At 44.8% G+C, this 57,671-nt stretch carries 45 protein-coding genes and 1 other annotated feature (2 of these 46 cut by a window edge); of the genes, 25 read left to right on the top strand and 20 right to left on the bottom strand.

The features are described 5' to 3' along the window. Together ftsZ and lpxC are read left to right on the top strand one after the other, a co-directional pair. Positions 1-640, top strand: the 3' portion of a protein-coding gene (gene ftsZ / locus R7Q39_RS18405) for a cell division protein FtsZ (protein ID WP_017633617.1). 599 nt of this gene lie to the left of the window's left edge; the window shows 640 of its 1,239 coding nt (coding positions 600-1,239); its start codon lies off the left edge, out of view; its stop codon occupies positions 638-640. Between the two features lie 101 nt (positions 641-741). Further along, entirely contained in the window at positions 742-1,659 is a 918-nt protein-coding gene (gene lpxC / locus R7Q39_RS18400; protein ID WP_005381871.1) for a UDP-3-O-acyl-N-acetylglucosamine deacetylase, read from the top strand. A gap of 113 nt (positions 1,660-1,772) precedes the next feature. Here the strand turns inward: lpxC and R7Q39_RS18395 are convergent, their stop codons facing one another. Further along, the gene (locus tag R7Q39_RS18395; RefSeq protein WP_005381869.1) at positions 1,773-2,231 is read right to left on the bottom strand and encodes a DUF721 domain-containing protein; all 459 of its coding nucleotides are present in this window, start codon (positions 2,229-2,231) and stop codon (positions 1,773-1,775) included. 407 nt (positions 2,232-2,638) lie between these two features. On the opposite strand from R7Q39_RS18395, the gene secA reads away from it, so the two are divergent. The 5 genes from secA to carB all read left to right on the top strand — a co-directional run bounded on the left by secA (position 2,639) and on the right by carB (position 11,713). Continuing rightward, positions 2,639-5,368 (top strand): preprotein translocase subunit SecA, encoded by a 2,730-nt coding sequence (gene secA / locus R7Q39_RS18390; protein WP_017633618.1) that lies wholly within the window; start codon positions 2,639-2,641, stop codon positions 5,366-5,368. 155 nt (positions 5,369-5,523) lie between these two features. Next, a complete protein-coding gene (gene mutT, locus R7Q39_RS18385; protein WP_005387387.1) occupies positions 5,524-5,922 on the top strand; it encodes an 8-oxo-dGTP diphosphatase MutT in 399 nt (132 codons plus the stop codon). Positions 5,923-6,032: 110 nt separating this feature from the next. Further along, the gene (gene dapB / locus R7Q39_RS18380) at positions 6,033-6,842 is read left to right on the top strand and encodes a 4-hydroxy-tetrahydrodipicolinate reductase (protein ID WP_053304339.1); all 810 of its coding nucleotides are present in this window, start codon (positions 6,033-6,035) and stop codon (positions 6,840-6,842) included. 481 nt (positions 6,843-7,323) lie between these two features. Beyond that, on the top strand, positions 7,324-8,463 hold the full coding sequence (gene carA / locus R7Q39_RS18375) for a glutamine-hydrolyzing carbamoyl-phosphate synthase small subunit (protein WP_017821483.1): 1,140 nt from the start codon (positions 7,324-7,326) through the stop codon (positions 8,461-8,463). Positions 8,464-8,479: 16 nt separating this feature from the next. Beyond that, on the top strand, positions 8,480-11,713 hold the full coding sequence (carB, locus tag R7Q39_RS18370) for a carbamoyl-phosphate synthase large subunit (protein WP_005381854.1): 3,234 nt from the start codon (positions 8,480-8,482) through the stop codon (positions 11,711-11,713). Between the two features lie 323 nt (positions 11,714-12,036). Here the strand turns inward: carB and R7Q39_RS18365 are convergent, their stop codons facing one another. Both R7Q39_RS18365 and R7Q39_RS18360 read right to left on the bottom strand, forming a co-directional pair. Next, positions 12,037-12,462: a hypothetical protein gene (locus tag R7Q39_RS18365; protein WP_017633621.1), complete on the bottom strand. Its 426-nt coding sequence runs from the start codon at positions 12,460-12,462 to the stop codon at positions 12,037-12,039. Beyond that, positions 12,459-13,328 carry a hypothetical protein gene (locus tag R7Q39_RS18360; protein ID WP_017633622.1) on the bottom strand — a complete coding sequence of 290 codons (870 nt, stop codon included), beginning with the start codon at positions 13,326-13,328 and terminating at the stop codon, positions 12,459-12,461. Before R7Q39_RS18360 ends, R7Q39_RS18365 begins: the two co-directional genes overlap by 4 nt. A 304-nt stretch (positions 13,329-13,632) precedes the next feature. Between R7Q39_RS18360 and R7Q39_RS18355 the strand changes: the two genes are divergently transcribed. Continuing rightward, a complete protein-coding gene (locus R7Q39_RS18355) occupies positions 13,633-14,412 on the top strand; it encodes a TSUP family transporter (RefSeq protein ID WP_138938959.1) in 780 nt (259 codons plus the stop codon). Here R7Q39_RS18355 and R7Q39_RS18350 read toward each other — a convergent pair. From R7Q39_RS18350 to gltB (R7Q39_RS18305), 10 genes are all read right to left on the bottom strand, one after another. Continuing rightward, positions 14,354-15,208 carry a LysR family transcriptional regulator gene (locus R7Q39_RS18350; protein ID WP_005387379.1) on the bottom strand — a complete coding sequence of 285 codons (855 nt, stop codon included), beginning with the start codon at positions 15,206-15,208 and terminating at the stop codon, positions 14,354-14,356. The genes R7Q39_RS18355 and R7Q39_RS18350 overlap by 59 nt on opposite strands. 128 nt (positions 15,209-15,336) lie before the next feature. Next, positions 15,337-15,957 carry a TRIC cation channel family protein gene (locus R7Q39_RS18345; RefSeq protein WP_182015950.1) on the bottom strand — a complete coding sequence of 207 codons (621 nt, stop codon included), beginning with the start codon at positions 15,955-15,957 and terminating at the stop codon, positions 15,337-15,339. Positions 15,958-16,026: 69 nt separating this feature from the next. Beyond that, positions 16,027-16,848 carry a vitamin B12 ABC transporter substrate-binding protein BtuF gene (gene btuF / locus R7Q39_RS18340; RefSeq protein WP_053350209.1) on the bottom strand — a complete coding sequence of 274 codons (822 nt, stop codon included), beginning with the start codon at positions 16,846-16,848 and terminating at the stop codon, positions 16,027-16,029. Continuing rightward, positions 16,848-17,801, bottom strand: a complete 954-nt coding sequence (locus R7Q39_RS18335; RefSeq protein WP_182015949.1) for a cobalamin biosynthesis family protein — start codon at positions 17,799-17,801, stop codon at positions 16,848-16,850. The genes btuF and R7Q39_RS18335 overlap by 1 nt, the downstream gene beginning before the upstream one ends. Before the next feature lie 11 nt (positions 17,802-17,812). Then, entirely contained in the window at positions 17,813-18,508 is a 696-nt protein-coding gene (gene mtnN / locus R7Q39_RS18330) for a 5'-methylthioadenosine/S-adenosylhomocysteine nucleosidase (protein ID WP_005381837.1), read from the bottom strand. Positions 18,509-18,571: 63 nt separating this feature from the next. Next, positions 18,572-19,000, bottom strand: coding sequence for a DUF1499 domain-containing protein (locus R7Q39_RS18325; RefSeq protein WP_158159559.1), 429 nt, complete (start codon positions 18,998-19,000; stop codon positions 18,572-18,574). A 91-nt stretch (positions 19,001-19,091) separates the two neighbouring features. After that, positions 19,092-20,504, bottom strand: coding sequence for an FAD-dependent oxidoreductase (locus tag R7Q39_RS18320; protein ID WP_005381833.1), 1,413 nt, complete (start codon positions 20,502-20,504; stop codon positions 19,092-19,094). Between the two features lie 20 nt (positions 20,505-20,524). Further along, the gene (gltB, locus tag R7Q39_RS18315) at positions 20,525-24,988 is read right to left on the bottom strand and encodes a glutamate synthase large subunit (RefSeq protein ID WP_033906097.1); all 4,464 of its coding nucleotides are present in this window, start codon (positions 24,986-24,988) and stop codon (positions 20,525-20,527) included. A 448-nt stretch (positions 24,989-25,436) separates the two neighbouring features. After that, the gene (locus tag R7Q39_RS18310; RefSeq protein WP_064353628.1) at positions 25,437-26,906 is read right to left on the bottom strand and encodes a glutamate synthase subunit beta; all 1,470 of its coding nucleotides are present in this window, start codon (positions 26,904-26,906) and stop codon (positions 25,437-25,439) included. Beyond that, a complete protein-coding gene (gltB, locus tag R7Q39_RS18305) occupies positions 26,906-31,456 on the bottom strand; it encodes a glutamate synthase large subunit (RefSeq protein ID WP_318076519.1) in 4,551 nt (1,516 codons plus the stop codon). Before gltB (R7Q39_RS18305) ends, R7Q39_RS18310 begins: the two co-directional genes overlap by 1 nt. A gap of 551 nt (positions 31,457-32,007) precedes the next feature. Here gltB (R7Q39_RS18305) and R7Q39_RS18300 point away from each other — a divergent pair. The 4 genes from R7Q39_RS18300 to R7Q39_RS18285 all read left to right on the top strand — a co-directional run bounded on the left by R7Q39_RS18300 (position 32,008) and on the right by R7Q39_RS18285 (position 37,791). Continuing rightward, on the top strand, positions 32,008-32,967 hold the full coding sequence (locus R7Q39_RS18300) for a TIGR01212 family radical SAM protein (RefSeq protein ID WP_017633631.1): 960 nt from the start codon (positions 32,008-32,010) through the stop codon (positions 32,965-32,967). 35 nt (positions 32,968-33,002) lie between these two features. Next, on the top strand, positions 33,003-34,748 hold the full coding sequence (locus R7Q39_RS18295) for a GGDEF domain-containing protein (RefSeq protein WP_033906101.1): 1,746 nt from the start codon (positions 33,003-33,005) through the stop codon (positions 34,746-34,748). A gap of 237 nt (positions 34,749-34,985) precedes the next feature. Further along, the gene (gene arcB, locus R7Q39_RS18290) at positions 34,986-37,340 is read left to right on the top strand and encodes an aerobic respiration two-component sensor histidine kinase ArcB (protein ID WP_005381826.1); all 2,355 of its coding nucleotides are present in this window, start codon (positions 34,986-34,988) and stop codon (positions 37,338-37,340) included. 1 nt (position 37,341) lies between these two features. Continuing rightward, entirely contained in the window at positions 37,342-37,791 is a 450-nt protein-coding gene (locus R7Q39_RS18285; RefSeq protein WP_005381825.1) for a hypothetical protein, read from the top strand. Positions 37,792-37,876: 85 nt separating this feature from the next. On the opposite strand, the gene arcA is transcribed toward R7Q39_RS18285, so the two are convergent. After that, a complete protein-coding gene (gene arcA, locus R7Q39_RS18280) occupies positions 37,877-38,593 on the bottom strand; it encodes a two-component system response regulator ArcA (RefSeq protein ID WP_005381824.1) in 717 nt (238 codons plus the stop codon). 361 nt (positions 38,594-38,954) lie between these two features. Here arcA and R7Q39_RS18275 point away from each other — a divergent pair, with 361 nt between their 5' ends. Further along, on the top strand, positions 38,955-39,362 hold the full coding sequence (locus R7Q39_RS18275; RefSeq protein WP_318076518.1) for a DUF3293 domain-containing protein: 408 nt from the start codon (positions 38,955-38,957) through the stop codon (positions 39,360-39,362). Between the two features lie 64 nt (positions 39,363-39,426). After that, a complete protein-coding gene (locus tag R7Q39_RS18270) occupies positions 39,427-39,909 on the top strand; it encodes a putative 4-hydroxy-4-methyl-2-oxoglutarate aldolase (RefSeq protein WP_005381822.1) in 483 nt (160 codons plus the stop codon). Here R7Q39_RS18270 and R7Q39_RS18265 read toward each other — a convergent pair. Continuing rightward, a complete protein-coding gene (locus R7Q39_RS18265; protein WP_047102035.1) occupies positions 39,906-40,376 on the bottom strand; it encodes a hypothetical protein in 471 nt (156 codons plus the stop codon). The genes R7Q39_RS18270 and R7Q39_RS18265 overlap by 4 nt on opposite strands. 423 nt (positions 40,377-40,799) lie before the next feature. Between R7Q39_RS18265 and thrL the strand changes: the two genes are divergently transcribed. The 5 genes from thrL (at position 40,800) to R7Q39_RS18240 (ending at position 46,498) form a co-directional block, all read left to right on the top strand. Next, positions 40,800-40,877 (top strand): thr operon leader peptide, encoded by a 78-nt coding sequence (gene thrL / locus R7Q39_RS18260; RefSeq protein ID WP_074192076.1) that lies wholly within the window; start codon positions 40,800-40,802, stop codon positions 40,875-40,877. After that, positions 40,813-40,932, top strand: a sequence feature (Thr leader region). It overlaps the preceding gene by 65 nt. A 53-nt stretch (positions 40,933-40,985) precedes the next feature. Continuing rightward, on the top strand, positions 40,986-43,445 hold the full coding sequence (thrA, locus tag R7Q39_RS18255; RefSeq protein ID WP_047102037.1) for a bifunctional aspartate kinase/homoserine dehydrogenase I: 2,460 nt from the start codon (positions 40,986-40,988) through the stop codon (positions 43,443-43,445). Between the two features lie 20 nt (positions 43,446-43,465). Continuing rightward, on the top strand, positions 43,466-44,422 hold the full coding sequence (gene thrB, locus R7Q39_RS18250; RefSeq protein WP_017635074.1) for a homoserine kinase: 957 nt from the start codon (positions 43,466-43,468) through the stop codon (positions 44,420-44,422). After that, on the top strand, positions 44,419-45,699 hold the full coding sequence (gene thrC, locus R7Q39_RS18245; protein ID WP_171344370.1) for a threonine synthase: 1,281 nt from the start codon (positions 44,419-44,421) through the stop codon (positions 45,697-45,699). The genes thrB and thrC overlap by 4 nt, the downstream gene beginning before the upstream one ends. Before the next feature lie 139 nt (positions 45,700-45,838). Further along, on the top strand, positions 45,839-46,498 hold the full coding sequence (locus R7Q39_RS18240; protein ID WP_042521848.1) for an NADPH-dependent FMN reductase: 660 nt from the start codon (positions 45,839-45,841) through the stop codon (positions 46,496-46,498). Positions 46,499-46,609: 111 nt separating this feature from the next. Here R7Q39_RS18240 and grcA read toward each other — a convergent pair whose 3' ends face one another. Then, positions 46,610-46,987 (bottom strand): autonomous glycyl radical cofactor GrcA, encoded by a 378-nt coding sequence (gene grcA / locus R7Q39_RS18235; protein ID WP_005381814.1) that lies wholly within the window; start codon positions 46,985-46,987, stop codon positions 46,610-46,612. 326 nt (positions 46,988-47,313) lie between these two features. On the opposite strand from grcA, the gene nfo reads away from it, so the two are divergent. From nfo to R7Q39_RS18220, 3 genes are all read left to right on the top strand, one after another. Further along, on the top strand, positions 47,314-48,198 hold the full coding sequence (nfo, locus tag R7Q39_RS18230) for a deoxyribonuclease IV (RefSeq protein ID WP_005382844.1): 885 nt from the start codon (positions 47,314-47,316) through the stop codon (positions 48,196-48,198). A gap of 289 nt (positions 48,199-48,487) precedes the next feature. Further along, complete coding sequence (gene ung, locus R7Q39_RS18225) at positions 48,488-49,168, top strand: uracil-DNA glycosylase (RefSeq protein ID WP_005382846.1); 681 nt, start codon at positions 48,488-48,490, stop codon at positions 49,166-49,168. 113 nt (positions 49,169-49,281) lie between these two features. Further along, positions 49,282-49,833: a hemerythrin domain-containing protein gene (locus tag R7Q39_RS18220; protein WP_005381807.1), complete on the top strand. Its 552-nt coding sequence runs from the start codon at positions 49,282-49,284 to the stop codon at positions 49,831-49,833. Between the two features lie 236 nt (positions 49,834-50,069). Here R7Q39_RS18220 and R7Q39_RS18215 read toward each other — a convergent pair whose 3' ends face one another. Continuing rightward, positions 50,070-50,255 carry a DUF3545 family protein gene (locus R7Q39_RS18215; RefSeq protein WP_005381805.1) on the bottom strand — a complete coding sequence of 62 codons (186 nt, stop codon included), beginning with the start codon at positions 50,253-50,255 and terminating at the stop codon, positions 50,070-50,072. Between the two features lie 721 nt (positions 50,256-50,976). Between R7Q39_RS18215 and R7Q39_RS18210 the strand changes: the two genes are divergently transcribed. After that, complete coding sequence (locus R7Q39_RS18210; protein WP_005381800.1) at positions 50,977-52,410, top strand: alanine/glycine:cation symporter family protein; 1,434 nt, start codon at positions 50,977-50,979, stop codon at positions 52,408-52,410. Between the two features lie 110 nt (positions 52,411-52,520). Then, complete coding sequence (gene yaaA, locus R7Q39_RS18205) at positions 52,521-53,297, top strand: peroxide stress protein YaaA (RefSeq protein ID WP_005382848.1); 777 nt, start codon at positions 52,521-52,523, stop codon at positions 53,295-53,297. Between the two features lie 110 nt (positions 53,298-53,407). On the opposite strand, the gene srmB is transcribed toward yaaA, so the two are convergent. Then, the gene (gene srmB, locus R7Q39_RS18200; protein ID WP_005381797.1) at positions 53,408-54,631 is read right to left on the bottom strand and encodes an ATP-dependent RNA helicase SrmB; all 1,224 of its coding nucleotides are present in this window, start codon (positions 54,629-54,631) and stop codon (positions 53,408-53,410) included. Positions 54,632-54,738: 107 nt separating this feature from the next. Next, positions 54,739-55,458 carry a tRNA1(Val) (adenine(37)-N6)-methyltransferase gene (locus tag R7Q39_RS18195; RefSeq protein WP_170897612.1) on the bottom strand — a complete coding sequence of 240 codons (720 nt, stop codon included), beginning with the start codon at positions 55,456-55,458 and terminating at the stop codon, positions 54,739-54,741. A gap of 330 nt (positions 55,459-55,788) precedes the next feature. Between R7Q39_RS18195 and brnQ the strand changes: the two genes are divergently transcribed. Further along, positions 55,789-57,099: a branched-chain amino acid transport system II carrier protein gene (gene brnQ, locus R7Q39_RS18190; protein WP_005381792.1), complete on the top strand. Its 1,311-nt coding sequence runs from the start codon at positions 55,789-55,791 to the stop codon at positions 57,097-57,099. A gap of 85 nt (positions 57,100-57,184) precedes the next feature. Here the strand turns inward: brnQ and fldB are convergent, their stop codons facing one another. Next, positions 57,185-57,671 carry the 3' portion of a flavodoxin FldB gene (gene fldB, locus R7Q39_RS18185; protein WP_005381790.1) on the bottom strand. It continues 32 nt past the right edge of the window, so only the last 487 of its 519 coding nucleotides appear in the window; its start codon lies beyond the right edge, outside the window; the stop codon is at positions 57,185-57,187.

Here is a 57,671-nt window from a genome sequence, read left to right as displayed (position 1 = left end):
AATTACTCGCCCTGGCATGATCAACGTCGACTTTGCAGACGTAAGAACTGTAATGTCTGAAATGGGTCACGCAATGATGGGTAGCGGCATCGCCAAAGGTGAAGACCGTGCTGAAGAAGCGGCTGAAATGGCAATTTCTAGCCCACTTCTGGAAGACATCGATCTAGCGGGCGCTCGTGGTGTTCTTGTCAATATTACTGCTGGTCTGGATATGCGTCTTGACGAGTTTGAGACGGTTGGTAATACAGTGAAGGCATTCGCTTCTGACAATGCGACTGTTGTTATCGGTACTTCTCTAGACCCTGATATGACTGACGAAATCCGCGTAACAGTTGTAGCGACAGGTATTGGTAATGAGAAAAAGCCAGATATCACGCTAGTTGCGGGTGGTAAAGCTAAAGTGGCACCGACGCCGCAAGCTCAACCACAGCAACAAGCAGCGGCAACGCAAGCTGAAGAAAAACCGGCACAGACCTTGCAAAATAATCAAGTGCAAGAGAAGCCACAGGTAACTCCTCAGCCGACAAACACTGCTCCTTCTTCTCCAGCTTCGTCGAGCCAAAGTTCTGCGGCTCCAAAGCAAGAAAAGGAAAGTGGTTATTTAGATATACCGGCATTTTTGCGTCGTCAGGCTGATTAATCTTTAACCCATAAATTTGACATGGCTCAAAATTATGGTAGCATTCACGGTCGACGTTACAGACGGCCGTGTTTTGTAGCAAATTTTTGAGAGGCAAGCAGATGATCAGACAACGTACTCTGAAAGAAATAGTGAAAACAACTGGTGTGGGTCTCCACTCTGGTCGTAAAGTCACACTTACTCTGCGCCCGGCTGCTGCAAATACAGGTATCATTTACCGTCGTACAGATGTAAATCCACCTGTAGATTTTCCAGCTGATCCAGCTTCGGTTCGTGACACCATGCTTTGTACTGCATTGGTAAACGATGAAGGTGTGCGTATTTCAACTGTTGAGCACTTGAATGCGGCACTTGCTGGTATGGGCATCGATAACATTGTTGTCGAAGTAGACGCACCTGAAATTCCGATCATGGATGGTAGTGCAAGCCCATTTGTATACTTGCTACAACAAGCAGGTATCGAAACGCAAAATGCGCCAAAACGCTTCATCCGCATCAAAAAGCCAGTTCGTTTTGAAGATGGTGATAAATGGGCAGAATTTGTACCATTTAACGGCTTCCGTATGGACTTCGAAATTGAGTTTAATCACCCAGCGATTGAATCAGACGAGCAACGTTTGCTGTTTGATTTCTCGTCAAAAGGCTTTGTTCGTGAGATTTCTCGAGCACGTACGTTTGGCTTTATGCGTGATATCGAATATCTACAATCTCAAAACCTAGTTTTGGGTGGTAGTTTTGATAATGCTATCGTTTTGGATGATTACCGTATTCTTAATGAAGAAGGTCTACGCTTTGAAAATGAGTTTGTGACTCACAAAGTGTTGGATGCGATTGGTGACCTTTACATGTGTGGCCATCCAATCATTGGTGAATTCCGTGCCTTTAAATCTGGCCACGGTTTAAATAACCAACTGTTACGTGCTGTTCTTGCAGATCAGGAAGCGTGGGAGTGGACTACATTCGAAGAAGAAGTCGGCTCACCAGTAGCATTCGCAGAACCAAATATGGTGCTTGCGTAAATACTTGGCATTAGAATTAATAAAAAACCAGGTTTGTGCCTGGTTTTTTGCTATTTGGCTTTAATCTTCGACTTATCAATAACATTCAAGCTTTCAGCATATTGAAATAACGTTCACTTACGATCTTCCTTTTCTGCCATATCGGCTAATCGTTTTAAACGCTCTTGAATTTTAGGTGGCGCCATGTCGGCAATCGTCATTAATGACTTTGCTGCAGATTCTGTTAGTGGTGGACGCTTAGGTCTGTCGTCTTGTTGAAAGCGGTTTCTATATAGTGAAGGATTGATCCTCACTTCAACGCTCATCAGCTTGGCAAAGCCTTGAGTACGAAGTTTATTTAGGATCATGAGGCGATCGTAATCGATCTTCATTTTGATCGCGGCACTAGAGACATCGATCAATAGATGGCCGTTACGAACATTCGCTACTCGGCAATGATCGGCCGTCCCCATGGGTAAGACCTCTTGCAAAGCTTGGTTAAGCTGTAAGATTTCTCCAGCATGTTCTTGAATCTGCTTGAACTGTGACTCAGCAATAACATCTTCAGTCGAGGTTGGACGGTGATCACGCATAGGTAAAATCTAATTTTGTTGAGATATAGCTATTCTAGAGCAGCTTTCTATCAAGGTATAGTTTACATTAACGTCTTTAGCTTCAGTTTTACAATGTAGCAAGGTAAAAAGCAAAGTTTGCTCTGGATGGATTACACATATTGCGGTATGCAATATCGGCTAATCAGTCACCACTTTAAGTAAAAACTTCAGAGTGCTTCAAACAAATACGTCTATTTATGGTTGTATCGATTAAAAATCCTTACACTAAGCCACATTGTTTCAAAACTTAGCCTTGAAATATGGATGTTTGAACTCAATATCTTTGATAAATGATTTATCTCAGTATTCTTAGTTCCAAACTGGCAGAGACTGAAGGCATTATGAGTAGATCGGGAACGGTCTGAATAAAGAGAGATTCACGAAAAATGATAACTAAGCTACTGACAAAAGTGATTGGCAGTCGCAACGACCGAACACTGCGCCGCCTTAGAAAAATTGTAAAAGAAATTAATAACTTTGAGCCAACATTCGAAGCTCTAAGTGACGAAGAGTTAAAAGCAAAGACGGTTGAATTCCGTGAGCGCCTAGAGAAGGGTGAAACTCTTGATAAACTACTTCCAGAAGCTTTTGCTACGGTTCGTGAAGCATCTAAGCGTGTCTACGGTATGCGCCACTTCGACGTCCAGCTTATCGGTGGTATGGTTCTAAATGCGGGTCAAATCGCTGAAATGCGTACGGGTGAAGGTAAAACGCTGACGGCAACGCTCCCTGCTTACCTAAATGCCCTAGCTGGTAAAGGCGTTCATATTGTAACAGTGAACGATTATCTAGCTAAACGTGATGCAGAGACAAACCGCCCTCTATTTGAATTTTTAGGTATGACTGTTGGCGTAAACGTGCCAAACATGCCTCCTCAAGAGAAAAAAGAAGCGTACCAAGCTGACATCTTGTACGGAACGAACAATGAATTTGGTTTTGACTACCTTCGTGACAATATGGCTTTCCGTAGCGAAGATCGCGTACAACGTGAACGCTTCTTTGCAGTTGTCGATGAGGTGGACTCAATCCTAATTGATGAAGCTCGTACCCCTTTAATCATTTCTGGTCCTGCTGAAGATAGCTCTGAGCTATACACCCGAATCAACCTTTTGATCCCGCATCTTAAAAAGCAAGACAAAGAAGACTCTGAAGAATATCGTGGTGATGGTCACTACACTGTTGATGAGAAATCAAAGCAAGTATACCTCACAGAAACGGGCCAAGAGTACGTTGAAGAACTGTTGGTGAAAAATGGTCTTATGGAAGAGGGTGACACACTTTACTCTCCGACTAACATCAGCATGTTACATCACGTGAATGCCGCTTTGCGTGCTCATGTGTTGTTTGAGCGCAACGTTGATTACATCGTTACTGACGAAGGTGAAGTAGTAATTGTTGATGAACATACTGGTCGTACAATGCCAGGTCGTCGTTGGTCTGAAGGTCTTCACCAAGCAGTAGAAGCGAAAGAAGGCGTTAAGATTCAAAACGAAAACCAAACTTTGGCTTCGATTACCTTCCAGAACTACTTCCGCTTATACGAAAAACTGTCTGGTATGACAGGTACTGCGGATACTGAAGCGTTTGAGTTCCAATCTATTTATGGCTTGGAAACGGTGGTTATCCCAACCAACAAACCTATGATTCGTAACGATATGCCGGATGTGGTGTACCGTACCGAAGCTGAGAAGTTTGCTGCAATCATTGAAGATATCAAAGAGCGCGTTGCGAAAGGTCAGCCAACATTGGTTGGTACCGTATCGATTGAAAAATCAGAACTTCTTTCTAACGCATTGAAGAAGGCTAAGATCAAACACAACGTACTGAATGCAAAATTCCATGAGAAGGAAGCGGAAATTGTCGCTGAAGCGGGTATGCCTGGTGCGGTAACTATCGCGACCAACATGGCCGGTCGTGGTACGGATATTGTGCTTGGCGGTAGTTGGCAATCAAAAGTGGAAGCTTTGGCGAACCCAACTCAAGAACAAATCGATGCGATTAAAGCAGAGTGGAAAGTGGTACATGATCAAGTATTAGATGCTGGTGGTCTACACATCATTGGTACTGAGCGCCACGAATCTCGCCGTATTGATAACCAGCTACGTGGTCGTTCTGGTCGTCAAGGTGATGCGGGTTCATCGCGCTTCTACCTATCTATGGAAGACTCTTTGTTACGTATTTTCACTTCTGATCGTATGGCGAGCCTTATTCAAAGTGGTATGGAAGAAGGTGAAGCTATTGAATCGAAAATGCTTTCTCGCTCAATTGAAAAAGCACAGCGCAAAGTGGAAGGTCGTAACTTTGATATCCGGAAGCAGCTACTAGAATACGATGATGTGGCGAACGATCAGCGTAAGGTTGTCTACGAGCTGCGCGACGAATTGATGAACGTTGAAGACATCAGCGGTATGATCGAGCAAAACCGTGAAGATGTGCTAACAGCGGTTATTGATGAGTACATCCCGCCACAATCACTAGAAGATATGTGGGACGTTGAAGGTCTGCAAGAGCGCTTGAAAGCAGACTTCGATCTTGATGCACCAGTGAAGCAATGGCTTGAAGAAGACGATAAGCTTTACGAAGAGGCGCTACGCGAGAAGATCATCAATCTAGCCGTTGAAGTGTACAAAGAGAAAGAGGAAGTGGTGGGTGCCCAAGTGCTTCGTAACTTCGAGAAATCGGTTATGCTTCAAACTCTGGATACGCTTTGGAAAGAGCACTTGGCAGCAATGGATCACTTGCGTCAGGGTATTCACTTACGCGGCTATGCGCAGAAGAACCCGAAACAGGAATACAAGCGTGAATCGTTTGAACTGTTTGAAGGTCTACTAGAAGCGCTGAAAACTGATGTGATTACTGTTCTATCTCGCGTTCGAGTTCAGCAACAAGAAGAAGTTGAACGTATGGAAGAGCAACGTCGTGCGCAAGCTGAAGAGGCCGCTCGTCGTGCTCAAGCGCAACACGCAGCAGCACAAAACCCTCTTTCTGAAGGTGAAGAATCTGAAGAAGGTTCAAGTCAGCCAATGGTACGTGATGAACGTAAAGTAGGTCGCAATGAGCCTTGCCCTTGTGGTAGTGGTAAGAAGTATAAACAGTGCCACGGCAAAATCGACTAACGTATTAGTCAGATAATTTTTTAAAGAGTCGCCTAGGCGGCTCTTTTTTTAAGCAAATTCTGTGGCTGTCGAATTTCATAAGTTTTGATAGCATCGGATAGTTTTAGAGATTCAAAGACCGTTGAAGTGTAACGGCTTGAGAGTTAGGAACCCCTATGAAAAGAATTCACATAGTCGCGGCTATTATTTTTAACCAAGACAAATCAAAAATTTTTATTACAAAGCGTCCAGACGACAAGCATAAGGGCGGGTTTTGGGAGTTTCCCGGTGGGAAAGTCGAGTCAGGAGAAAGTATTGAACATGCTCTAGCAAGAGAACTTGAAGAAGAAGTAGGAATTGAAGTTACTGAGCAAGCCCTTTTCGAGCATTTGGAATATGACTATCCAGACAAATCACTTAAGTTTGATTTTATTACGGTATCTAAGTTCAGTAATGAGCCTTACGGCCGAGAAGGTCAAGAAGGTCGCTGGGTCGAGATAAGAGAATTGGGTAACTATGCCTTTCCTGAAGCGAACGTGCCTATCTTGGAGCGTGTCGTAAAAGAGTTCGCTTAAGCCTGATGAACTTGCTTGTGGTAACCACGGTATGTTGTTAGTTTAAACAGATTAAGCGAAACGAGAGAACGAGAGCAAACCTCGTTATCCAGAGAAGGAGAGAAAGCGCAATGGTTCGTATTGCAATCGCAGGAGCAGCAGGCCGAATGGGCCGTAATTTGGTTAAAGCTTCACACCTTAATCCAGAGGCGACAGTGAGCGCGGGATCAGAACGACCTGAGTCCTCACTTGTCGGTGTCGATATCGGTGAACTTTGTGGTGAAGGCAAATTCGATGTGTTCTTAACGGATGATCTTGCTAAAGACGTCGATAATTTTGATGTAATCATCGATTTTACTGCCCCAGTAAGTACGTTGGCGAATCTTGAACTGTGTAAGAAGCATGGAAAGAGTATTGTGATTGGGACGACTGGTTTCAGTGATGCAGAGCGTGAACTGATTGACGAAGCCGCTAAGCAAGTGCCTGTTGTCATGGCTCCTAACTACTCTGTTGGTGTGAACCTAGTATTTAAGCTTCTTGAGAAAGCAGCCAAAGTGATGGGCGGCTACTGTGATGTTGAGATTGTCGAAGCACATCATCGTCATAAAGTTGATGCTCCTTCTGGTACCGCTATCGGGATGGGCGAAGCCATTGCTGGTGCGATGGGCAACAAGCTGAATGATGTAGCTGTCTATGCGCGAGAAGGTATCACAGGTGAACGTACTAAAGATGAGATCGGCTTTGCTACAATTCGCGCTGGCGATATTGTCGGTGAGCACACAGCCATGTTTGCTGATATCGGGGAACGAGTGGAGATAACGCACAAAGCGACCGATCGTATGACGTTTGCTAATGGCGCCGTCAAGGCCGCTGTTTGGTTGAGTGCCAAACCAGCGGGCTTTTATACCATGACAGATGTTTTGGGATTGAATGAACTCTAAATACATAATTATTCGCCGGCGGTAGCCGGCTTTTTTATATCTATAGAATTATTTGTAAATGAAATGATTCTAACAGAAAGTATTTTGGTGCTTACTTTTGTTGTTGTTTTGGTTATTTTGTGGGTGTTTTTAGTTTTGATGTCTAAAAACTAATGTCTTTTCTGTTGGGTGAACGTTTGCGTGAAAAACTCATACTTTTTTGTGATCTCTAAAAAGTTCAAATTTGTAAAATTCATTAAACCTCTATGCCTCTCTATGTAATAGCATGTAAAAGTTATCTTTTTGGGCCTTACTGATTCAAAATGACCTTACTCGCTAGAAATTAATCATTTATTTTTGATTGTAGGTTGACAGGTTTCGAGTCCAACTTTAGAATACCGCCAATTTGTCTGAAATACCTATTTATGTAGATTTTATAGGTAAAGGAAGGCATGTTTGCAGTTTGATTTATTTTTTTTGCATTTTTATTCTGGAGGTTGTCTTGGGTAAATTAGCACTGTTGGTCCTAGAAGATGGGACAGTGTTCCGCGGAGTGTCCATAGGGGCAGATGGTCTTTCCGTTGGTGAAGTCGTTTTTAATACCTCGATGACGGGGTATCAAGAAATCCTCACTGATCCTTCCTATTCTCAGCAAATCGTCACTCTCACTTATCCTCACATTGGCAATACCGGAACCACTTCCGAAGATGAAGAATCCTCTTCCATTCATGCACAAGGCCTTGTGATTCGCGATCTTCCTCTAATCGCTTCTAACTTCCGTAACGAACAATCCCTCTCTGATTATCTTAAGTCGCAAAATATCGTTGGCATCGCTGATATCGATACTCGTAAGCTCACTCGTATCCTGCGTGAAAAAGGTGCTCAAAACGGCTGTATTGTTGCGGGCAACAACCTAGACGAAGCTTTGGCACTAGCGAAAGCAAAAGAATTCCCAGGCTTAAAAGGAATGGACCTTGCGAAAGAAGTTACAACAAAAGAAGCGTATCAATGGAAGCAAGGTTCGTGGACGCTTGAAGGTGGACTTCCAGAGGCGAAAGATGACAGCGAGCTGCCATACCACGTTGTCGCTTACGACTTCGGCGCAAAACGCAACATCTTACGAATGTTGGTTGACCGCGGCTGCCGCTTAACGGTTGTACCTGCAGAAACGTCAGCGGAAGAAGTTCTGGCACTAAATCCAGATGGCGTATTCTTATCGAACGGCCCTGGTGACCCAGAACCATGTACTTACGCGATTGAAGCAACCAAAGTGTTCCTAGAAAAAGGCTTGCCAATTTTTGGTATTTGTCTAGGTCACCAAATTCTGGCGCTAGCATCAGGTGCGCAAACGGTGAAAATGAAGTTTGGTCACCACGGTGCAAACCACCCAGTAAAAGATTTAGAGCGTAACGTTGTGATGATCACTTCGCAAAACCACGGCTTTGCGGCAGATGAAGCAACGTTACCGGAAAACTTACGTGCTACTCACGTATCGCTATTTGATGGCTCTTTGCAAGGTATCCACCGCACAGACAAGCCAGCATTTAGCTTCCAAGGTCACCCAGAAGCGAGCCCAGGTCCACATGACGCGGCACCGCTATTTGACCACTTTATCGAACTAATCAAAAAACACAGCGCTTAATTCGGAGTAGTAGATAATGCCAAAACGTACTGACATTCAAAGTATTCTAATTCTTGGTGCTGGTCCGATTGTTATCGGTCAGGCATGTGAGTTTGACTACTCTGGCGCACAAGCGTGTAAAGCTCTTCGTGAAGAAGGCTACCGAGTTATCCTAGTTAACTCTAACCCTGCGACCATCATGACTGACCCTGAAATGGCAGATGCGACATACATCGAGCCAATCCAGTGGGAAGTTGTTCGCAAGATCATCGAGAAAGAACGCCCAGACGCGGTACTGCCAACCATGGGTGGTCAGACAGCACTTAACTGTGCGTTAGATTTAGAGAAGCACGGCGTTCTCGCAGAGTTTGGCGTAGAGATGATTGGTGCAACGGCTGATGCAATCGACAAAGCGGAAGACCGTTCTCGTTTTGATAAAGCGATGAAGTCTATCGGCCTTGAGTGTCCTCGCGCAGATACAGCGAAGAGCATGGAAGAAGCTTACAAAGTTTTAGATATGGTTGGCTTCCCTTGTATCATTCGTCCATCGTTCACCATGGGTGGCACTGGTGGTGGTATCGCGTACAACAAAGAAGAGTTCGAAGAAATCTGTCGTCGCGGTCTGGACTTATCTCCGACCAACGAACTTCTTATCGATGAGTCACTCATCGGTTGGAAAGAGTACGAAATGGAAGTCGTTCGTGACAAAGCGGACAACTGTATCATCGTATGTTCAATCGAGAACTTTGACCCAATGGGCATCCATACAGGTGACTCAATCACGGTTGCTCCAGCACAAACACTGACTGACAAAGAATACCAGCTTATGCGTAATGCATCGCTAGCCGTTCTACGTGAGATTGGTGTTGAAACAGGTGGTTCAAACGTACAGTTTGGTATCAACCCGAAAGATGGTCGTATGGTCATCATCGAGATGAACCCGCGTGTATCTCGCTCTTCTGCGCTAGCATCAAAAGCAACAGGCTTCCCAATCGCGAAAATTGCCGCGAAACTGGCTGTTGGCTTTACGCTAGACGAACTACAAAACGACATCACAGGTGGTGCAACACCTGCGTCATTTGAACCAACTATCGACTACGTCGTAACTAAGATCCCTCGCTTTAACTTCGAGAAATTTGCTGGTGCAAACGATCGTCTGACAACTCAGATGAAATCGGTTGGTGAGGTAATGGCGATTGGTCGTAACCAACAAGAATCTCTTCACAAAGCACTGCGTGGCCTAGAAGTTGGCGCAACTGGTTTTGATGAGATGGTCGATCTGGAAGCGCCAGATGCACTGACTAAGATTCGTCACGAACTTAAAGAAGCAGGTGCAGAGCGTATCTGGTACATCGCCGATGCATTCCGAGCGGGTATGTCAGTCGACGGTGTGTTCAACTTGACTCAAATCGACCGCTGGTTCCTGGTTCAAATCGAAGAAATTGTAAAACTCGAAGAACAAGTCAAGGCGGGCGGCTACGCAGGTTTGACCAAAGAAGTGCTTCGTCAGATGAAACGCAAAGGCTTCTCTGATGCTCGCTTGTCTAAATTGCTTGGTGTCGCTGAAAGTGAAATTCGCCGTGCTCGTGAGCAGTTTGATATTCATCCGGTTTACAAACGTGTGGATACATGTGCAGCAGAGTTTTCTTCTGACACGGCTTACATGTACTCATCTTACGATGAAGAATGTGAAGCAAACCCAACAGACAAAGATAAGATCATGGTTCTTGGTGGCGGTCCAAACCGTATCGGCCAAGGTATCGAATTCGATTACTGTTGTGTTCATGCATCACTTGCGCTGCGTGAAGACGGTTACGAAACCATTATGGTTAACTGTAACCCAGAAACGGTATCTACTGACTACGATACGTCTGATCGTCTGTACTTCGAGCCAGTAACTCTGGAAGATGTACTGTCTATCGCTCGCGTTGAAAAACCAAAAGGTGTGATTGTTCAGTACGGTGGTCAAACGCCACTTAAACTGGCTCGTGCTCTGGAAGCTGCTGGTGTGCCAATCATTGGTACTAGCCCAGATGCTATCGACCGTGCGGAAGACCGTGAACGCTTCCAAGCCGCTGTTGACCGTTTAGGTCTACTTCAGCCAGAAAACGCGACAGTAACAACGATGGAGCAAGCGGTTGAGAAATCGAAAGAAATTGGCTTCCCATTAGTTGTTCGTCCATCTTATGTACTCGGTGGTCGTGCGATGGAAATCGTATACGACGAGCAAGACCTGCGTCGCTACTTCAACGAAGCAGTAAGCGTATCGAACGAGTCTCCAGTTCTGCTAGACCGTTTCTTGGATGATGCAACCGAAGTTGATATTGATGCTATCTGTGACGGTGAACGCGTCGTTATCGGCGGTATCATGGAGCACATCGAACAAGCGGGTGTTCACTCTGGTGACTCTGCATGTTCACTGCCTGCGTACACGCTAAGTCAGGAAATTCAAGACAAGATGCGTGAGCAAGTTGAGAAGTTAGCATTCGAACTCGGTGTACGCGGTTTGATGAACACGCAGTTTGCTGTGAAAGATAACGACGTTTATCTAATTGAAGTGAACCCTCGTGCTGCTCGTACGGTACCATTCGTATCGAAAGCGACAGGCGCTCCTCTAGCGAAAATCGCTGCACGTGTAATGGCGGGTCAATCTCTAGAGTCACAAGGCTTTACTAAAGAGATTATCCCTCCTTACTACTCAGTGAAAGAAGTGGTTCTGCCGTTCAACAAATTCCCTGGTGTTGACCCTCTATTGGGCCCTGAAATGCGCTCAACAGGTGAAGTAATGGGTGTGGGTGCAACGTTCGCAGAAGCTTACGCTAAAGCAGAGCTAGGTTGTGGTGCGGTTTATCCTGAAGGTGGTCGTGCGCTACTGTCTGTACGTGAAGGTGATAAAGAGCGTGTTGTTGACCTAGCTTCTAAGTTAGTGAAACTGGGTTACCAGTTGGATGCGACACACGGTACTGCTGTAATTCTGGGCGAAGCGGGTATTAACCCACGTTTGGTAAACAAAGTACACGAAGGTCGTCCACACATTCTTGACCGCATCAAGAACAACGAATACACCTACATCGTAAACACGGCTGCTGGTCGTCAAGCGATTGAAGATTCGAAAGTTCTACGACGTGGTGCACTGGCAGAAAAAGTGAACTACACAACGACACTGAATGCAGCGTTCGCTACATGTATGTCTCATACTGCAGACGCAAAAGCGTCAGTAACTTCGGTTCAAGAGTTACACGCTAAAGTGAAAGCGAGTCTAGACGCGTAACAGATAAAAATCAGTAAGCTCATTAATCAGGGCTTACATGACAACCTCATTGCCCGCTCATTTGAGCGGGCTTTTTTATATCGAGGTTTTTCTAAAATGAAGAGCATTAAAGTGTGCTAGGAACGATTGGTATGCTTCGCTTTTGAAGATCATCAAGCTAATGATGGCAAGCGATGTACCCAAAGATGAAGAAATAGTACTACCACTTGCTGCAACAAAATTAATGCTGTAGGACTGAGGTATTAAGCCGACCATAACTCTTTAAGCAGATAGGTAATTAGAAAAAGTTAAAATAAGCAGTGTCGAGCTTAAAAACATACTAACTATGGAGTGCTTCGATAGGTTCTTTTTTCTAAGACTAAGTTATAAGTTGATTCTTCAGTATCAAGAGAGTATCCGTTACTTTTTGCAAAAACATCTGCTGCTAGTAGCGAGGGATAAAGAAGAAAAAAACTAGTTACCGATATAGTTAGGAATATCTTACTAGAGCTTTTAAACTCACTTTTAGTTAGGAAATTATTTGATTTTAATGTTTTTACGGACATTCTAGAGCATTCAAATAAGATCAAACTAGAGCCTATAATCAAAATATCAGCCTGATCAAAAGATGAATAACTTTCATTATTATAGATGTTAAGATAAAAGTCTGACAATCCATCAAAACCATATATTAACAGTGATATTGCTGATGCTAATAAAATTATTAAATAAAAAAACACTTGCGTTCGGTCGTAACTCCCTTTTTTCATCGTAACAAACCTCGCTGTATTTCTTGCGAGAAAATCATACTTTGAGTTTTACGTTGAATCTCATTATATTCTTCTTTTGCTCTTCTCTTTGCTTCTATATCTCTTTGCTTTAAGTAAATATCTATAGAGGCTATTAACTTCTGTGTTAAACCTCGTTTATCATTTTCTCTATTCAATAAAAGACCTACAGCCGAGCTTATCAAAATAGCCCCTAATAATGGGCCAGCACTTAAAGTTACAACACTGCCACCCACTGCTGCGGCAAAGTTTACAAATATAGCTGCTGCAGCTGACGATAACCCGATAGTGATTATATCACTAGCTAAAGTACCAAATAGTTTGGCTAAGGTTTGACGGTCATTGAGGAAAAAGTCAATCACTCTGTATGTGGATATTAAGATAATTGTTATTATGCCCCCACTTCTAATGGATTGTAATGCCCCTTCTGGTCCAACAGCGAACTTTGCCACAGTTGGAGTGGGAAGAAATTTTCCTAATCCAGAAAGCTTTGAGTGCATAGCAGGGGAGCCTGTGAGTATGATATGTGGAGCTCCAGAATAATTTTTAACGATAACAGAGCTATTATTTCCGTACAAATAGTTTGATAAGTTGGTTATAAAAACTAAGTCCTGTCCTGTAGCATAATAGTTTGCTGTATTTTCAAACATTCCCTTTATCTTTTCCCAACGTTCTAATTTCGCTTTATCTTTTACATTGTTCTTGACAACGATATCGAAGCTCTCGATAGATAAGATAATGGTTTCTTGATTTCGATGTTGATGATTTGATTTATAAAGTGGGTAGGTGCTTATACTACCACTATTTTTTGAGGATTGATGTCGTGATAAAGGGTAGTTGCTAGTCATGTATTTTCCTCAGATATCGGGCCTTGAGCGCTGACAATGTAAACTCTACATGCTGAACAGATCTTTCATATTCGTCTAGTTTTATATTTAAAGGTAAGCGTTTGATCTCATTATCAGGAATAGATTTGTGACAGTGATTCAATTCTTTCTGACAACTAAATTTTATATAAAAGTTTGGAGTCAAGTTTAAGCATTAATTCTATGAAAATTAGGAATAGATTGGTGTCTTGACTTTCCATTGGTAGTTTTGTGAATAAGTGCTACCGTTTCTTCCTCTTTGATACCTCTTCAAAAAGGAAGTGTAGTGGAAATCACGGTTGAAATTTTGTTGGTCTTATTTTTGGTTGCGACTGCCGCAGGCTTTATTGATGCGATGGCTGGTGGGGGAGGGCTCATTACGCTCCCTGCGCTTTTGGCTGCGGGGTTGAGTCCGACTCAAGCTCTAGCAACCAATAAGTTACAAAGTTCGTTTGGCAGTTTCTCTGCTAGCTGGTATTTCGTGCGTAACGGTATTGTCAGCTTAAAGGAAATGCGTTTTGCGATACTCTGCACTTTTATAGGTGCTGCAATCGGTGCCGAGGCTGTGCAGTTTATTGATGCTAGCGTACTCACCAGTTTGATCCCTGTTCTTTTGATAGCCATTTCCCTCTATTTTTTACTCGCGCCAAGTACGCGAAAAATCGATGGAGAACCAAAGTTATCTGAAGCGATGTTTGCGCTATGCATTGGTGGCGGGATCGGCTTCTATGATGGCTTTTTTGGCCCTGGGACTGGATCTATTTTTACTGTTTGTTTTGTTGCACTAGGTCACTTTTCTTTGGTCGAAGCCACAGCTAGAACCAAAATCCTCAATTTCACGTCAAACATAGCGGCACTACTCTTTTTTATCTTAGCTGGGTTGCCCGTGTGGAAGCTTGGCTTAACTATGGCTGTTGGCGGTTTTCTTGGTGCTCAGTTAGGGGCGAAGGTCGTGGTAAGTAAAGGGCAAAAATGGATTCGTCCTCTAGTTATAGTGATGTCGATGCTTATGGCAACGAAACTTCTTTGGCAACAACATCAGCAATGGATTCTGTCAGTGCTTTAACTCGCTCGCTACGATATGTGCTGTGACGTAAGCAGATATGTATTGGCCGAACTAACTGATCTAGCTCTTCAAAGTCATAGCAGAACTTAGGTGTGATATTAAGTGTCGTTAGGATAGATTTAGGGATTAAAGCGGGAGCCATACCTCCCAAAGCCAGTTGTGCTGCCGCAGTATACGAATCCATTTCCATCAAAGGTTCGATTCCGTGTTTGGATAAAATAGCTTGTTGATATGTGTTGGCAGGGTTAGTTAGGTCATTGGTCAAAATAGCTTTAGGTAGTTGTGAAAGTGAATGTCGACTGACAATTGAGAAAGGTTCATCGGCGAGGTGAAGGCTCATTAATCCATGATGAGGTGGTAGATAGCCAGCGCAAAATCCCAATGTAGCTTTGCCTGATTTCACATTCTCAATAATGCGTGGCGTATGATTGGTCGATATTCGTATGTACTGATCATGGGCAAAGTGTTCTGCCATGATCATGCTGAGGTATCCAGCGACTAAGGTTTCAGAGCAGTCTATCTTGATCAAAGAAGTATCTTCTATTTGTTGTTGATCATAGATCTGACCTCTTAACTCATTGAACGTTGGCTCGATCGTGTTGATGAGCGCAAGGCCATCGGAGGTCAGCTTTATGTGCCGACCATTTGGCTCTATTAATTTTTTTCCTAACTTCTTCTCTAGATTTGAAATACGTTTACTCACGGCAGATTGACTAATATAGAGTTGACTGCCCGTGCGGCTCATGGTTTTTTCTTTACTGAGGACAAGTAACGTTTCAATACCTTCAAGCAACATAATGATTAATGAAAGTTAGGAATGGTTGAGATAATTTAGCGAATTGCCCAAGAATTGGCGAATCAAATGAGCATAAATGAGAGGAGCCGACACTTGGTCGACTCCATGATGAGTGATGTTGTTGGTGTTTAACGGTTAATGGCGAAAGTTGGCAGGGATAGATGCCAACGAATCGCACCGAGACGTATAATGAGCGTTGAGGTTACACCAGCGAGTAAAGCCGTTGAGTGGTCATAACCCATGTTTACCGCCATCGTATGGAAGATGCCGCCAATAATACATGCCGTAGCATAGACTTCACTTCTTAATACCATAGGAACTTCGCGAGCCAGCACGTCTCGTATAATGCCACCGCCACAGCCAGTAATAACCCCCATTATCACCGCGACCATCCCAGATGCATTGTAGGCGAGTGCCTTTTCTACTCCTATTCCCACAAACACAGCGAGACCGATGGCATCACAAACGGGTAATACCCACCATGAGAGTCGCTTGGGTCTTCGAATAACAAGCATGGTTAGTAGACACGTAACAAATATCACCCATAAGTAAGTCGTATCTGTTATCCAAAATACGGGAGTGGCACCAAGCGCCATGTCTCGGATTGTTCCGCCACCTATAGCAGTCACACTGCCGAGCACGATAACGCCGAATGGATCCATTTTTAAACGGCCCGCCAGTAATACGCCAGAGATAGCGAAAACAGCGGTACCGAACAAATCGATCATATAAAGCAGCATGGAGTCCATGTTACTTAGTACCTTTAAATAGTGTGAGAAAAAATGGGCGGAAATTGTACGGTATTTGCCACGAAATCGTTAGCGTTTTTGACGAACGCTTTTAAAGTGCTCACACACTTCTTTGATCGCGTTCAATGTGCGTGGTGTCGGACGGTTAATCCAATCAGAGTTTAGGGACCAGATGTGTTTGTTTTTAAGGGCAAGAAGCTCATTACTCCACTCAGCCCACATACCATCGTTACTCATTGCGTGACGAGAAGTAAAAATAACCTCTGGCTGGCGAGTAATGACTTGCTCGATGCTAACTTGAGGATAAGGCGCGCTAGATGCGGCGAAAATGTTCTCACCACCGCAAAAAGTAAAGACTTCACTTGGCCAGTTCTTTCCAGCGACAGTGATGATAGGCTTTTCACTCAACTGATAAAAGTAACTAACTTTCTCGTTCGTGTTGTACTGTTCTTTTAGTGTACTCAGCTGCGTTCTAAAATCTTCAGCGGCCTTTTTTCCTACTTGTGGAGTTTCGCTGTATTGGCTGAGTTGCTCGATATTATTGGCGATATCTTCTAATGAACCTGTAGTGGAGTAATAGATAGGAATACCGAACTGTTTAATTTTCTCCAACTCTTTAGCGGGGTTTCCGGCTGGCCAAGCAATCACTAAGTCCGGTTGAAGAGCAATAATGCGCTCTAATTTAATTCCTTGATAATTTGAGACTCTTTCTAGCTGCTTTGCCTGTTCTGGATAATCGCTCATTTCGCTGACAGCAACAAGCTGGTCTCCTAGCCCTGCTGCAAAGGCAATTTCGGTGGCATGTGGAGCTAAACTTATAATGCGTTGAGCGGGTTGAGCGAAGGTCGCTGTCGAAACAAACAGCGTTAATGCGAAGCATAATTTATTCATCATAATCCTTGATAAATTATTCCTAAAAGCAAACTTTGGATTGCGATCCAAGCCAGGACGCGCCAAACGAGCAGCGTATGTATTTGTGAAAGGTGAATCGCCGATGGCGCAATGCGCCCACCGATTTTTGCGCGCTCTGCACGCACACCTTGATAGATAGCAGGGCCGCATAAAGACAGTTGTAGTTTGTGTCCGATAGTACATAACACCCAGCCAGGTCCTGGTAAGGACCAAGATTTCGCTTGCTGTTGTATTCCAGAGAGCACATTACTTGTATTCTTTCCGGCAGCTAAAAGTATGGCAAAGAGACGAAGTGGAATAATATCCAGAGTAGCAACCAGTTGAATCACAGGTTTACCAAACGGCAAATATTGGCGTCGGCTAGGGGACCACACTCGCGCTAATTCTGTTGTGAGTCGATACATTAACGCACCAATGCCACCTGTTAGTGCGTACCAAAATAGCACACCGATCACGTTGCGGCTGTATCCCATAATCAGGGTTTCTGAGCCAGCTTTACCTATGCCAACGATCGAGAGGCTACCAGTATCGCGATTAAGGTATGGTCTCAGTAATGCTCGACACAGAGCTTTGTCTTCCGAAGACATACTAGTTACGAGCTGTTTCGTTAACGTTTCGCTGTTGCGCCAGTCTAGCGCAAGGATCAATAGAACCAGTTCATATAAAGGGATTTGCCAAACAAATGGCTTTACTGCAATCAGTAATATCAAACAAGGAAACAGCATCAAGCCTAGTGCAAGACTGCCTGAGATTACACTCTGTGAGTAATTGTGATTATTGTTCACTTTGTTGGCTAGCTGTTCTGCTAGCTTTCGCCATAAAGTGATGGGGTGCGCTGAATGGGGGATTGGCACTAGAAGGTGCAAGAGCAGTGCGCCCCACATTATAAGGAGCGCACCGTTGGCATAAAATGACTGAAAAACTTCTTCCATGAATGAGTCGTTTACTTAATGAGTTCCAGCATTTTGAATACCATTTCGGAAGAGCTTTTTGCTGCTAGAGGTAGAAACTCATCAAAGCTCATTGGTGATTCTTTATCAGCGACATCAGAGATTGCACGCACAACAACAAACGGTGTGTTGAATTGGTGACAAGTTTGAGCGATAGCAGATGCTTCCATTTCTACAGCGATAACAGACGGAAAGTGTTTACGAATAAACTCTTGACGCTCAGCAGTACAAACAAACGCATCGCCAGTACAAATTAGGCCGCGAACCGCATGAGTGTTTTCCATTTGTGCTAGGGCTTTTTCTGCTAAGTCCATTAGCTTGTCATCCGCTTTGAATGCAGCTGGTTGACCGGCCATTTGGCCAATTTCATAACCAAAAGCGGTTACGTCTGCATCGTGATGACGAACTTCTGTAGAGATAACTACATCGCCAAGGTTTAAGCTTGAATCGAAACCGCCAGCAGAGCCTGTGTTAATCACAACGTCTGGTTGGTATTCATCAAGAAGGATTGTCGTGCCCACTGCCGCTGCAACTTTACCGATGCCCGATTGTAGTACGACGACTTCGACATCGTTAATTTGACCAGAGAAAAACGTACAACCTGCTTTATTTACAGTTTTGCAGTTTGTAATTGCTTGCTTCAGGATGGTCACTTCTTGTTCCATCGCACCGATGATACCAACTTTCATAACACTCTCTTTAGGTAAATATTTTAGTTGGCCGAGAGTATAGCACTCCCCGTTGGCAGTTTTCTATTTGATGAGCTTAGCTTGAGTGAGCTTTTGTCGTAATTGATCGGCGCGCTTTCTGTTTACGCCAAAGTCAGAGTAGCCCACACGAGATTCCGAGCGCACAATCAGTTGGTCTCCTGCTATTTTTAGTTCGAGGTCATCCACGAAGCGCATGATTTTAGATGTGCACTCGATACGAAGGTAGTTGCTTTCTTTCACCGCGGTTTTCGCGCCTGGCAGTTCAAGCGCAACTTGCTCAATAGCGTCGATGTTCGCTGAATCAACTAAGATAAATGGCGTTAGGTTGTATTTTTCTCGCGTGTCTTGGGTGGAGACGCAGTTTGGTTTGTCACCACAAGGTGATTGAGAACGATCCGTCATGGTTGTGACTCCTTGGCTACAAGCGGTTAAGCCGAGCAAAGTAATGGAAAGGAGAGCGGCTTTTTTCATTGTATTTACTCTTATAATTTTGTTTCTAATTATATGGATACAAAAGAAAAAGGATCCAATAACAGGACCCTTTTTGAGACGTTAACAGTGATTAAACTTCGAGGTAATCGAGAATGCCTTCTGCCGCTTTTCGTCCTTCATCAATTGCGGTTACAACAAGATCAGAACCTCGTACCGCATCGCCACCCGCGAAGATCTTTTCGTTGCTGGTCTGGAATTGGAACTCTTGCTTAGCAGGGGCTTTGATACGACCCCATTGATCCAAATCGACATCAAACGGAGCTAACCAGTCCATTTTGTGTGGCTGGAAACCAAACGCCATGATCACGACATCTGCAGGTAGAACATGCTCGCTGCCTTCTACTGGCTCTGGACGGCGACGACCTGCTTCATCAGGCTCACCGAGGGCGGTTTTAACCACTTTAACCCCTGAGACTTTGCCTGACGCATCCACTTCCACTCCCAAAGGTTGAAGGTTGAACATGAACTTCACGCCTTCTTCCTTTGCGTTTTTTACCTCGCGACGAGAGCCCGGCATGTTGGCCTCATCACGACGATAAGCACAAACTACGTTGGAGGCACCTTGGCGAATTGAGGTACGAACGCAGTCCATTGCTGTATCACCACCACCCAGTACGACGACTTTCTTTCCTGCCATATCGATAAAGGGTTGGTTACTCTCAAGATCCATGACTTTGTAGGTGTTCGAAACTAAAAATGGCAGCGCGTCATACACACCCGGCGCATCTTCATTATCTAGACCTGCACGCATGTATTTATAGGTGCCAACGCCCAAGAAAACAGCATCGTATTCATCAAGTAGCTCTTGCATTTGGACATCTTTGCCTACTTCCATGTTCATGCGGAACTCGACGCCCATTTCAGTGAACACACGGCGGCGGTTTTCCATCACGCCTTTTTCAAGCTTGAATGAAGGAATGCCGAAGGTCAGAAGGCCTCCAATTTCAGGGTAGCGGTCAAACACGACGGGCTTAACGCCATTGCGCACTAGGATATCTGCGGCAGCCAAGCCAGCTGGGCCTGCTCCAATGATTGCGACCTTTTTATCGGTCCACTCCACCTTGGACATATCTGGCTTCCAGCCCATTTCAAACGCTTTGTCGGTAATGTACTTTTCTATGTTACCGATGGTGACGGCACCAAAGTCATCATTAAGCGTGCATGAACCTTCACATAGGCGGTCTTGAGGACAAACGCGCCCACATACTTCCGGTAGGCTGTTGGTTTGATGCGATAGTTCAACCGCTTCAAGAATACGACCTTCATTGGCAAGTTTTAACCATTGAGGGATGTAGTTGTGGACTGGGCATTTCCATTCACAATATGGGTTGCCACAATCTAAGCAGCGATCCGCTTGTGCAGTCGCCTGTTGTTTAGTGAACGGTTCATAGATTTCAACGAACTCGATCTTACGAACTTTGATAGGCTTTTTCGCAGGATCTACACGCTGCACATCGATAAATTGATAAACGTTCTGGCTCATGATTCAAACATCCTCCATGATTACTGTGCTTGAACACGCAGCTCTGCGGCACTGCGGCTCTGGTGACCAAGTAGCGTGCGAAGATCTGCCGCTTGTGGTTTCACCAAATAGAACTTTGGAATCCATTCATCAAAGTTCGCCAAAATATTTTCAGCATGACTCGACCCTGTTTCTTCAAGGTGTTCCGCAATTAGGCCACGCAAATGTTCTTGGTGGATGTAAAGATCGGACAATGAGATGGCTTCGACAGACTCAGTATTAACTCGACCTTCAAAGCTTTGGTTCTCATCCAGAACATAGGCAAAGCCTCCAGTCATACCCGCGCCAAAGTTCACACCTGTCGCACCAAGAATGGCAACAATACCGCCAGTCATGTACTCACAAGCGTTATCGCCAGCACCTTCAATGACGGCTATCGTACCTGAGTTTCGTACGCCGAAACGCTCACCTGCTTTACCGGCTGCAAATAGTTTACCGCCGGTCGCGCCGTACAGACAGGTGTTACCAATGATGGTTGCTTCATTACACTTAAATGCAGTGCCAAGGTGAGGTTTGATAACCACTTTACCACCCGCCATGCCTTTGCCCACGTAGTCGTTCGCATCGCCCGTGAGGTAAAGCTCTACACCACCTGCGTTCCAAACACCAAAGGACTGGCCTGCGGTGCCGTCAAGATAGATTTTGATAGGGGAAGCCGCCAACCCTTGGTTGCCATAGCGTTTTGCTATTTCGCCAGATAAGCGTGCACCAACAGAACGATCAGTGTTGATGACATTGTAGAAGAAACTTGCCGATTGACTGTTTTCGACCGCATGCATGGCATCATCAACGATCTTTTGGTTGAGCTCAGCTTTATCAAACGGTTTGTTTGGCTCTGTCCAAAATAGCGGATGGCCCTCAGGTGATACTGGAGCTTCTAGAATATTGGATAGATCCAGCTTGGTCTGTTTCGCTGTAAATCCCTCTACTGCCTCAAGTAAATCGGTACGACCAATCAAGTCCGTCAGCTTTTCAACGCCAAGTTCGGCGAGTAATCCGCGCACTTCGTCTGCCAGGCCGATGAAGTAATTCATCACCATTTCTGGTAGACCTTTGAAGTATTCTTTACGCAGTGTCTCGTCTTGAGTCGCAACCCCAGTTGCACAGTTGTTGAGGTGACAAATTCGTAGGAACTTACAACCCATAGCGACCATTGGCGCAGTACCAAAACCGAAGCTTTCTGCACCTAAAATTGCGGCTTTAACTACGTCTAAACCAGTCTTTAGACCACCGTCTACCTGTAAGCGGATCTTATGACGCAGACCATTAGCAACCAGTGCTTGTTGTGTCTCTGCCAACCCCAACTCCCAAGGGCTACCAGCGTATTTTACCGAAGTTAATGGGCTTGCTGCGGTACCACCGTCGTAACCCGAAATGGTAATAAGATCAGCGTAAGCCTTGGCTACACCCGTTGCGATGGTGCCGACACCTGGCTCGGAGACGAGTTTTACCGAAACCAGCGCATTCGGGTTGACTTGTTTAAGGTCGAAGATCAGCTGGGCCAAATCTTCAATCGAATAGATATCGTGATGCGGAGGAGGGGAGATCAGAGTCACGCCTTGTACCGAATAACGCAGTTTTGCGATTTCTGCGGTGACTTTGTGTCCTGGTAGCTGTCCACCTTCACCCGGTTTCGCACCTTGTGCCACCTTGATTTGCAGTACATCCGCATTAGTCAGGTAATGCGGCGTTACACCAAATCGGCCAGAAGCAATCTGTTTGATACGTGAGTTACGCTCAGTACCGAAACGGCGAGGATCTTCACCGCCTTCACCCGAGTTAGAGTAACCACCAAGACGGTTCATCGCCGTTGCAAGTGCTTCATGCGCTTCTGGGCTAAGTGCGCCAATGGACATTGCCGCTGAGTCAAAGCGTTTGAACAGTTCAGTGCGTGGTTCTATTTGCTCAAGTGGCAGCGGTGAGTCTGATTTTTTCAGCGACATTAAGTCACGCAGCATGGCAACAGGGCGTTGGTTTACCTGCTTAGCAAAGCTCTGATAGTCGTTACTTTCGCCAGATTTAACGGCCTGTTGCAGCGTGCCGACGACATCCGGGTTGTAAGCATGATATTCACCTCCATGGACGTACTTTAACAAGCCGCCATGATCAATCGATTTGCGTTTCGCCCATGCTTTACGAGATAAGTTTGTAAGATCTTGCTGGAAGTCGTCAAAATTCGCGCCTTCAATTCGAGTTGTGACGCCTTTAAAACACAGATCGACCACATCTTGGCTCAAGCCAACTGCTTCAAACAGTTGTGAGCAGCGGTAAGAGGCGATGGTTGAGATCCCCATTTTCGACATGATCTTATACAGGCCTTTGTTGATGCCGTATTGGTAGTTTTGCATCACATCGCGGTAGTCTTTCTCTAGTGCTTTATCATCAATCAGTTTACCTAACGCTTCATAAGCAAGGTATGGGTAAACCGCAGTAGCACCAAAGCCAAGCAAGACAGCAAATTGGTGTGGATCACGGGCTGTTGCGGTTTCGACAACAATGTTGGCATCGCAACGCAAGTTCGCGTCAATCAGACGAGTTTGAACGGCGCCGACTGCCATTGCTGCCGGAATTGGCAACTTACCTTTGACCAAGGCTCTGTCCGAAAGCACCACTAAAACCGTGCCTTCACGAACGACTTGCTCTGCTTGCTCACACAGATCATTAATGGCTTGTTTAAGATCTTTTTGTTGTGGGTCGTAGTTGATATCGAGAATGGTATTACGGTAATGATCGTCACTCAGCTCTAGTAGTTGCTGCATGTCTGAATAGAGCAGTACTGGAGAATCAAAGGTTACACGATGCGCGTGGCCATCGGTTTCACAGAAGACATTCATCTCCTGGCCGATGCTGGTCGCTAGCGACATGACGTGTTTCTCACGCAGCGGATCGATTGGTGGGTTGGTGACCTGCGCGAACTTCTGACGGAAGTAATCAGTCACCAAGCGCTCTTTCGAAGAAAGAACCGCCATCGGGGTGTCATCACCCATCGAACCGACGGCTTCTTGCCCCATATCACCGAGGACACGCAATACTTGATCGACTTCTTCATTGCTCATGGCAAACTGCTTTTGATAAGTCTTAAGCAAGTCTTCATCAAAGCTACGCTCACCTACTTGATCTTCAGGCAGCTGAGAGAACGGTGTTAGTTTGCGAACGTTGTTCTCCATCCATTCGCGATAAGGGTGACGAGATTTCAGGTCATTATCGATCTCGCTAGACTGCCAAAGCTTACCTTTACGAGTGTCGATGACGAGCAATTCCCCCGGACCTACACGACCTTTTTTGGCAACTTCATCTGGGGCGTAATTCCAAATCCCTACCTCAGATGCCAGAGTGATCAACTTGTCTTTGGTAATTACATAACGAGCTGGACGCAGACCGTTTCGGTCTAGGTTACAAGCAGCATAACGACCATCGGACAGTACGATACCTGCTGGACCATCCCATGGTTCCATGTGTTTGGAGTTGAAATCGTAAAACGCACGCAAATCCGGATCCATGTCAGGGTGGTTTTGCCATGCTGGCGGCACAAGCATACGCATGGCACGGAAGATATCCATGCCGCCAGCTAAAAAGAGATCTAGCATATTATCTAAGCTAGACGAGTCTGATCCTGTCTCGTTCACAAACGGTGCTGCAGTTTGTAGGTCAGGCAGCAGTGGTGACGAGAACTTATAAGCACGAGCGCGTGCCCATTGTCGGTTACCTTCAATGGTATTGATCTCACCATTATGAGCAAGGTAGCGGAACGGTTGAGCTAATGGCCAACGCGGTTGAGTGTTGGTAGAGAAACGCTGGTGGAACAGACAGATAGCAGATTCCATACGTAGATCGGCAAGATCAAGATAAAAGCGCGGTAAGTCCGCAGGCATGCATAGGCCTTTGTACACCAAAACTTGAGTCGACAAGCTACAGATGTAGAAATCCGGATCTTCGGTGATTTGTTTCTCGATGCGACGGCGTGCGATGTAGAGACGACGTTCAATGTCACGCTCGCGCCAACCTGCCGGTGCAGAGATAAAGACTTGCTGAATATTTGGAAGCGAGTTGGCCGCAATTGGACCGAGTACTTCTGAATTAGTTGGTACTTCACGCCAACCAGCCACAGTTAGCGTCTCTTGCGCCAGTTCTTTGTTGACGATGTCTTTAGCGAGTTGAGCTTTGACTGGATCTTGGTTGAAGAAAATCATCCCTACGGCGTATTGCTTGCCAAGGTTGAAACCATTTTCTTCGGCAATAAGACGTAAATAGGAATCGGGCTTTTGTAATAGAAGACCACAACCATCACCAGTTTTACCATCGGCGGCGATACCACCACGGTGAGTCATGCGGTCAAGTGCAGAAATTGCTGTACGTACCAGCTTGTGGCTTTGTTCGCCTTCCATATGCGCGATCAAGCCAAATCCACAGTTGTCTTTCTCAAGACTTGGATCATAAAGAGCCATTGCAATTCTCCCTTTGCTTATCCGTCATCCCGACAGATATATCAACACTGCTTACGTTGATATCGATGACTAACTATGCGTCATCTTTATAGCTTTATGTATAATTATTCAGTAAAAGTTGTGAAATATTTAACATTTTTTGAGTGTTTTATTTTCATCAACTTCACAAGCTATAGCTTATTGTAAAAAAGGTCAAGTTATTAGTGGATCATCACGTGAATATACGATTTACCATTTAATAAGCTAAAATAGTTTAATAATTTCAAATAGATAGAAAATTGATTGTTACAAAAAAGTAACATTTGATTCTGTGGGAGATAAAAAAGACCAGCATAAAATGCTGGTCAAAATAGAAAGATTGGAAGGAATTGTTTTCTTTCTTCACCGATAGCCATCGATATTGCTGATGGCTATTAGGCAATTGAAAGAGCGAAGCATGACTGCTTCGTTAAGCAGAAAGCATCAGTGAATCTGCTTTTGCTTCTAGGTTTGTGCCACCCATTAGGTAATCATCGATAGCACGGGCACATTCGCGGCCTTCATTGATACAACGAACCACCAAAGATTGGCCTGTTCGCATATCACCAGCAGCAAATACACCTTCTTGGTTTGTAGCAAAACCTTGAGTTGCTACGTTACCACGATCATCTAGCGCGATATCCAGTTGAGCAAGTACGCCCGTTGGTTCAGGATGAAGGAAGCCCATCGCTAGGAATGCCATATCACATGGAATCACCCGCTCGCTGCCTTCAACTTCTTTAAAGCCTGGACGCTCGCCAGGTTTCGCCTCTTCCCAAACGATATCAGCCAAACGAAGACCAGTAACTTCACCTTTGTCGTTACCGATGAACTCTTTAGTTAGGATGTTCCAGTGACGATCGACACCTTCTTCATGAGAGGTCGAAGTACGTAGGATCATCGGGTACTGTGGCCAAGGCATATTGGCAGGACGCTTTTCTGGTGGAATCGGCATGATTTCCACTTGAGTTACACTTGCTGCGCCGTGACGGTTTGATGTTCCCACACAGTCTGAACCCGTATCACCACCACCGATAACCACAACATGTTTACCCGCAGCGTGAATTTCTTCCGTTTTCAGGTCCATGTTATTGGCGCGACGGTTGTTTTGACCTAGGAATTCCATCGCGAAGTGAACGCCTTTTAGTTCACGACCCGGAACGGGCAAATCACGTGGAACCGTTGAGCCACCGGTTAGTAGAACCACATCGAACTCTTGACGCAATTGTTGAGCATTTACATCAACACCGACGTGTTGGTTTACTTTAAACTCAATGCCAGCTTCTGCCATTAGATTGATCTTGCGATCAATGACTTCCATGCTCAGTTTAAAGTCTGGGATACCAAAACGTAGCAGACCGCCCACTTTCTCGTCTCGCTCGAATACCGTCACAGTATGACCAGCGCTGTTTAGCTGCTCTGCTGCCGCAAGGCCAGCAGGACCTGAACCAATGATCGCAACGGTTTTGCCAGTGCGAGAGCGTGGTGTTTTTGGTTTGGCGTACCCTTCACGATACGCCGTTTCTACGATGGTTTTCTCGATATTACAGATAGTGATTGGATCTTGGTTGATGCCAAGTACACAAGCACTTTCACACGGAGCAGGGCAAACACGACCAGTGAACTCTGGGAAGTTATTGGTTGAGCTTAGAATGTTCCAAGCTTCTTCCCAGCTATCACGATAAACCGCATCGTTAAACTCTGGGATGATGTTACCGATAGGGCAGCCGTTATGACAAAACGGCACACCGCAATCCATACAACGAGAAGCCTGAGTATTGATCTTGTCACCAAACTCCTCGTTCAGAACGAACTCTTTGTTGTTCTTGATGCGTTCAGCTGGGTCGATCTTCTGTGGTAGTTCACGACCATGCTCTAAAAATCCAGTAGGCTTACCCATTATACGGCCTCCACTTGAGTTTCGTTTCCTTGAGACTGTGCTTCAGCTTTACGTTTTTGAAGAACCGCTTTGTAGTCACGCGGCATTACCTTAACCATAGAGGCTAGGCTTGCTTCAAAGTTGTCTAGGAAAGACTGAGCGACTTCACTTCCTGTGAATTGAACATGCTTAGTTAGCATGTCGAGTAATAGATCTCTGTCTTCTTGCTCGATTGGATCTAGGTCTACTAGCTCTGGGTTCAGTTTTGACTCAAAGTCACCTGATTTATCCCATACGTAAGCCACGCCGCCACTCATACCTGCGGCAAAGTTACGACCTGTTGAACCAAGGATGATGGCTGCACCGCCCGTCATGTATTCACAACCGTGGTCACCGACGCCTTCTACTACTACTTTCGCGCCTGAGTTACGAACACAGAAACGTTCACCAGCCATACCGCGAATGAAAGACTCACCCGAAGTTGCACCGTAGAAACACACGTTACCAACCACGATGTTGTCTTCCGCGACAATGCTTGATTTCGCATCTGGGTAAAGTACTAAGGTACCGCCAGATAAGCCTTTACCCCAGTAGTCGTTCGCGTCGCCTTCCACTTCAAACTTCACGCCCTTAGCGAGGAATGCACCGAATGACTGACCCGCAGAACCTTTGAACTTCACGTTCATTGGCTGAGGTAGACCGGCATCTTTGTACACTTTCGAGATTTCGTTCGACAACATGGTACCTGCAGAGCGGTCCGTGTTAACGATAGGGAACTCGGCATTCACCGCTTCGCCTTTCTCGAGTGCAGGAATCGCCGCTTGAATCAGCTTGCGGTCTAGCACTTCTTCTAGGTTGTGGTTCTGCTGAGCTTGGTTGAATACACCATCAGCTTCACGTGGTTGCTCAACGTGGAGAACAGGAGACAGATCTAGGTTCTTGTATTTCCAGTGAGAAATGTCTTGGCGGATCTTCAGTTTCTGACCTTGACCGACCATTTCATCGATAGTGCGGAAGCCAAGCTCAGCCATGATTTCACGTAGACCTTGTGCCATGTATTGGAAGAAGGTAACGACGTCTTCTACGCGGCCATCAAAGCGCTCGCGAAGCGTCTTGTTCTGAGTCGCGATACCAACAGGACAAGTGTTCTTATGACACTTACGCATCATGATACAACCTTCAACCACTAATGCTGCGGTTGCTACGCCCCATTCTTCTGCACCAAGTAGTGTTGCCACTGCAAGGTCGCGAGGTGTCTTCATCTGACCATCTGCTTGAACCACGATACGGTTACGTAGACCGTTCTTCAGTAGCGTTTGGTGCGTTTCTGCCAAGCCAAGTTCCCAAGGAAGACCGGTATGGCGGATTGAAGACATTGGTGATGCACCTGTACCGCCGTCGAAACCTGCGATTAGTACAACGTCCGCTTTCGCTTTCGCTACACCAGAAGCGATCGTACCTACGCCTGCTTCTGATACTAGCTTCACGTTTACACGGCCTGCGCGGTTCGCGTTCTTCAAGTCGTAGATAAGCTGAGCCAAATCTTCGATTGAGTAGATATCGTGGTGTGGTGGTGGCGAGATAAGGCCAACGCCCGGAGTCGAGTGACGCGTTGCACCGATCCAGTCATCTACTTTATCGCCTGGTAGCTGACCACCTTCACCTGGCTTCGCACCTTGAGCCATTTTGATTTGCAGCTCTTCAGCGTTAGTTAGGTAGTAAGAGGTTACGCCGAAACGACCTGAAGCCACCTGCTTGATTGCAGAGCGTTCCCAATCGCCGTTCTCTTTGCGCTCGAAACGCATTGGGTCTTCACCACCTTCACCAGAGTTCGATTTCGCGCCAAGACGGTTCATCGCAACTGCCAGTGTGGAGTGTGCTTCGTAAGAAATAGAACCGAATGACATTGCACCTGTCGCGAAGCGTTTCACGATGCTTTCAATTGGCTCGACTTCATCGATAGAGATAGAGCCTGCTGGGTTTTTAATGAACTCAAGTTGGCTACGCAGAGTTACCGCGTTGTCACCTTGCTTATCTACTGCAGTCGCGTATTGCTTGAACTGATCGTAGTTCTTGTTGCGCGTAGACTCTTGCAGTAGAGAAATGGTTTCTGGGTTGAATAGGTGCTTCTCACCACGCTGTTTCCATTGGTAAACACCACCAACATCCAGCATTTGAATTGGGATTTCGCGTTGTGGGTAACCGATGCGGTGACGAATAAGTACTTCTTTGGCGATATCATCAAGGGTGAGACCTTGGATACGAGAAACTGTACCTGTGAAGTATTTGTCTACCACTGATTTGTGGATACCCAACGCTTCGAAGATTTGCGCGCCGTGGTATGACTGTAGCGTAGAGATACCCATCTTCGAGAAGATCTTCAGAAGACCGCCATTAATCGCTTTACGGTAGTTGTTGAACAGATCACGAGGGTTCGCTTCTGGATCCAACTTCTTCGTACGTTGAAGTTCAATGATGGTTTCAATCACTAGGTAAGGGTTAACCGCATTCGCACCGTAACCAAGTAGCGTTGCAAAGTGGTGCGTTTCACGCGCGTCACCAGTTTCAACCACGATGTCACACTTCGCACGTAGACCTTTACGGATCAAGTGGTGGTGTACCGCACCAACTGCCAGCATTGCTGGGATCGCCGCGTGGTTTGAATTCACTGCACGGTCAGTGAGTAGGATGATTGAGTAACCATCGATAACCGCGTCTTCTGCGTATTGGCAGATACGTTTTAGTGCACGCTCAAGCTTGCCTTGATCTTCATTGGCTTGGAACACGATATCCAGCGTCTTCGCTTGTAGGTGCTCGTTATCGATCGCACGCAGCTTTTCAAGCTCTGAGTTGGCTAGAACAGGTGATTCCAATTCTACTTTCTGACAGTGAAGTGGTGTTTCAGTCAGAAGGTTTTGGTCTTTACCCAAGTAAGTGTTCAGCGACATAACCATACGCTCACGGATCGGGTCGATCGGTGGGTTAGTTACCTGTGCAAACAGCTGCTTGAAGTAGTTTGAAAGATGCTGAGATTGATGAGATAGAACCGCAAGAGGCCAGTCGGCACCCATTGCTGATAATGGCTCTTTCGCATCATTCGCCATTGGAACGATGATTTCGTTCACTTCTTCAGTGCTCACACCGAAAGCTTGTTGGCGGTGTAGCAAACGTTCTGGAGAAGGTTGGCTGAACTGGTTGCTCGCATCTGGCAGCTTCTTCAAGCTCAGTAGGTTTTCTTCTACCCATTTCTCGTAAGGCTGTGCCGTTGCGATGGTGTCTTTCACTTCTTCATCGGAGATGATGCGACCTTGCTCTAGATCTGCAACGAAGATACGACCTGGTTGTAGACGACCGCGGAACTCTACGTTCTCTGGTTCTATATCCACAACACCAGATTCAGATGCCATCACTAGGAAGTTGTCTTTGGTCACGGTGTAGCGAGAAGGGCGCAAACCGTTACGGTCTAGTGTCGCACCAACTTGAACACCATCAGTAAAACATACTGAAGCCGGGCCATCCCATGGTTCCATGATGTTCGCGTGGTATTGGTAGAACGCGCGACGTTTAGGATCCATGTTTTTGTTTTCTTGCCATGCTTCAGGAATCATCATCATCAATGCGTGTGGCAGGCTGCGACCAGACAGAACTAGGAGCTCAAGTGCCATGTCAAAGTTAGATGAATCCGAGCTGCCTTCCTGACAGATTGGAAGAAGCATGTCGATTTCAGCCTGAGTGAACAGGTCTGATTCTAGGATTGCTTCACGGGCTTTCATCCAGTTCAAGTTACCGCGAACTGTATTGATTTCACCGTTGTGGGCAATGTAACGGAAAGGCTGTGCAAGACGCCATTTCGGGAAGGTATTGGTAGAGAAACGAGAGTGTACCAGTGCCAGTGCAGTCACCATGGTCGGGTTTTGCAGATCAAGGAAGTACTGCGGTACTTGCTCGGTCGTTAACTGACCTTTGTACACCAATGTCTTGTAAGACATAGAGTTAATGTAGAAGTCGTCACCAATGTTCGAAACGCTTTCTAGGCAAACACGTACAGTGTAGTTACGAAGCACGTACAGTTTGCGTTCTAGTTCTTCAGGTGTGATGCCAGGGCCACCAGAGATAAACACATGCTCAAACTGAGGCTCTGTGCTTAGTGGGTCTGCACCAATCATTGAGTTATCGGTTGGCAATACGCGGTAGCCGATAACTTCAAGATCTAGACGTTGTGCGTTACGTTCTAGAATGTCACGGCATTGCTCGCGTTTGTATTCGTCTTTCGGGAAAAGAACGACACCAACACCATACTTTTCAAACGAAGGCAGTTTAATGCCTAGCTTAACGGCTTCTTCTAATAGGAATTCATGAGGTTTTTGTAGCAAGATACCCGCACCATCACCGCTGCATGGGTCACAACCTTGACCACCACGGTGTTCCATGCGAGCCAGCATATCCAATGCTTGAGTCACTACTTCATGAGATTTACGGTTTTTAAGGTGAGCAACAAAACCGATACCACAAGCGTCATGCTCCAGTTCCGGAGTGTACAGACCCTGTGGATTTTGCTCTCTATCTACCATAGATACATCCTTCCAGTTCAATGTCGACGCAAAAGTACCGGGCAGCAAATACTACCTAGACTATTGATTACGTCTTGTCCTTTATATTTATTATCGCCACCGATCTAGGTTGACCGGTCTTGATTCCTTTCCGTATCTCGCAGGAAAAGTTTTGCGAGAAAAACAATCCTTGGTGGTATCCCTTTATTTATTATCACTATCTAGTGATTTATATAGGTAGGAGTGGGATAACACCGACAAATCCCGCAGTGTGCTTTGTAATAAAAGTCACAAAAATAACGGGGTTGTGTAAGTATCCTACAATTTTGTCACTTCAGAATGCAATGAAAAACTCGGCGTTGTGACCCAATTTTTTCGTTTAATTATGCATTTTTAGTTTAACATTTACGCAACATGAACGATTTTTGTCTTTAATTATGCAAGTTTATTGATTTTGACCCGCATAATGGGTGTTTGAATTGATTAATATTGTGTGTTTTTTCTTGCAGGGATGTAATTTATTTACACAGATCGTAGTGAGATTGATTACGATTTATTGTTGGTGAGAATTTATGCAGTTACATGAGTTGGTCAATACAATCGGCCAAGATCTTCAGCGTCGATACGGTGAAAAGGTTCATAAGTTAACATTGCACGGTGGATTTAGTTGCCCTAACCGCGATGGCACGATTGGGCGGGGAGGATGTACATTTTGCAATGTGGCTTCGTTTGCAGATGAAGAAGTCCAGATAAAAAGCATTCACGAACAGTTAAAAGATCGCGCAGGTGAAATTCACAGAGCGAAGAAATATCTCGCTTATTTTCAGGCCTACACCAGTACCTATGCCGAGGTACAAGTTCTCAAAAACATGTATGAGGAAGCACTAAAGGCTGCAGACATGGTTGGTCTTTGTGTGGGGACGCGTCCTGATTGCGTCCCTGATGCGGTATTGGATTTACTGTCGGGCTATGTACAGCAAGGTTATGAAATTTGGCTAGAACTAGGTCTTCAAACCGCCAACAATGACACCCTAAAACGTATCAATCGTGGTCATGACTTTGAGTGTTATGCCGAAATCACTAAGCGTGCGCGAACACTTGGAATCAAGGTTTGTACTCACTTAATTGTGGGTTTACCCAAAGAAACCCGCGCCGAAAATATTGAAACGCTGCAAAAAGTGTTGGCCGTGGGAACGGATGGCATCAAGTTACATGGCTTGCATATTGTCGAAGGTAGCACCATGGCGAAAGCTTGGCGTGCTGGAAAGCTAGAAGCCCCTGAATTAGAAGAATATGTTGCGATCGCCAGTGAAATGATTCGTATGACACCACCAGATGTGATTTATCATCGCGTTTCATCAGCAGCCAGGAGGCCCACGTTATTATCGCCTCTGTGGTGTGAAAACCGTTGGCTAGCGATGACGGAAATTGGTCGAGATCTCAGTGCTCATGGTGCTCAAGGGAGTCTTACGGGGAATACCTTTATCTATACTAAACCGGAATTAATAGCAGATCGCTCAATAAATAACTGATATATTTTAACCAGTGTTCTTTGAAGGTTTAAACGATGGATCAGTTACTCAATTGGCTTTGGGGTGGTCAAGGCGGTTATGGCTATGTCGTCTTGTTGTTAATCGCAGGCGTGTGCGCGTTAGCACTGATCTATTTGCACTTTCAGACGTCACTTAAGCAACTAGTAACGGATTCTCCCTATCCAGTCATAGTGGTGGATACTAGCCATGCTCAGCTCTTGCTATCTAACCAGGCTGCGATGCAGTTATTAGGCATTCGCTCTTTGGGAACGGGGTATTTGTATCCTGCTTTATTCGATATTCATGAGCTTGAGCAGTTTCTCGATCGCTTCTCTAGTCGTCATTTTCGTCAGCAGGCTTTTGACTGGCGACTATCTGATAGTGAATCTATTAAAGTGGAGCTGTCAGGCAGAAAGAGTTTATTGCGCAATCATCGAGTTTGGATTCTTTATGCTCAGCCATATCAAGCCACTCACCAAGAGCAGCAACAAGAACTTGCACAATTAATCATCGCACGTTCGGCATTAGACTCACTTTCAGAGCTGATTTGTACCCAAGACCGCCAAGGCAATCTGTTAACGACCAATCGAGCATTTGATCAATTCTGGCAAGGGCGAAGGGAAGAAGCTTGCGCATCCAAGACCTTGGGTGAGATGACCAGAAAAAGCGAACGTAAATGGACAACGGATCCACAAGGTCGAAGTTGCTTACTGGAAGTCAATCAAAACTCTCTTGTTTCGCCGAGTGGTGAGCTTATCGGTACGCTGTCTATTAGTCATGACGTGACTGAATGGCACAAGATGCAACAGAATCTGCGAGATGAAATGGAGCGTCGCAAAGATACAGAGGTGGCGCTAGCGCAAAGAGATACTATCTTACAAACGATTCTGGATGCCAGTCCGGACTCTATTGGTATTTTCAATGAGAACATGGTCTATCAAGCGTGTAATCAGCCTTTTGTTAAGGCGTTAGGAATTTCAAAAATTTCTGATTTGATAGGTAAGCGCCTCCAAGACGTGATTCCTAAAGAGATGTACGCGCGCTTAGCAGACAGTGACTTAGAAGCATTACGCCAGTTAGAGCCAGTTCGATACATAGATAAAGTCGTGAGTAGTGATGGTAAAAGTACATGGTTTGATGTGGTGAAATCGCCTTTTAAAGATAAAGCATCAGGAACGAATGGTGTGCTGATCATGGCGCGTGATATTTCTGAGCGTTATCTTGCAGAACAAAAGTTGGAAAAAGCCAACCTAGAGTTAGAAAAATTGAGCTTTATGGATAGCTTAACTCAAGTATCGAACCGACGCCGTTTCGATGAACAACTGCAGGTATTGTGGTACCACCATGCTAGAGAAAAGCTGCCGCTCACCATCATGTTATGTGACATCGACTTTTTCAAAGATTACAACGACTGTTACGGTCACCAACAAGGTGATGAAGCGTTAGTCAGTGTTGCTACCGTGTTTACACAAGTCATCAATCGTTCTTCGGATTGTGTTGCGCGTTATGGTGGCGAGGAGTTTGGTTTTATCTTGCCGAATACCACCACGGAAGGTGCGCGCAACGTAGCACAGCGTATTCATGAGAAAATTCTACAGCTTGATATGGAACACGACAGTTCAGAAGCATCTGAACGCCTTACCGTCAGTATCGGTCTGGTCTCTTACATTCCTCAGCATGGTGATGAACCCGAAATGGGCATCGCTATGGCTGACAGTGCGTTATATCAAGCTAAAGCTGATGGACGTAATCGCACTTGTATTCACCCCAGTTCTTGCTAACGCTTTGTGACCGCTTGCTCTAAGTTGATAGCTGATTGTTTAAATCACCGTATTAAACACGTTAAACTTACACAAGCCTGTGCGCTCGTTGGTTTATCTTTTTATCTCGTATCACAAGAGCAGATCGCACCGTGTGTTTTTCACTAATCAAACAGACCTAAATTGCGTTAGGTCGAGTGCATTTACCTGTTTTTCATCATCGAATGGCGCTATCTAGCCACCACCATGGAGTAGTTAATGAAACCCATGAAAAATCTCGCCCAGTATTATGTCGACTTGCTAGTCAAACTGGGGATTGTTCGCTTCTCTATTTTGCTAGCCCTTGCGCTGGTGGCATTAGCTGTTGTGGTGCAGGTAGGGATTACTTTAGCTCTCAAAGGGCGAGTAGATGATATCGACATTGTCCGTTCGGTGTTTTTTGGTCTATTGATCACCCCTTGGGCGGTTTACTTCCTCTCTGTGGTTGTCGATCAACTAGAAGAGTCTCGCCAGCGTTTAACTAAGCTGGTGTCCAAACTGAAGGACATGCGTTCGCGAGATCAAGAGCTGAATTACCAACTTCAACAAAACATTGAAAAGCTTAACCAAGAAATTGAAGAGCGTATTAAAGCGGAAGAAGCACGTGAAGAGGCGATGCAAGACCTCGAAAATGAGGTGTTCCAACGCGAACGTACTCAATTAGAGTTGGCAGAACGTACCGCATTACTGCGTTCATTTATTGATGCCTCACCAGACTTAATTTACTACCGCAATGCGGATGGTGTTTTCTCTGGCTGTAACCGCGCGATGGAAGAGCTAACGGGCAAGAAAGAGCACCAGTTAGTCGGATTAAGCCCTTGGGATGTGTATAGCAAAGAAATCGCCGAGCATATCGTTGATACTGACCAAAAGGTTTTTGCCGATAATCAAGCAATTACTTACGAGCAATGGCTCGAATACCCAGATGGTCGCAAGCATTACTTTGAGCTGCGTAAAGTGCCATTTTACAGCAAAGATGGCCGCCACCTTGGTCTCGTTGGGTTCGGTCGTGATATCACTGAACGTAAGCGCCATGAAGAGTCGTTAGAGAAAGCAAGCCGCGACAAAACTACCTTCATCTCAACCATCAGTCATGAGCTGCGAACGCCGCTGAATGGCATTGTAGGCTTAAGTCGTATGCTTCTAGATAGTCCGTTGACAGAAGAGCAGCGTAAACACATGCAGACCATCAATGTGAGTGCGATTACGCTAGGTAACATCTTCAACGATATTATCGATATGGATAAATTTGATCGCCGTAAGTTAGAACTATTACCTGCGCCACTTAACTTCGAAGACTTCGTCGCAGAGATTGAGAGTATCTCAGCTCTGATGGCGGAACAAAAAGGGTTACGCTTTGACTTAGAACGTTTAAGCGACTTGCCAAAAGCAATTGAAGTGGATGCAACCCGTCTACGTCAGGTGATTTGGAACTTGGTCAGCAACGCAATGAAGTTCACCAAGGAAGGTGGCGTTGTGATGACAGTGAGCGCGGATGTCGAAGACGATTTTGCGACCATTATTATGGAAGTGGAAGACACAGGTATTGGTATCCCAGACGAAGAGCTAGATAAGATCTTTGCGATGTACTACCAAGTGAAATCAGGCAAGGACAACCTGCATGCGGTCGGTACAGGTATTGGTTTGGCGGTATCTAAGCAACTGATCAATATGATGGATGGTGACATTACGGTTACCAGTGAGGAAGGCTTTGGTAGCACTTTTACTGTATCGATCCACGTTCCGATTGTTGAACTAGCTGAGCCAGTCATTGATGCGAAACGCGACAATGTGCGCCTCAACATATTTATGGTCGAAGACATCGAGCTTAACGTAACTGTGGCTAAATCGTTACTAGAGAGCCTAGGGCACTCTGTCACCGTGGCAATGACGGGCCAAGAAGCGTTAGTGAACTTTGTGCCAGAAAAATACGACTTAGCGTTGTTGGATATCCAACTGCCTGATATGACGGGCTTTGATGTCGCCAATTATTACCGCAAGCATTATAACAATCTTCCTCCATTGGTCGCCTTAACTGCTAATGTAATGAAAGATCGTCGTGAATACTTAGATAACGGCATGGATGATGCGATCAGTAAGCCGCTGGCAGTGAATGCTATTCAGTCAGTGATTGATAAATTCTTCGCTCACCAGTTAGAACAACCTAAGGAAGTGGTGAGCGGTCCCGAAACAGTGGAAGAGCCAGTGCCTTCTCCTGTGATTGAGACACATTTGCTCGATATGGATATGTTAGAGTCTTACGTCGACATTGTTGGTGCAAAACCTGTCTACGACAGCATAAAAATGTTTGAAGATATGATGCCAGACTATATCGATGTCTTAGATTCGAACATGACAGCGAAAGATCAAGATGGGATTGTTTCTGAAGCGCATAAAATCAAAGGTGCTGCAGGTTCAATTGGCCTGAAACGTATCCAAAGTGTGGCGCAAAAAGCGCAATCGCCCGATATGCCAGCATGGTGGGAAAACATTTCAGACTGGGTTGAAGAGATCAAAAATGAATACCAAAACGATATTCAAGTCCTCAAAAGTTGGTTGGAACAAAGGAAATAACATGAAAAGAATCGCACCATTGGCATTAGCCATGGCATTGATGGCAGGCTGTAGTTCCGTTCCAAATGTGAATTGGCAACAAAACAGTCAGATTACGATTAATGAGGTTAATGTTGAGCTCAAAAGTAATTTATGGGTGAACCTCATGCCGAATATTGGGGACGTGGAAGAGCAAAGTATTCAAGGTGCACTTTACCTCGAAGGAGATCAGTTACTTCCTGCAAATCTAACGGCAGAAGCTCTTATTATTAAACAGGGGCAAAAAGAGTGGTTGGTGGACAGTGCGTCTTTAGATACTCGAACGCACAGTGAAAGCCGATGGGAGGTGGCGTTCTCGTCTCACATTGATGTGAACACCGAAAAATCGGTTGATATCGCAGTGCTTCTAGACGATGCGGGTAAACAGCGTTGGTTAGTCGAAAAGTACGTGAAGATTAACAAGGTTTATTAACCGCAATGATGTTGCATTAGTCGTTAGACCTAAAACAAAAAGGGCTTGCTCAATGAGCAAGCCCTTTGCATATTAGCGGGTAAATCTAGTCTTCTAGATCGCCACAGAAGCGGTAACCTTCGCCGTGGATAGTGGCGATGATTTCTGGCGTACCTGAAACAGACTCAAAGTGCTTACGGATACGACGAATCGTTACGTCTACAGTACGGTCGTGTGGCTTAAGTTCACGACCAGTCATCTTCTTAAGAAGATCTGCACGAGTTTGAATCTTACCCGGGTTCTCACAGAAGTGCAGTAATGCGCGGAACTCAGAGCGAGGTAGCTTGTAGCTATCACCAGCAGGGCTTACTAGAGAGCGGCTGTTGATGTCTAGTACCCAACCGTTGAATTCATACTTTTCTACCGAGCGCTTCTCTTCTTGCACCGCGTTAGAGCTCATTGAGCGACTAAGTAGGTTACGTGCACGAATAGTTAGTTCACGTGGGTTGAATGGTTTAGTGATGTAGTCATCTGCACCAATCTCAAGACCTAGGATCTTGTCTACTTCATTGTCACGGCCTGTCAGGAACATTAAAGCAATGTTCGCTTGCTCGCGTAGTTCACGCGCTAATAGAAGGCCATTCTTGCCTGGAAGATTAATGTCCATAATAACCAAGTTGACTGAGTTATCAGACAACACTTGGTGCATCTCTTCACCGTCACTGGCTTCAAAAACAGCGTATCCCTCTGCTTCAAAAATACTCTTAAGAGTGTTACGAGTTACTTGCTCATCTTCAACGATAAGAATCTGCGGGGTTTGCATTGGCGGTACCTAAATTTGTGACAAAATTGTGCTAATAGAATAAATTCTAGGCAAAAATATAACATACAGGTAATGTGATTTTGATAATAAATCAAGTTGATCAAAAAAACACTTCTTTCAGTTATCCGCCCTCCATGGAATTTTGCCAACTCACCAGTATCCAATGGCGACGTTTATTCTAAAGGGCTTGTTTACCTTTCATTTCCTGCTTTCAGTGGGGCCTGAAACGTAAACACCCTAAGATATTGAGCGGATTTTATATTGTTAACAGCATGCTAACAATGCTCAAATGTTAATTCCATTCAGTTTGTTGATTTATATCAATTGATGAAATGTAACTGTTATTAATCGTTTAAGACTTATGATAGAAAAAAGTAATACGAACATAGACGCATCGTTATGGAATGCTTATTCAGAATCTTTTTTCAGATTCGAAGCCGAGTGGCGTGTTTCAAACTATGCTGTGATAACCGCTTGGAACCCATACAGTAACTTGAGGTCCAAAGAAGAGGACAGCATAAACAATCACGCGTTAGAAAAACAGCTACAGCACGTTAATTACGCGCCTGTCACGGTAGGTGATAGCGCTTTTACATGGTATGAGGAAAGCTTTGCCGTCGAGTTGTCGCCAGAGGTAGCCGTTGAATTGGCGAATGACTTTCAACAAAACGCGATTTATTACGTCATTAATGACCAACTTTATCTTATTGCGTGCTCGCAGCCGAAAGTTTTTCATACGTTAGGCTCCATTAAACCTCGGCTCGTATAGAAGGTATAGAAAAGGATACTGCTCACTGAAGCATCGCTTGGGTGAGAAAATTCACGGAGGAAATATGAGAGACATTACACCCGATATTTGTGACCAATTTGAAGACCAAGTGAGCTTGCTTACTTTACCATTGCAGAACTTTGGTCAACGTAGCGCTTTTTACGGTGAAATCGTTACGGTGCGCTGCTATCACGATAACTCGAAAGTGCGTGAAGTACTGGGCGAAGATGGAACGGGTAAAGTATTGATTGTTGACGGACATGGATCGTGTCAGAGAGCATTACTCGGCGATCAATTAGCGATACTCGGAATAGAAAATGGGTGGGAAGGTATCATTGTCTATGGTGCAATACGCGACGTAGCACAAATATCTCAAATGGACATTGGCGTTCAAGCTCTTGGAACTAACCCGTTTAAAACAGAGAAACGCGGGATAGGAGAGGTAAACGTAACCTTAACGATGCAAAACCAAATCGTTCAACCTAAGCACTACGTTTACGCGGACTGGAACGGTGTATTGATTTCTAAGCAAAAGCTGGACTTCTAAAAACGAAAGCCTAAACCAACCTCAAAGCCTTGTTGCCAATCTTGGTAATCAAGAGTCGCGTGAAGATCCAGTTTATCGGTAATTTTTACGCGACTTGATACTTCAGCCGCGAGGCTGCTGTCGTCTTGGCGAATACCTTCCGCTGTTTCGTTCTTGTAAGAGCGAACTGTACTTTTCAGCGTGACACGATCATTAAAGTGATAGCTGATCCCACTCAAAAAACCACTTTGATTTTGGGTAGGAGAGTTATTGACTCGCGCACCGACATAAACGTCTACCGAATCAAAAAGTTCGTAGGCGTAACCCGTATCGATATTCCAAACATCAAAACTGTCAGACTGATAACTGTCGCTGGAAATGAATAGTTTATGAGGAGAAGGGGATGTTTTACCTGGAAGCGGCGGAAGCTCGTTGGCTAGACAAACACCAGGCACAAAAAACAGCAACAGAAAAAGCCATCTTTTCATGTTCACCACTCCTTGTGTCAACTTTTTTATTAGTATGCGCCCAAAGCTTCTCACTATTAAAGCATAGAATATGAAAGCTAGCTCACCTATTTTCTAAATAATTCGATCCTATGAACATAAGTCACAGTTAAGTTGTTGTTATGTGTCACAACCCTCTCGAATTATTTGATCGTACGTTTTATGGCAAAGATTAGACTAGTTATTAGATAAAAAACCGAACTGGTTATGATAGTTAAGTCCTTTACAAAAACTAACTGTAGATTTTCAAATGATCAATAATGTGTAATTAACTATAAATATCAATGACATTGCTTAGCAGAAATCTCTGAAAGATGGAAAAACAAACAATTTTTTGTTGACTATGTATCAGAAACTCGGTAAACGTAGAGTTAAGCAAACACAATTAACGTTGAATATTTATTTATGCCATCTAACAGCCTAGTAGTAATGACCACGACCATTATTATTACCGACACGACACATGTTGGGGCAGGCTGCTGAGCGAAAGAAATTCACAAAAAAGGCCTGTATCCAACAAGATACAGGCCTTTTTTTATGCTTTTTTATCCAGAATTTAGACAAATTTAAGAAGATATACCGGAGGAAGGGATGCGAGTATTGAAGTTTGGCGGATCATCACTAGCTGATGCAGATCGCTTTTTGAGAGCGGCAGACATTATTGCCAATAACGCTCAACAAGAAGAAGTAGCGGTTGTTCTTTCCGCTCCTGGTAAAACAACAAACAAATTGGTTGCGGTCATTGAAGGCGCATTGCGCAATGGTGAAGCAGAACTACAAATCAAAGAGTTGGAGGAGTCGTTTAAAACGCTCTTTACTCAAATCCAAGCAGTACTACCCAATATCGATGGTTCAGCTTTCGATAACCAAGTGAAAACTTCTCTCTCTCAATTACGCCAATTCGTTCATGGCATCAATCTTCTTGGCATGTGCCCAAACAATGTTAATGCACGTATTATTAGCAAAGGCGAACGCGTTTCGATTCAATTGATGAAAGCGGTGTTAGAAGCCAAAGGCCAGCCAGCACATCTTATCGACCCAGTTGAATACCTATACGCAAAAGGTGATCACCTTGAAGCCATGGTTGATGTAGACGTTTCAACGCAAAACTTCCGCCAAAACCCTCTTCCTCTGGGCCATGTGAACATTATGCCTGGCTTTACCGCAGGTAACGAGAAAGGTGAATTGGTAACACTTGGTCGCAATGGCTCTGATTATTCAGCGGCGGTTCTTGCGGCGTGTCTGCGCGCAGATTGTTGTGAGATCTGGACTGACGTAGATGGTGTATACAACTGTGACCCTCGTTTAGTAGAAGATGCTCGCCTGCTTAAATCTCTTAGCTACCAAGAAGCGATGGAGCTTTCTTACTTCGGTGCTTCCGTTTTGCATCCGAAGACCATTGCTCCTATCGCGCAGTTCCACATCCCATGTCTGATCAAAAACAGCTTTAACCCACAAGGTGCAGGAACTTTGATTGGGCAAGACACTGGTGAAGACAATCTGGCGATCAAAGGTATCACGACGCTAAACGACCTAACTATGGTTAACGTCTCCGGCCCAGGTATGAAGGGTATGGTTGGCATGGCAAGCCGCGTATTTGGCGCAATGTCTTCCGCTGGTGTGTCTATTGTTCTTATTACTCAGTCTTCTTCTGAGTACAGCATTAGCTTCTGTATTGAGGCAGAAGATAAAGCAAAAGCGCAACAAGTACTGGCCGATGCGTTTGAGTTGGAACTGAAAGATAGCTTATTAGAGCCGGTCGAGTTTATTGATAATGTTTCAATCATAACGTTGGTTGGTGACGGCATGCGTACATCGCGCGGTGTTGCATCTCGCTTCTTCTCATCTCTTGCTGAAGTGAACGTAAACATTGTAGCCATCGCACAGGGCTCATCTGAGCGTGCTATCTCAGCCGTGATTCCTGAAGATAAAATCTCTGAAGCAATCAAAGCGTGTCACGAAAACCTCTTCAACTCTAAGCACTTCCTAGACGTCTTCGTGGTTGGTATTGGTGGCGTTGGTGGTGAGCTGGTGGATCAGATCGAGCGTCAACAGGCGAAGCTTGCGGAAAAAGGCATCGTTATTCGCGTGTGTGGCTTGGCAAACAGCAAAGGTCTTTTACTTGATAGTGAAGGTCTGCCACTCGAGCATTGGCGTGATCGTATGTCGGCAGCGACAGAAGAGTTCAGCCTAGCGCGTTTGATTTCTTTGGTTCAACGTAACCACATCATCAACCCAGTATTGGTTGACTGTACATCAAGTGAAGATATCGCGAACCAATACGCTGATTTCCTAGCAGCTGGTTTCCATGTCGTTACACCAAATAAAAAAGCAAACACAGCAAGCATGGCTTACTACCATCAGCTTCGCGATGTTGCGCGCAGCTCTCGTCGCAAGCTGATGTACGAAACAACTGTGGGGGCGGGTCTACCGGTAATCGAAAACCTGCAAAACCTAATCTCAGCGGGTGATGAGCTAGAGCGCTTTAGCGGTATTCTTTCTGGCTCTCTGTCATACATCTTCGGTAAGTTAGATGAAGGTATGAGCCTAAGTGAAGCAACTAATATCGCAAAAGAAAATGGTTTTACTGAACCGGATCCTCGTGATGATCTTTCTGGTATGGATGTCGCGCGTAAGCTTCTGATCCTGGCTCGTGAAGCAGGCATGTCTCTAGAACTAGAAGACGTTGTGGTTGATCAAGCTCTGCCACCAGGCTTTGATGATTCTGGTAGCGTTGATGAATTTATGGCGCGTTTACCTGAAGCAGACGCTTACTTTAAAGAGTTATCTGCAAAGGCAGCGGAAGAAGGCAAAGTACTGCGCTACGTTGGTGAGATTAATGAGGGCAAGTGCACAGTAAGCATCGCAGCGGTGGATGAAAACGATCCAATGTATAAAATCAAGGACGGTGAAAACGCACTGGCATTTTACAGCCGTTATTATCAGCCAATCCCACTAGTGTTACGTGGCTATGGTGCAGGCACCGAAGTAACGGCTGCGGGTGTATTTTCTGACGTGATGCGTACTTTAGGTTGGAAACTAGGGGTATAACAATAATGAGTTCAAGTGATATGGATGTAGTGGTTTATGCCCCAGCATCAATTGGTAATGTAAGCGTTGGCTTTGATGTGCTGGGGGCTGCCGTGTCTCCAGTGGATGGCACACTATTGGGTGACCGTGTATTGGTGAAATCTGGGGCTGACCCGTTCAGCCTTAAAACGGCGGGTGATTTTGTTGAGAAATTGCCAACTGAACCAAAAGAGAACATCGTCTACGACTGTTGGCTCGTGTTTGCTCGTGAGTTAGACAAAAAAGGCGTTGAGCTAAAACCACTTGAGATGACGCTAGAAAAGAACATGCCAATTGGCTCTGGTTTAGGCTCAAGTGCATGTTCTATCGTTGCTGCATTAGATGCATTGAACCGATTCCATGGACAGCCACTTAACGAGACAGAATTATTGGCGCTGATGGGAGAGATGGAAGGCAAGATCTCTGGTGGTATTCACTACGACAACGTTGCGCCATGTTACCTTGGTGGTGTGCAACTGATGCTTGAAGAGTTGGGTATCATCAGTCAAGAAGTGCCTTGCTTTGATGATTGGTACTGGGTGATGGCGTATCCGGGTATCAAGGTATCAACGGCGGAAGCGCGTGAGATCCTACCATCTCAATACCGCCGACAAGATATCATTGCTCATGGTCGCCACCTTGCGGGCTTTATTCATGCGTGTCATTCTGGTCAGCCAGAACTTGCTGCAAAAATGATCAAAGACGTGATCGCAGAACCGTATCGTGAGAAACTGCTTCCAGGTTTTGCGAATGCACGTCAATACGCAGCGTCTGCGGGTGCATTGGCAACCGGTATTTCTGGCAGTGGTCCGACACTGTTCAGTATTTGCAAAGAGAAAGATGTCGCTGAGCGAGTTGCTCGCTGGTTAGAACAAAACTACGTACAAAACGAAGAAGGATTCGTCCACGTTTGTCGTCTAGATAAGCAGGGTTCGAAAGTAACAGGAAGTGAGCTATGAAGCTTTACAATATAAAAGAAAATGATGAACAAGTTTCCTTTGGCCAAGCCGTTCGCCAAGGGTTAGGCCGTAACCAAGGTCTATTTTTCCCATCGGAATTACCAAAATTTGAAGATATCGATGCGCTGCTTGCAGAAGACTTTGTCTCTCGTAGCACTAAGGTTCTATCGGCGTTAATTGGAGATGAACTTACAGAGGAGCAAGTGAATGCTCTTGTTGATGCTGCATTCCAATTCCCTGCGCCTATCAACCAAGTAAAAGATGGTGTTTACGCACTGGAACTGTTCCATGGTCCAACGCTTGCATTTAAAGACTTTGGTGGTCGCTTTATGGCGCAATCTCTTGCTGCGGTTTCGGACGGCGGCAAGATCACTATTCTGACTGCAACTTCCGGCGATACTGGCGCAGCCGTTGCGCATGCTTTCTACGGTATGGAAGACATCAACGTTGTGATTCTTTACCCGAAAGGTAAGATCAGCCCACTGCAAGAGAAGCTATTCTGTACGCTTGGTAAGAACATCCATACTGTCGCGATCGATGGAGACTTCGATGCGTGTCAGGCACTGGTTAAGCAAGCTTTTGATGATTCTGCACTGCGTGAAGAGATCGGTCTGAACTCTGCAAACTCAATCAACATCAGCCGTTTGATGGCGCAAATCTGTTACTACTTTGAAGCAGCTGCGCAAATGAGCAAGCAAGAGCGTGAAAACCTAGTGGTATCAGTACCAAGCGGTAACTTCGGTAACCTAACTGCTGGTCTATTGGCAAAAGCGTTGGGCTTGCCTATCAAACGCTTTATCGCTGCAACTAATGCCAATGACACGGTTCCTCGCTACCTAGAAACAGGTAAGTGGGAGCCAAAACCAACAGTCGCAACAACATCGAACGCGATGGACGTGAGCCAACCAAACAACTGGCCTCGTATCGAAGAGCTGTGCCGTGTGAAAGAGTGGGGCTTGGAGACGTTAGGTAAAGGTGCAGTATCTGATGAGCAAAGCGCACAGTCAGTGAAAGACTTACATGCTCTAGGCTATCTATGCGAACCGCACGGTGCGATTGCTTACCGCGTTCTTGAAGAACAATTGCAAGACGGTGAAACCGGTCTGTTCCTATGTACTGCTCACCCTGCGAAGTTCAAAGAAGTCGTGGATGATATTCTAGAATCCGATATCGAGCTTCCTGCGCCACTAGCGAAGCACGCTGCGATGGAGCTGCTATCGGAAGAGCTCGACGCAGACTTTGACGCATTGAAACAAGTACTGCGCCGCGTGCAGTAAGCTTCAAAGTATAGTAAGTATCAAAAACAGAAATAACGAGAGGTGAATGAGTAATCATTCACCTTTTTTATTGTCGGTAAGTTTTGACTCTCTTTATTATTGAGAAACGAACTTAACTAAATGAGATGAAAAGAGAAGCATGCATTTTTTGATTTTTCTTGGCTCAGTGAGAAACAGCACGCCACCACGACCAGCCCGTTTAGGAATGCGAGTCAGTAAAGCGTGTGAAAAACTCATCGCGAGTCAACATTCGCAACATACGGTCGAAATCATCGACCCTTTGAATTACGACTTTGGCGATGTGTTTAAGCCCGAGTTTGCTTATCACCGCTCTAAAGTTCCGCAGCACCTAAGTGAGCTGGCAGACAAAATCAAACAGGCCGATGGGTATGTGATGGTTAGCCCGGAATATAACCATTCGATGAGTCCTGCTTTGGCGAACATGCTTAACCATTTCGGCAGTTCGCTGTTTTCTTACAAGCCGAGTGCTATCGTGACCTATTCTGCCGGACAATGGGGTGGTGTTAGAGCTGCTGTTTCTATGCGTACCTTCTTATCTGAACTTGGATGTCTACCTGTCTCTGCGATGATCCACATTCCGAAAGCGCAAGAAGTCTTTGATGAACAGGGCGTTGCTGCGGATGAGTCGGAGCAGACGCAGTGGGACAACTATATGAATCGCACTATGCATCAAATGATTTGGTGGGCAGAAGGGGCGTCACTGCAAAGAGATAGGCTTGATCCAACCTCTTTAGCGCAAGCGTTTCAGAAAGATCCTTCGCAAAGAAATGCACCTTAGAGGCGAGTTGCTTTCCATTATAGAAAGGGTTTAGAAGGATTCTGAAACAAAAAAAGCTTGGTCATTGCAGACCAAGCTTTTTAAATTCTAGCGAGCTAGTTTACTGAGAGATTATAGAGTCTCAGTAAAAGTACGAGCGATTACATCACGTTGTTGCTCTGGAGTTAGCGAGTTAAAACGTACTGCGTAACCAGAAACACGAATAGTTAGTTGTGGGTATTTCTCTGGATGTGCAACTGCATCTTCTAGTGTTTCGCGTTTAAGCACGTTCACGTTTAGGTGTTGGCCGCCTTCGATACGAGGAGCAGTTTCGATTGCAACTTCACGGCTTTCGTATTCACCTAGGTCGCTGATTGCGATAACTTGGTCTGCTTCGTAGCCAGCAGTTGCAGCAACACAACGAGCTTCATTTTTTTCGCTATCTAATAGCCAGATAGAGTTTAGTAGGTCGTCGTTTGCCGCTTTTGTAATTTGGATACCTTGGATCATCACTATCTCCTAGACCACTTACGTGGTGATTATTGGTGTTAATTTTCGAATTTTCGTTGAGCTGAGTATTATATAGCTAATATCCACTATTTTAATATTGATTTAAGTCAAAAAACAACCAAAAACATCATTTTTATTAAGGTGATTTTATTGAGTTAAATCAATAAAACCTTTGAAAACAAACTAATTACAATTTATTTGATAATATAAAAAATATTTAATAACTGGTTTTGTTGTAAATTTACTACAAATTGAGATTAAAGTTTAAACTGGTTAACGCAACTATCTGTATTTAGGTAGCAATACTGAAAGTCTAAAGTGATTAAATGACAAACATGAAAAACAAGCTTGGGAATAAACTCATTGGTGCACATGTCTCTGCTGCTGGTGGGGTCGATCAAGCTCCGTTGAGAGCTCGTGAAATTGGCGCGAATGCATTCGCACTATTTACAAAAAACCAACGCCAGTGGGTGGCGAAGCCTTTAGAAGCAAAAACCATCAGTGCGTTTAAAGCGAACTGTAAAATGCTGGGTTTCGGAGCAGAACATATTCTTCCCCATGATTCTTATCTGATTAACTTGGGTGCGCCGGAAGAAGAAAAGCTGAATAAATCCCGCGCGGCATTTATTGATGAAATGGAGCGTTGTAATCAGTTAGGGCTGACTTTGCTTAACTTCCACCCGGGTAGTCACCTAAAGAAAGTCTCTGAACAGGAGTGCCTCGCAACGATCGCCGAGTCGATCAATCTTGCGCATAAAGCGGTGCCGAATGTGATCGCTGTTATCGAGAATACGGCAGGTCAAGGCACTAACTTAGGCTGGAAGTTTGAGCACCTTGCTGAAATCATCGAGCAAGTGGAAGATAAAGATCGTGTCGGCGTTTGTATTGATACCTGCCATACCTTTACGGCTGGTTATGACTTGCGTACAAAAGAAGATTGCGAGCGCACCTTTGCAGAGTTCGACCGTATCGTAGGTATGCACTATTTAAGAGCAATGCATCTAAATGATTCAAAAGTAGAGTTTGCCAGCAAAGTAGATCGCCACCATTCGCTAGGTAAAGGAGAGATCGGGTGGGATTGCTTTGAGTACATCGCGAAAGACCCTCGTTTTGATGGTATCCCTCTGATTTTGGAAACAATTGATCCAGATATTTGGCAGCAAGAGATCAACACGTTGCGTCAATTCCATTTAGCGGCCATTGCCAGTTAATGGCGTAACCACAAAGTTGGCACCTTTCTTTCTTAGTCATTGAACATCAATCTCTGAATTAGCAAAGAAGGATGCCAACATGTCTCGACCACTCTCTTTTACTCCTTATGCTTTCACTCGTCGCGTGCTTCGCTTACCGATTCCTAATCGTCACATTACCGGACAGGGGCATTTTCGAACGCCACAGAAGCATTAGTCTTTTATTGCTTGTCTCAAGTTCGTGGTAAGTTTTTGTTTGTTTGAGTTTCGCTCGTTAGAATAGAAGCAAAATTTAGGACAGGAACTTTCCATGAATCAGTCACCCACTTGGCACGATGTGATCGGCGAAGAGAAAAAGCAGAGCTACTTTGTAGACACCTTGAATTTTGTTGAAGCCGAACGCGCCGCAGGCAAAGCTATTTTTCCTCCCGCAAAAGATGTCTTTAACGCGTTTCGTTTTACCGAGTTCAAAGACGTTAAGGTCGTGATTCTAGGACAAGACCCATACCACGGCCCAAATCAGGCGCATGGCCTGTGTTTCTCTGTACTTCCTGGCATTAAAACGCCACCATCTTTGGTGAATATGTACAAAGAACTGGCGCAGGATATTGAGGGTTTCCAAATTCCTCAACATGGCTTTCTACAAAGCTGGGCTGAACAAGGCGTATTGTTACTCAATACGGTATTAACGGTGGAGCAAGGTAAAGCGCATTCACATTCAAAGACAGGTTGGGAAACGTTTACTGATCGAGTGATTGAAGCCATTAACCAGCATCAAGAAGGTGTAGTGTTCTTGTTGTGGGGGTCACATGCACAGAAGAAAGGTCGTTTTATCGATCGCAATAAGCACCATGTGTTAGCTGCCCCACACCCATCGCCACTCTCTGCACATCGAGGCTTTTTCGGTTGTAAGCATTTCTCTCAAGCAAACCAGTTACTTACATCACAAGAAAAAGCACCAATCAACTGGCATTTGCCATTAACGGTATAAATGAAGAGACAGCGATCATGGATGCTATGATCGCTGTTTTTTTGAGCACGCTCGAGGCTGATAGTAAATTTCTCATGTACACTTACTAAAAGTAGGTGTTAAGGAGAGACGCTATGATGATCGAAAGAATTCGACGCGAACATGGTTATATGGTTCGTCTGTTGGCGATACTGCGCCATAAGCTTAATGAGATAAAAAAAGAACGTGTAATCAACTATGCGTTAGTAAGCGAGATTGTTGATTACCTCTCTAATCATTCGGAGAAAGTACACCACCCGAAAGAAGATATCCTCTATCACCACTTTCTTGAACACTATGGTAAGCAACAAACCATGGAAAATTTAGAGAAAGAACATCTAGAGTTAGCGAGTAAAACCAGAGAGTTTTCATCCGTGATAGAGATGATCCTTCAGGATGCTGTTGTGCCACAAGACATGTTTGTCGCTCACCTAGAAGATTTCATAGAATCGCAAAGGCACCACTTGGAGCTAGAAGAGCGAAAAATTTTGCCTCTCATTGAAGAGTTATTTACCACAGAAGATTGGCAGCATGTCGAGAGCTTATGGAGCGTCAGTGAGGATGACCCTGTGTTTGGTGACACGATTGCTGATCGTTATAAGCAGTTGGCCGAACGTGTTCGTCAAAGTGATACTGAATATGTTTAAGACTGAATGATGAAACCTGAGCGAGCGAAAGCCGTCTCTCGGGTTTGTGAGATACATTTCTTATTTATTGGGAATCAACCGAAAATTTAGTGTGCATATTTCTCGGCAAAAAGTACGGAAGATTCTCATTGAGTAATAATGGTATTCATACTTAAACCTTGGTACATAAACTCACGGTGTTTACGGTCACTGTAAACAAAAAACAAAAGGCACCCGTAAGGTGCCTTTTGTTTGAATTAGAGTTTAATGTCTTCCAAGTTATAATCGGTACAGACATCAAGTTCGCGCAGCTCTTTAAGCAAATTGCGTCTGTCGTTCATCTCTTCTATTTCACGCCACTTTCGCTTTACTGGTTTGGCACGAGATTTGGTTGTTGAGGTAGTATCCAGATTAAAAATGTCATCTAGTTGAAAGCCTTCCATAAGCCACCTTTACCTTTCTTAAGCTAAACTGTTGTAACCAGTCCTTGTGGAGTTTTTTAAGTACCACAATAGCCGTGAGAATAACCATGATATATTTCGCATTTGTGTCGGTAGCATGACATTTTCGTGCAAAAATATTCTCAAAATCACACTTTTTATTGCAACTATGTGGATAAAAAATGCACAAACGATCTCAAGAAAACGATTAAATAGAGAGATTTTCTATGTTAATTCGATTTGATGAATGGGTGCACTGCGCAAAGGTTAAAGTTGCATAAAATCAGTTTGATGAAATAGTGTTCAATTAGATGGTAAGTCACTAGCGTAAATTTATGTAACACCTTGTGAATACTAGCTTGTTCTTGTTTATACGGTTTACCATTCCATTTAATGAAGAATAATTATTTATGTTGGCGTTTGGTAATTGAAATGTTGCGCAGTTTGAGTATTAAGTCTTCTATTTATGTTATTTTTTGGTGACTTTATAGTGAAAAATAACAATGTTATTCTTGTTGTTGCATATTGATTTTTGCGCTCCTAGGTTGCATTATCCGCCCGTCAAAAAATACGCTGGTACGTAAAATGGATGCATGAAGCGACGTTTACGATTCTAGATTGCCCATAAACATTACTTAAAAAGCTAAGCACACTTTGACACTTAGCAGGCAATTTGGTGGATGGCTAGGACGCATAGACTGGCGCAACTCACTTTGAGGTACACATGACAGACTTAATCAATTTGATGAACGATCTCCTCTGGGGCTCGATTCTGGTTTATCTTCTTGTTGGTGTTGGTATTTACTTCACCGTTCGATTAGGGTTCATTCAGTTCCGCCATTTCGGCCACATGTTCTCTGTTCTTAAGAACAGCCGTAAAGCAGACAAAGCTGGTATTTCCTCTTTCCAAGCGCTTTGTACTAGTCTTGCTGCACGTGTTGGTACAGGTAACATGGCGGGCGTTGCAGTTGCATTGACTGCGGGTGGTCCTGGTGCGATCTTCTGGATGTGGCTGATTGCAATGCTTGGTATGGCAACATCGTTTGCTGAGAGCACACTGGCGCAGCTATACAAAACCAAAGATGATGATGGCAACTACCGTGGTGGCCCTGCCTACTACATGGAAAAAGGCCTGGGCATGCGTTGGATGGGCGTGTTGTTCTCAGTTTTCCTAATCATCGCTTTTGGTTTGGTATTCAACGCCGTACAAGCTAACTCAATTGCCAATGCAATGAGCAACGCATTTGGTTGGAATAACCTGTATGTCGGTATTGCCGTTGTTTTACTGTCTGCAATTGTTATTTTTGGTGGCATCAAGCGTATCGCAAGAGTTGCTGAGATGATCGTTCCGATCATGGCACTACTTTATCTAGCCCTAGCGCTGTTCATCATGTTCTCTAACCTAGAGAAATTACCTGATGTATTGATGCTTATCTTTAAGAGTGCATTTGGTCTGCAAGAAGCAGCAGCAGGTGGTCTTGGCTACGCAATTGCACAGGCAATGATTAACGGTATCAAGCGCGGTCTATTCTCGAATGAAGCAGGTATGGGTTCTGCACCTAACGCGGCAGCTTCAGCAACACCTTACCCACCACACCCAGCGTCTCAAGGTTACGTACAGATGCTAGGCGTGTTCATGGATACGATCGTTATCTGTTCTGCAACAGTGGCTATCATCCTGATGTCTGGTGAGTATGTCGGTCAAGCAACAGAAGTGACGGGTATCGAGCTAACTCAGCGTGCATTGAGCTCACAAGTTGGCGATTGGGGCGGCATCTTTGTTGCTGTGGCAATCTTCTTCTTTGCGTTTACTTCAATCATTGCAAACTACTCGTACGCTGAAACGAACTTAATCTTCCTAGAGCACAATCATAAAGCGGGCTTAAGCATTTTCCGCGTTATTGTTCTTGGTATGGTGATGTTTGGTGCACTAGCTTCGTTACCAGTCGTATGGTCGCTTGCTGATGTCTCTATGGGTCTGATGGCGATAGTCAACTTGGTGGCGATCATCTTGCTATCTGGCATCGTGATTAAACTAGCCAAAGATTACAATCGCCAGCTTGGTGAAGGCAAAGTGCCAACATTTGATGCGAATGATTTCCCAGAGCTGAAATCTCAGCTTGAAGAAGGCATTTGGTACAACGATAAAAAAGACTAAGTGAGCTATCACTCATAGTTGAAAGCTATTAGTACGATGTAAAAAGCCATGCAGACAATGCATGGCTTTTTTTGTACCCTATTAAAAACAAAATTAGAGAAGGGAAAGTCATGCTTATCGTAGTTTCTCCAGCGAAGACTCTTGATTACGAGTCTCCGTTAGCGACAGAAAAATTTACTCAACCTGAGTTGGTCGAATACTCAAAAGAGCTTATCGATGTTTGCCGCAAACTGACTCCTGCTGATGTTGCCTCTTTAATGAAAGTGAGCGACAAGATTGCCGATTTAAATGTGGGCCGATTCCAAGAGTGGAGTGAAACGTTTACCACGGAAAACTCACGACAAGCCATTCTTGCATTTAAAGGTGACGTTTACACAGGGCTAGACGCCGAAAGTTTATCTGAAGCGGACTTCGAATATGCTCAAGATCATCTGCGTATGCTATCGGGTCTTTATGGTTTACTAAAACCACTTGATTTGATGCAGCCATACCGTCTTGAAATGGGTACCAAGCTTGCAAACGACAAGGGTACGAACTTGTACCAGTTTTGGGGCAATGTAATTACGGACAAGCTTAACGAAGCGATTTCTGCTCAAGGTGATAATGTCCTTATCAACCTTGCATCAAATGAATACTTTAAAGCGGTTAAGCCAAAGAATTTAGATGCGCAAGTGATCACGCCAGTATTCAAAGATTGTAAGAATGGTCAATACAAGGTCATCAGTTTTTACGCGAAGAAAGCGCGCGGTATGATGGCGCGTTACATCATTGAAAACCGTGTTGAGAGCGTTGCAGACCTGACTAAGTTTGATACGGCGGGTTACTACTTTGTGGAAGATGAATCGACGCCAACAGAGTTAGTATTTAAACGCGAAGAGCAAAAATAAAGCTGATTGAGACGTAGTCTACGTTAATCTCTATCAGCACAAACGAAAAAAGGGTTGGCATTGCCAACCCTTTGTTATTTTCTAGCTTGAGCTACTTGGCCCCAACAAGATTACTTCTTCTTAGCGGTTTTCTTTTTCGCTACTTTTTTCTTGTCGTCTTTTTTCTTTTTCTTCTTAAACACGGGCTTTTTGTGTTTAGGACGCATCTCTTTCACGAAACGCTCTTTGATGTCTTCTTTCACGTAACGTGCAACGCGATCCATCATTGGTTGGTCGTGTGCTTCTACGATTGAGATAGCGTTACCTTTCTTACCTGCGCGAGCAGTACGGCCGATACGATGAAGGTAAACATCAGCCGTGCGTGGCATGTCGTAGTTGATAACGTGTGATACATCCGGAAGATCGATACCGCGCGCAGCAACGTCCGTCGCGAGCAGCACGTTCACAGTACCATCGCGGAAGCGAGAAATCGCATTATTACGACGATCTTGCGGCATTTCACCTTGAATCCAAGAACATGGAATCTGTGCACTTTCAAGCTGCGCTCGTAGCTCAGCCAAACGCTCACGAGTCTTTAAAAAGACGATAGTGCGCTCAGCTTGCTGAGTAATAATGTGTTTTAGTAATTCTAGTTTGTGTTCAGCATCATCAGCTCGGTGATACCACTGAGCAATTTTCTTACGCTCACGCAGAGGTGATTTTGCATCGATCTCTGCTGGATCATTCAACAGATCAGCGGTAAAGCCTTCTACGCCTTTCCCTTCTAACGTTGCTGAGAACAGAAGGGTTTGCTTACGCCAGCGACATTCGTTAGATAGGCGATCGACAGTAGGAGCAAAACCCATATCTAGCATACGGTCTGCTTCATCAAGGATTAACCATTCGATTGCACGACAATCAAAACGTTCTGCATCAATGTATTCTTTTAAACGGCCAGGTGTCGCAACCACAATGTCTTGTGTTGTTGCAAGGATGTCGGCGTGCTCTTGGTACTGAACACCACCAGTGATGGTGAAAATGTTGAGTTTGGTATTTTTTGCCAAAGCACGTGCTTGATCGGCAATTTGCATCGCCAGTTCGCGAGTAGGCGTTAGGATCAAAATACGCGCAGGCCCAGGCTTACGACGAGGGAAGTCTTGCAAGTATTGCAATGCTGGCAGGACGAAGGCGGCCGTTTTACCAGTTCCTGTTGGCGCTGACGCTAGAATGTCACGACCGTCCAACGCTTGTGGAATCGCTTCTGCCTGAATTTTTGTTGGGCGTTCGTAACCCATCTCTTCAATGGCTTCAAGTAGGTTTTGGTCTAGATCAAGTTCAGCAAAGGTTCTGATCACAATGAGTTCTCCACAAGCAAAGCTTGGTTAATGGTTCGCCACAACAGCATAGAATACAAAAAGGTCGCACATTATAAAGTGATTGGTGATAAGGATCACATGTTATTTCACATCTTAAGATAAAACTCGCGGGTTAACTGGATGAAATCATCACTATAGCCGTCATTTGAACGGATAATTAAATGTGACGTCTGCAAATCGCAAGGTCGTTTTGACAGTTCAAATAAAAGTCGGTGTACTGGTTTCTTTTCTGATGGTTGCACACGACAGATCCTCGATAGATACCAACCTTGGTTTAATGCTAGCTCAATGAACTGCTCGCCTTCGGTGATTGGCAAAACAAAACTAGCTCTCCCTTCGTCATCAAGCAAATGATAGCAACGCTGTAGCAATGCGTTATGGCCTAGCGTATCAGTGTGCCTCGCGGTTGCACGTTGACTGTGTTTCGATTGCTCGCCGCTGTTGAAGTAGGGCGGGTTACAAATGATGCGTTGGAATGAATGTGTCGGCGTAAAGTGCAGTATGTCGGTGTGATGCACACTTACACGATCTGACCAAGGAGACTGGGCCATATTTTTTTGCGCGGCAGCAACGGCTGTTAATTCGATATCGACCGCGGTTATTTCAGCTTCTGTAAAGCGTTGAGCACACATCAGGGCAAGCAGGCCAGTGCCAGTGCCAATATCGAGAATTTTAGCGTCGTTAGGGCTTTGAATCCAAGCACCAAGCATTACCCCATCTGTGCTGACTGGCATACCACTCTCGCCGCCCTCAATACAAAATTGCTTAAAATTGAAGCCTTTAGTTTTCAGTTTTTTGTTCTTCATGATTGTTTTATATTTGCTCAATAATTAAGTAGATTGCTCTATTGTTTATTAGTTGTATAGATTGTTGTTTTGTTGGTTATTAAATTGTATTGTTAATTGATCGAGATAAAGAACTGGTCTGTTATTTGGATCTGGTTATATCCACTGCTTTTAAGTTTGAAAACTAAATTAATATGGTGTTTTTTTCTTAAAGGTTGCCAAATGATGAGTCTTTCGTCATTATGCGGCGAAAATTTTATAGATTGAACCACGTGTACTTATTGACTTTAGGTATACAAAAAGTGGTCTAAGCATACACAACATTCATTAATTAAAAGACAAGGGTTATCTGTGAAGCAGACGTTAAAACTAACAGATATTATCGCAGTAGGCTTTATGCTATTTGCGTTCTTTTTAGGTGCGGGCAATATTATCTTTCCACCTCTAGCGGGTCAGTTAGCGGGTGAAAACTTAATGCCAGCTATGTTTGGTTTCTTGCTAACAGCGGTAGGTCTACCTCTTATTACTATCGTTGCTATTGCTGTTGCTGGTGGTTCTTGGGATCACTTGACGCAAGATCTTCCGAAAAAAGCGGCAGTTCTTATGGCTGCACTGATTTTCATCATCATTGGTCCTGCGTTTGCAGCGCCTCGTACTGGCCTAGTGGCTTACGAGATGGCGGTGAAACCTTTCTTCCTTGAGGCGTCACAAACGCATCTGACAGCGTTCTCAGTGATCTTCTTTATCGCAGCGATGATGTTCTCATGGTTCCAAGGCCGTTTGATCGATCTTATCGGTAAAGTACTGACACCAGCATTGTTCGTTGGTTTGATCATTCTTGCTGTCGCTGTCTTCCTTGATCCTCAGGGCGATATGATTGGCGCGCACGGTGAATACCTAACGCAGCCTCTGACCAAAGGCTTCTTAGAAGGCTACAACACAATGGATACGTTCGCGTCATTGATGTTTGGTATGCTGATGGTTGATGCACTGCGCGGTAAAGGCATTACTGAGCGCTCTGCAACTACTAAATATCTGATCTATGCAGGTTGTATTGCTGCTGCTGGTCTTGCGTTTGTTTACATCTCACTATTTTACTTAGGTGCGACGAGTGCAACGGTTGCTGCTGGTGCTGATAATGGCGGCCTAGTGCTTAGCCAATACGTTCAAGCGTTGTTTGGTCCATACGGTCAAATCGTTCTGTCTGTCATCGTATTGCTAGCGTGTCTGACAACCGCGATTGGCTTGATTTCTGCGTGTTCAGATTTCTTCAGCTCGAAAACACCACTGTCATACAAGCAATGGGTACTGATTAATGGTTCTGTTTGTGCATTGGTTGCAAACGTTGGTCTTGCACAGCTGATTTCTCTGTCAGTGCCAGTATTGTTTGCGCTGTACCCTGTGGCGATTGCGTTGGTTGCACTAACATTTGTGCGCAGCAAACTGCCAAATCCACGTTTTGCTTACCGCGCGGTACTGCTTGTATCTCTGTTGTTTGCGTTGGTTGATGCGGCAAAAGTATCGGGTATTGATGTTTCTGCGTTTAACATGTTGCCACTATTCGAAGTCGGCATGGGTTGGGTGCTTCCAACATTTGCGGCTATCGTGTGCATGTTCTTCATCGCGAAACCTCGCCCAGAACTAGCACAAGAAACCGCGTAATCACTTCGCGTTATCAAGATAATAAAAAGCCCGATGAATTACTTCATCGGGCTTTTTACTTTTTAATGATGACGTGTTTGCGCTATTAAAGCGTGTCGTGGAATTCCACAAGAACTTGTTCACACCATTTTTCGATGCGTTCATCACTCAGTTCGTACTGTGAGTCTTCATCTAACGCAAGTCCAACAAACTTGCTGCCATCTTCGATCAGTGCTTTCGATGCTTCAAATTCGTAGCCTTCATTTGGCCAGTAACCGATAAAGGTTGCGCCTGTGGCTTGTAATTCATCGTGAAGTAAGCCCATCGCATCTAAATACCACTCTCCGTAACCTTCTTGGTCACCCAGGCCAAACAGCGCTACAACTTTGCCTTTCAGTGGCGTGGTCGCGATGTCTTGCCAAATCGCGTTCCAATCTTCTTGAATTTCACCAAAATCCCAAGTTGAGATGCCAAGGAGTAATAAGTCGTAGTCCGCCATTAGTGATAACGGTGTCTCTTTCACATTGTGAATGTCGACAAGGTCTTCACCAATAAGGGTACGAATTTTCTCTGCTGCCATTTCTGTGTAGCAG

Source organism: Vibrio sp. 947 (assembly GCF_033339115.1).
GTDB lineage: Bacteria > Pseudomonadota > Gammaproteobacteria > Enterobacterales > Vibrionaceae > Vibrio > Vibrio alginolyticus.
The sequence above is the reverse complement of the archived record's forward strand: the minus strand, read 5'-3'. Positions and strand labels throughout refer to the sequence as shown.

What these genes read in the sequence shown, in the direction of transcription:
- lpxC (WP_005381871.1), top strand. Translation starts at nt 742, where the DNA reads ATGATCAGACAACGTACTCTGAAAGAAATAGTGAAAACAACTGGTGTG.
- R7Q39_RS18395 (WP_005381869.1), bottom strand. Translation starts at nt 2,231, where the DNA reads ATGCGTGATCACCGTCCAACCTCGACTGAAGATGTTATTGCTGAGTCA.
- secA (WP_017633618.1), top strand. Translation starts at nt 2,639, where the DNA reads ATGATAACTAAGCTACTGACAAAAGTGATTGGCAGTCGCAACGACCGA.
- mutT (WP_005387387.1), top strand. Translation starts at nt 5,524, where the DNA reads ATGAAAAGAATTCACATAGTCGCGGCTATTATTTTTAACCAAGACAAA.
- dapB (WP_053304339.1), top strand. Translation starts at nt 6,033, where the DNA reads ATGGTTCGTATTGCAATCGCAGGAGCAGCAGGCCGAATGGGCCGTAAT.
- carB (WP_005381854.1), top strand. Translation starts at nt 8,480, where the DNA reads ATGCCAAAACGTACTGACATTCAAAGTATTCTAATTCTTGGTGCTGGT.
- R7Q39_RS18365 (WP_017633621.1), bottom strand. Translation starts at nt 12,462, where the DNA reads ATGAAAAAAGGGAGTTACGACCGAACGCAAGTGTTTTTTTATTTAATA.
- R7Q39_RS18360 (WP_017633622.1), bottom strand. Translation starts at nt 13,328, where the DNA reads ATGACTAGCAACTACCCTTTATCACGACATCAATCCTCAAAAAATAGT.
- R7Q39_RS18350 (WP_005387379.1), bottom strand. Translation starts at nt 15,208, where the DNA reads ATGTTGCTTGAAGGTATTGAAACGTTACTTGTCCTCAGTAAAGAAAAA.
- R7Q39_RS18345 (WP_182015950.1), bottom strand. Translation starts at nt 15,957, where the DNA reads ATGGACTCCATGCTGCTTTATATGATCGATTTGTTCGGTACCGCTGTT.
- btuF (WP_053350209.1), bottom strand. Translation starts at nt 16,848, where the DNA reads ATGAATAAATTATGCTTCGCATTAACGCTGTTTGTTTCGACAGCGACC.
- R7Q39_RS18335 (WP_182015949.1), bottom strand. Translation starts at nt 17,801, where the DNA reads ATGGAAGAAGTTTTTCAGTCATTTTATGCCAACGGTGCGCTCCTTATA.
- mtnN (WP_005381837.1), bottom strand. Translation starts at nt 18,508, where the DNA reads ATGAAAGTTGGTATCATCGGTGCGATGGAACAAGAAGTGACCATCCTG.
- R7Q39_RS18325 (WP_158159559.1), bottom strand. Translation starts at nt 19,000, where the DNA reads ATGAAAAAAGCCGCTCTCCTTTCCATTACTTTGCTCGGCTTAACCGCT.
- R7Q39_RS18320 (WP_005381833.1), bottom strand. Translation starts at nt 20,504, where the DNA reads ATGAGCCAGAACGTTTATCAATTTATCGATGTGCAGCGTGTAGATCCT.
- gltB (WP_033906097.1), bottom strand. Translation starts at nt 24,988, where the DNA reads ATGGCTCTTTATGATCCAAGTCTTGAGAAAGACAACTGTGGATTTGGC.
- R7Q39_RS18310 (WP_064353628.1), bottom strand. Translation starts at nt 26,906, where the DNA reads ATGGGTAAGCCTACTGGATTTTTAGAGCATGGTCGTGAACTACCACAG.
- gltB (WP_318076519.1), bottom strand. Translation starts at nt 31,456, where the DNA reads ATGGTAGATAGAGAGCAAAATCCACAGGGTCTGTACACTCCGGAACTG.
- R7Q39_RS18300 (WP_017633631.1), top strand. Translation starts at nt 32,008, where the DNA reads ATGCAGTTACATGAGTTGGTCAATACAATCGGCCAAGATCTTCAGCGT.
- R7Q39_RS18295 (WP_033906101.1), top strand. Translation starts at nt 33,003, where the DNA reads ATGGATCAGTTACTCAATTGGCTTTGGGGTGGTCAAGGCGGTTATGGC.
- arcB (WP_005381826.1), top strand. Translation starts at nt 34,986, where the DNA reads ATGAAACCCATGAAAAATCTCGCCCAGTATTATGTCGACTTGCTAGTC.
- R7Q39_RS18285 (WP_005381825.1), top strand. Translation starts at nt 37,342, where the DNA reads ATGAAAAGAATCGCACCATTGGCATTAGCCATGGCATTGATGGCAGGC.
- arcA (WP_005381824.1), bottom strand. Translation starts at nt 38,593, where the DNA reads ATGCAAACCCCGCAGATTCTTATCGTTGAAGATGAGCAAGTAACTCGT.
- R7Q39_RS18275 (WP_318076518.1), top strand. Translation starts at nt 38,955, where the DNA reads ATGATAGAAAAAAGTAATACGAACATAGACGCATCGTTATGGAATGCT.
- R7Q39_RS18270 (WP_005381822.1), top strand. Translation starts at nt 39,427, where the DNA reads ATGAGAGACATTACACCCGATATTTGTGACCAATTTGAAGACCAAGTG.
- R7Q39_RS18265 (WP_047102035.1), bottom strand. Translation starts at nt 40,376, where the DNA reads ATGAAAAGATGGCTTTTTCTGTTGCTGTTTTTTGTGCCTGGTGTTTGT.
- thrL (WP_074192076.1), top strand. Translation starts at nt 40,800, where the DNA reads ATGCCATCTAACAGCCTAGTAGTAATGACCACGACCATTATTATTACC.
- thrA (WP_047102037.1), top strand. Translation starts at nt 40,986, where the DNA reads ATGCGAGTATTGAAGTTTGGCGGATCATCACTAGCTGATGCAGATCGC.
- thrB (WP_017635074.1), top strand. Translation starts at nt 43,466, where the DNA reads ATGGATGTAGTGGTTTATGCCCCAGCATCAATTGGTAATGTAAGCGTT.
- thrC (WP_171344370.1), top strand. Translation starts at nt 44,419, where the DNA reads ATGAAGCTTTACAATATAAAAGAAAATGATGAACAAGTTTCCTTTGGC.
- R7Q39_RS18240 (WP_042521848.1), top strand. Translation starts at nt 45,839, where the DNA reads ATGCATTTTTTGATTTTTCTTGGCTCAGTGAGAAACAGCACGCCACCA.
- grcA (WP_005381814.1), bottom strand. Translation starts at nt 46,987, where the DNA reads ATGATCCAAGGTATCCAAATTACAAAAGCGGCAAACGACGACCTACTA.
- nfo (WP_005382844.1), top strand. Translation starts at nt 47,314, where the DNA reads ATGACAAACATGAAAAACAAGCTTGGGAATAAACTCATTGGTGCACAT.
- ung (WP_005382846.1), top strand. Translation starts at nt 48,488, where the DNA reads ATGAATCAGTCACCCACTTGGCACGATGTGATCGGCGAAGAGAAAAAG.
- R7Q39_RS18220 (WP_005381807.1), top strand. Translation starts at nt 49,282, where the DNA reads ATGATGATCGAAAGAATTCGACGCGAACATGGTTATATGGTTCGTCTG.
- R7Q39_RS18215 (WP_005381805.1), bottom strand. Translation starts at nt 50,255, where the DNA reads ATGGAAGGCTTTCAACTAGATGACATTTTTAATCTGGATACTACCTCA.
- R7Q39_RS18210 (WP_005381800.1), top strand. Translation starts at nt 50,977, where the DNA reads ATGACAGACTTAATCAATTTGATGAACGATCTCCTCTGGGGCTCGATT.
- yaaA (WP_005382848.1), top strand. Translation starts at nt 52,521, where the DNA reads ATGCTTATCGTAGTTTCTCCAGCGAAGACTCTTGATTACGAGTCTCCG.
- R7Q39_RS18195 (WP_170897612.1), bottom strand. Translation starts at nt 55,458, where the DNA reads ATGAAGAACAAAAAACTGAAAACTAAAGGCTTCAATTTTAAGCAATTT.